This is a genomic window from Ruegeria sp. CDSA246, assembly GCF_059611225.1.
The window spans coordinates 1-57671 of sequence record NZ_JBXWPD010000003.1; the positions used below are offsets into that span (position 1 = coordinate 1).

General features: G+C 55.9%; 47 protein-coding genes and 6 pseudogenes (1 of these 53 running past the window's edge). 30 read left to right on the plus strand and 23 right to left on the minus strand.

The window, feature by feature from the left end; translation table 11 throughout:
- The first annotated feature begins 103 nt into the window (after positions 1-103).
- From AC2FI9_RS04700 to AC2FI9_RS04720, 5 genes and pseudogenes are all read left to right on the plus strand, one after another.
- A complete protein-coding gene (locus AC2FI9_RS04700; RefSeq protein WP_496766114.1) occupies positions 104-499 on the plus strand; it encodes a RidA family protein in 396 nt (131 codons plus the stop codon).
- Positions 500-1264: 765 nt separating this feature from the next.
- Complete coding sequence (locus AC2FI9_RS04705) at positions 1265-3199, plus strand: PrkA family serine protein kinase (protein ID WP_496766116.1); 1935 nt, start codon at positions 1265-1267, stop codon at positions 3197-3199.
- 15 nt (positions 3200-3214) lie between these two features.
- A complete protein-coding gene (locus AC2FI9_RS04710; protein WP_496766118.1) occupies positions 3215-4537 on the plus strand; it encodes a YeaH/YhbH family protein in 1323 nt (440 codons plus the stop codon).
- A complete protein-coding gene (locus tag AC2FI9_RS04715) occupies positions 4530-6014 on the plus strand; it encodes a SpoVR family protein (RefSeq protein ID WP_496766120.1) in 1485 nt (494 codons plus the stop codon). The genes AC2FI9_RS04710 and AC2FI9_RS04715 overlap by 8 nt, the downstream gene beginning before the upstream one ends.
- Before the next feature lie 99 nt (positions 6015-6113).
- Positions 6114-6203 (plus strand): annotated as a pseudogene (locus AC2FI9_RS04720) (IS6 family transposase); the annotation flags it as partial.
- A 253-nt stretch (positions 6204-6456) separates the two neighbouring features.
- On the opposite strand, the gene AC2FI9_RS04725 reads toward AC2FI9_RS04720, so the two are convergent.
- Complete coding sequence (locus AC2FI9_RS04725) at positions 6457-7092, minus strand: glutathione S-transferase (protein ID WP_496766532.1); 636 nt, start codon at positions 7090-7092, stop codon at positions 6457-6459.
- Between the two features lie 553 nt (positions 7093-7645).
- A pseudogene (locus AC2FI9_RS04730) lies at positions 7646-7765 on the minus strand (site-specific integrase); the annotation flags it as partial.
- Between the two features lie 355 nt (positions 7766-8120).
- On the opposite strand from AC2FI9_RS04730, the gene AC2FI9_RS04735 reads away from it, so the two are divergent.
- On the plus strand, positions 8121-8345 hold the full coding sequence (locus AC2FI9_RS04735) for an ester cyclase (RefSeq protein ID WP_496766536.1): 225 nt from the start codon (positions 8121-8123) through the stop codon (positions 8343-8345).
- Between the two features lie 219 nt (positions 8346-8564).
- Here the strand turns inward: AC2FI9_RS04735 and AC2FI9_RS04740 are convergent, their stop codons facing one another.
- On the minus strand, positions 8565-10592 hold the full coding sequence (locus tag AC2FI9_RS04740; RefSeq protein ID WP_496766122.1) for an oxidoreductase: 2028 nt from the start codon (positions 10590-10592) through the stop codon (positions 8565-8567).
- Positions 10593-11470: 878 nt separating this feature from the next.
- On the opposite strand from AC2FI9_RS04740, the gene AC2FI9_RS04745 reads away from it, so the two are divergent.
- Positions 11471-12553 (plus strand): DUF2652 domain-containing protein, encoded by a 1083-nt coding sequence (locus AC2FI9_RS04745; RefSeq protein ID WP_496766124.1) that lies wholly within the window; start codon positions 11471-11473, stop codon positions 12551-12553.
- 572 nt (positions 12554-13125) lie between these two features.
- Here AC2FI9_RS04745 and AC2FI9_RS04750 read toward each other — a convergent pair.
- Both AC2FI9_RS04750 and AC2FI9_RS04755 read right to left on the minus strand, forming a co-directional pair.
- Positions 13126-13968: an SDR family NAD(P)-dependent oxidoreductase gene (locus tag AC2FI9_RS04750; RefSeq protein WP_496766130.1), complete on the minus strand. Its 843-nt coding sequence runs from the start codon at positions 13966-13968 to the stop codon at positions 13126-13128.
- Between the two features lie 38 nt (positions 13969-14006).
- Positions 14007-14819 (minus strand): SDR family oxidoreductase, encoded by an 813-nt coding sequence (locus AC2FI9_RS04755; RefSeq protein ID WP_496766132.1) that lies wholly within the window; start codon positions 14817-14819, stop codon positions 14007-14009.
- Between the two features lie 160 nt (positions 14820-14979).
- Here AC2FI9_RS04755 and AC2FI9_RS04760 point away from each other — a divergent pair, with 160 nt between their 5' ends.
- Complete coding sequence (locus AC2FI9_RS04760) at positions 14980-15870, plus strand: AraC family transcriptional regulator (protein WP_496766134.1); 891 nt, start codon at positions 14980-14982, stop codon at positions 15868-15870.
- 119 nt (positions 15871-15989) lie between these two features.
- Here AC2FI9_RS04760 and AC2FI9_RS04765 read toward each other — a convergent pair.
- The 3 genes and pseudogenes from AC2FI9_RS04765 to AC2FI9_RS04775 all read right to left on the minus strand — a co-directional run.
- A pseudogene (locus AC2FI9_RS04765) lies at positions 15990-16382 on the minus strand (site-specific integrase); the annotation flags it as partial.
- A gap of 65 nt (positions 16383-16447) precedes the next feature.
- On the minus strand, positions 16448-17563 hold the full coding sequence (locus AC2FI9_RS04770) for an aminomethyl transferase family protein (RefSeq protein WP_496766136.1): 1116 nt from the start codon (positions 17561-17563) through the stop codon (positions 16448-16450).
- On the minus strand, positions 17554-19122 hold the full coding sequence (locus AC2FI9_RS04775) for a trimethylamine methyltransferase family protein (protein WP_496766139.1): 1569 nt from the start codon (positions 19120-19122) through the stop codon (positions 17554-17556). Before AC2FI9_RS04775 ends, AC2FI9_RS04770 begins: the two co-directional genes overlap by 10 nt.
- Positions 19123-19225: 103 nt before the next feature.
- Here AC2FI9_RS04775 and AC2FI9_RS04780 point away from each other — a divergent pair, with 103 nt between their 5' ends.
- The 3 genes from AC2FI9_RS04780 to AC2FI9_RS04790 all read left to right on the plus strand — a co-directional run bounded on the left by AC2FI9_RS04780 (position 19226) and on the right by AC2FI9_RS04790 (position 21324).
- Positions 19226-20098: a LysR substrate-binding domain-containing protein gene (locus AC2FI9_RS04780; protein WP_496766142.1), complete on the plus strand. Its 873-nt coding sequence runs from the start codon at positions 19226-19228 to the stop codon at positions 20096-20098.
- A gap of 93 nt (positions 20099-20191) precedes the next feature.
- Positions 20192-20710: a dihydrofolate reductase family protein gene (locus AC2FI9_RS04785; RefSeq protein WP_496766144.1), complete on the plus strand. Its 519-nt coding sequence runs from the start codon at positions 20192-20194 to the stop codon at positions 20708-20710.
- Positions 20707-21324: a TetR/AcrR family transcriptional regulator gene (locus AC2FI9_RS04790; RefSeq protein WP_496766146.1), complete on the plus strand. Its 618-nt coding sequence runs from the start codon at positions 20707-20709 to the stop codon at positions 21322-21324. Before AC2FI9_RS04785 ends, AC2FI9_RS04790 begins: the two co-directional genes overlap by 4 nt.
- Positions 21325-21454: 130 nt before the next feature.
- Here the strand turns inward: AC2FI9_RS04790 and AC2FI9_RS04795 are convergent, their stop codons facing one another.
- On the minus strand, positions 21455-22645 hold the full coding sequence (locus AC2FI9_RS04795; RefSeq protein ID WP_496766150.1) for a sterol desaturase family protein: 1191 nt from the start codon (positions 22643-22645) through the stop codon (positions 21455-21457).
- 121 nt (positions 22646-22766) lie between these two features.
- Here AC2FI9_RS04795 and AC2FI9_RS04800 point away from each other — a divergent pair, with 121 nt between their 5' ends.
- From AC2FI9_RS04800 to AC2FI9_RS04810, 3 genes are all read left to right on the plus strand, one after another.
- The gene (locus AC2FI9_RS04800; RefSeq protein WP_496766152.1) at positions 22767-23849 is read left to right on the plus strand and encodes a helix-turn-helix domain-containing protein; all 1083 of its coding nucleotides are present in this window, start codon (positions 22767-22769) and stop codon (positions 23847-23849) included.
- A gap of 348 nt (positions 23850-24197) precedes the next feature.
- Positions 24198-25670, plus strand: coding sequence for a Na+/H+ antiporter NhaC (gene nhaC, locus AC2FI9_RS04805; RefSeq protein WP_496766154.1), 1473 nt, complete (start codon positions 24198-24200; stop codon positions 25668-25670).
- Between the two features lie 72 nt (positions 25671-25742).
- Positions 25743-26759, plus strand: a complete 1017-nt coding sequence (locus tag AC2FI9_RS04810) for a GlxA family transcriptional regulator (RefSeq protein WP_496766157.1) — start codon at positions 25743-25745, stop codon at positions 26757-26759.
- A gap of 105 nt (positions 26760-26864) precedes the next feature.
- On the opposite strand, the pseudogene AC2FI9_RS04815 reads toward AC2FI9_RS04810, so the two are convergent.
- Positions 26865-27052: pseudogene (locus tag AC2FI9_RS04815) on the minus strand (transposase); the annotation flags it as partial.
- Between the two features lie 113 nt (positions 27053-27165).
- Between AC2FI9_RS04815 and AC2FI9_RS04820 the strand changes: the two are divergent.
- Positions 27166-27392, plus strand: a pseudogene (locus AC2FI9_RS04820) (DDE-type integrase/transposase/recombinase); the annotation flags it as partial.
- Between the two features lie 203 nt (positions 27393-27595).
- Here the strand turns inward: AC2FI9_RS04820 and AC2FI9_RS04825 are convergent.
- From AC2FI9_RS04825 to AC2FI9_RS04835, 3 genes are all read right to left on the minus strand, one after another.
- Positions 27596-31096 (minus strand): hypothetical protein, encoded by a 3501-nt coding sequence (locus tag AC2FI9_RS04825; protein ID WP_496766159.1) that lies wholly within the window; start codon positions 31094-31096, stop codon positions 27596-27598.
- A gap of 24 nt (positions 31097-31120) precedes the next feature.
- Complete coding sequence (locus AC2FI9_RS04830) at positions 31121-35872, minus strand: hypothetical protein (RefSeq protein ID WP_496766162.1); 4752 nt, start codon at positions 35870-35872, stop codon at positions 31121-31123.
- 450 nt (positions 35873-36322) lie between these two features.
- Positions 36323-36811, minus strand: a complete 489-nt coding sequence (locus AC2FI9_RS04835) for an Lrp/AsnC family transcriptional regulator (protein ID WP_496766166.1) — start codon at positions 36809-36811, stop codon at positions 36323-36325.
- 481 nt (positions 36812-37292) lie between these two features.
- Between AC2FI9_RS04835 and AC2FI9_RS04840 the strand changes: the two genes are divergently transcribed.
- From AC2FI9_RS04840 to AC2FI9_RS04865, 6 genes are all read left to right on the plus strand, one after another.
- On the plus strand, positions 37293-38384 hold the full coding sequence (locus tag AC2FI9_RS04840; RefSeq protein WP_496766168.1) for an aromatic ring-hydroxylating oxygenase subunit alpha: 1092 nt from the start codon (positions 37293-37295) through the stop codon (positions 38382-38384).
- A gap of 19 nt (positions 38385-38403) precedes the next feature.
- Positions 38404-38838 (plus strand): lactoylglutathione lyase, encoded by a 435-nt coding sequence (gloA, locus tag AC2FI9_RS04845; protein ID WP_085823161.1) that lies wholly within the window; start codon positions 38404-38406, stop codon positions 38836-38838.
- A 4-nt stretch (positions 38839-38842) separates the two neighbouring features.
- Positions 38843-39241, plus strand: coding sequence for a cupin domain-containing protein (locus tag AC2FI9_RS04850; RefSeq protein WP_108859955.1), 399 nt, complete (start codon positions 38843-38845; stop codon positions 39239-39241).
- 102 nt (positions 39242-39343) lie between these two features.
- On the plus strand, positions 39344-40783 hold the full coding sequence (locus tag AC2FI9_RS04855) for a glutamine synthetase family protein (RefSeq protein WP_496724953.1): 1440 nt from the start codon (positions 39344-39346) through the stop codon (positions 40781-40783).
- A 16-nt stretch (positions 40784-40799) separates the two neighbouring features.
- On the plus strand, positions 40800-41816 hold the full coding sequence (locus tag AC2FI9_RS04860) for an alpha/beta fold hydrolase (protein WP_496766171.1): 1017 nt from the start codon (positions 40800-40802) through the stop codon (positions 41814-41816).
- A gap of 6 nt (positions 41817-41822) precedes the next feature.
- Positions 41823-41978 carry a hypothetical protein gene (locus tag AC2FI9_RS04865; RefSeq protein WP_496741144.1) on the plus strand — a complete coding sequence of 52 codons (156 nt, stop codon included), beginning with the start codon at positions 41823-41825 and terminating at the stop codon, positions 41976-41978.
- Between the two features lie 62 nt (positions 41979-42040).
- Here AC2FI9_RS04865 and AC2FI9_RS04870 read toward each other — a convergent pair whose 3' ends face one another.
- Together AC2FI9_RS04870 and AC2FI9_RS04875 are read right to left on the minus strand one after the other, a co-directional pair.
- Positions 42041-43063 (minus strand): Ldh family oxidoreductase, encoded by a 1023-nt coding sequence (locus tag AC2FI9_RS04870; RefSeq protein WP_496766173.1) that lies wholly within the window; start codon positions 43061-43063, stop codon positions 42041-42043.
- A gap of 87 nt (positions 43064-43150) precedes the next feature.
- Positions 43151-44095 (minus strand): c-type cytochrome, encoded by a 945-nt coding sequence (locus AC2FI9_RS04875; protein WP_496766176.1) that lies wholly within the window; start codon positions 44093-44095, stop codon positions 43151-43153.
- An 84-nt stretch (positions 44096-44179) separates the two neighbouring features.
- Between AC2FI9_RS04875 and AC2FI9_RS04880 the strand changes: the two genes are divergently transcribed.
- From AC2FI9_RS04880 to AC2FI9_RS04890, 3 genes are read left to right on the plus strand one after another with little or no spacing between them, the layout of a single operon-like run.
- The gene (locus AC2FI9_RS04880) at positions 44180-44716 is read left to right on the plus strand and encodes an RNA polymerase sigma factor (RefSeq protein ID WP_496724944.1); all 537 of its coding nucleotides are present in this window, start codon (positions 44180-44182) and stop codon (positions 44714-44716) included.
- Positions 44713-45459, plus strand: a complete 747-nt coding sequence (locus AC2FI9_RS04885) for an anti-sigma factor (protein WP_496741138.1) — start codon at positions 44713-44715, stop codon at positions 45457-45459. The genes AC2FI9_RS04880 and AC2FI9_RS04885 overlap by 4 nt, the downstream gene beginning before the upstream one ends.
- A 59-nt stretch (positions 45460-45518) precedes the next feature.
- A complete protein-coding gene (locus AC2FI9_RS04890; protein WP_496766178.1) occupies positions 45519-46595 on the plus strand; it encodes a helix-turn-helix domain-containing protein in 1077 nt (358 codons plus the stop codon).
- Positions 46596-47283: 688 nt separating this feature from the next.
- Here the strand turns inward: AC2FI9_RS04890 and AC2FI9_RS04895 are convergent.
- The 4 genes from AC2FI9_RS04895 to AC2FI9_RS04910 all read right to left on the minus strand — a co-directional run bounded on the left by AC2FI9_RS04895 (position 47284) and on the right by AC2FI9_RS04910 (position 50038).
- Positions 47284-48015, minus strand: a complete 732-nt coding sequence (locus AC2FI9_RS04895) for an amino acid ABC transporter ATP-binding protein (RefSeq protein WP_496766180.1) — start codon at positions 48013-48015, stop codon at positions 47284-47286.
- Positions 48012-48857 (minus strand): amino acid ABC transporter permease, encoded by an 846-nt coding sequence (locus AC2FI9_RS04900; protein ID WP_282170305.1) that lies wholly within the window; start codon positions 48855-48857, stop codon positions 48012-48014. Before AC2FI9_RS04900 ends, AC2FI9_RS04895 begins: the two co-directional genes overlap by 4 nt.
- Positions 48858-48872: 15 nt before the next feature.
- A complete protein-coding gene (locus AC2FI9_RS04905) occupies positions 48873-49700 on the minus strand; it encodes an ABC transporter substrate-binding protein (RefSeq protein ID WP_496741130.1) in 828 nt (275 codons plus the stop codon).
- A gap of 119 nt (positions 49701-49819) precedes the next feature.
- Positions 49820-50038 (minus strand): hypothetical protein, encoded by a 219-nt coding sequence (locus AC2FI9_RS04910; protein ID WP_496766183.1) that lies wholly within the window; start codon positions 50036-50038, stop codon positions 49820-49822.
- Positions 50039-50314: 276 nt separating this feature from the next.
- Between AC2FI9_RS04910 and AC2FI9_RS04915 the strand changes: the two genes are divergently transcribed.
- On the plus strand, positions 50315-50920 hold the full coding sequence (locus AC2FI9_RS04915) for a YrbL family protein (protein WP_496724932.1): 606 nt from the start codon (positions 50315-50317) through the stop codon (positions 50918-50920).
- A 131-nt stretch (positions 50921-51051) separates the two neighbouring features.
- Here the strand turns inward: AC2FI9_RS04915 and AC2FI9_RS04920 are convergent, their stop codons facing one another.
- Complete coding sequence (locus AC2FI9_RS04920; RefSeq protein WP_496766185.1) at positions 51052-51705, minus strand: YrbL family protein; 654 nt, start codon at positions 51703-51705, stop codon at positions 51052-51054.
- Between the two features lie 74 nt (positions 51706-51779).
- On the opposite strand from AC2FI9_RS04920, the pseudogene AC2FI9_RS04925 reads away from it, so the two are divergent.
- Positions 51780-51974 (plus strand): annotated as a pseudogene (locus AC2FI9_RS04925) (cyclic nucleotide-binding domain-containing protein); the annotation flags it as partial.
- Positions 51954-52358: a Crp/Fnr family transcriptional regulator gene (locus tag AC2FI9_RS04930; protein WP_496766538.1), complete on the plus strand. Its 405-nt coding sequence runs from the start codon at positions 51954-51956 to the stop codon at positions 52356-52358. The pseudogene AC2FI9_RS04925 and the gene AC2FI9_RS04930, both read left to right, overlap by 21 nt.
- A 421-nt stretch (positions 52359-52779) precedes the next feature.
- Here the strand turns inward: AC2FI9_RS04930 and AC2FI9_RS04935 are convergent, their stop codons facing one another.
- The 3 genes from AC2FI9_RS04935 to AC2FI9_RS04945 all read right to left on the minus strand — a co-directional run bounded on the left by AC2FI9_RS04935 (position 52780) and on the right by AC2FI9_RS04945 (position 54790).
- Positions 52780-53640: a Rossmann-like and DUF2520 domain-containing protein gene (locus tag AC2FI9_RS04935; RefSeq protein ID WP_496766188.1), complete on the minus strand. Its 861-nt coding sequence runs from the start codon at positions 53638-53640 to the stop codon at positions 52780-52782.
- A 127-nt stretch (positions 53641-53767) separates the two neighbouring features.
- Positions 53768-54133, minus strand: coding sequence for a transposase (locus tag AC2FI9_RS04940; protein WP_496766190.1), 366 nt, complete (start codon positions 54131-54133; stop codon positions 53768-53770).
- A 27-nt stretch (positions 54134-54160) separates the two neighbouring features.
- Entirely contained in the window at positions 54161-54790 is a 630-nt protein-coding gene (locus tag AC2FI9_RS04945; protein ID WP_496766192.1) for a response regulator transcription factor, read from the minus strand.
- Positions 54791-55010: 220 nt separating this feature from the next.
- On the opposite strand from AC2FI9_RS04945, the gene AC2FI9_RS04950 reads away from it, so the two are divergent.
- The 3 genes in view from AC2FI9_RS04950 to sucD are tightly spaced (at most 28 nt apart) and all read left to right on the plus strand, a layout consistent with a single transcriptional unit that may run on beyond the window.
- Entirely contained in the window at positions 55011-56252 is a 1242-nt protein-coding gene (locus AC2FI9_RS04950) for a pyridoxal-phosphate-dependent aminotransferase family protein (RefSeq protein ID WP_496766194.1), read from the plus strand.
- A 28-nt stretch (positions 56253-56280) separates the two neighbouring features.
- Positions 56281-57477 carry a malate--CoA ligase subunit beta gene (locus tag AC2FI9_RS04955; protein WP_170559666.1) on the plus strand — a complete coding sequence of 399 codons (1197 nt, stop codon included), beginning with the start codon at positions 56281-56283 and terminating at the stop codon, positions 57475-57477.
- A protein-coding gene (gene sucD / locus AC2FI9_RS04960) for a succinate--CoA ligase subunit alpha (protein ID WP_496766196.1) crosses the window boundary here: on the plus strand, positions 57477-57671 show its beginning. The gene runs 696 nt beyond the window's last position; the window shows 195 of its 891 coding nt (coding positions 1-195); it begins with the start codon at positions 57477-57479; the stop codon falls past the right edge of the window. Before AC2FI9_RS04955 ends, sucD begins: the two co-directional genes overlap by 1 nt.

The following is a 57671-nucleotide window of genomic DNA, read 5'->3' on the forward strand; positions in this document are numbered from 1 at the left end:
GAGTCGAACATTCATTCTGACAGGATAGCACAAATGGTGACAAGTTTTGTCACCGTTTTGATCTACACCTGGTCCAGCAACGCAACAAAAAGGAGAATGCGACATGGAGCGGACAGCCGTGAACCCCTGGGAGTGGTCGCTCAAGCTGGGCTACAATCAGGCTGAGGTGACCAAGGGCATGACACATCAGGTCATTTGCGCCGGGCAGACAGCTGTGGACGAGAACGGCGCACCCCAGCACCCAAACGATATGCGCGCGCAGATCGCCTTGGCCCTGGACAATCTGGAAGCCGTAATCAAAGGCGCCGGCATGGATCTGAGCAATGTCGTCAAGTTAGGCGTCTTTGCTACTGATGTGGATGAGGCATTGAAGAATTTCGATCTGCTGGGGATGCGCTTTGGCCCGCATCGGGTCGCCCCGCCCATGACCTTGCTGGGTGTCACACGCCTCGCTATCCCCGGATTGCTGTTTGAGATTGAAGCAACCGCAGCGGCATAGGTGAGATCAGGCGCTCCTTGTTGTCATCTCTCAAGCGGCCGCCTTGTCAGCAGGTTGTTAGTCGACCACCTCCAGATTTTGCGCTTACGGAGAAAGTCTGGTTTGACGGGCGCTCTATGGCATTTGCGCTGCTCGCTGATCCGTTGCCGGCATTGCGCAGAAAGCGGGCTTCGCAATTTCACCGTGGATTGCACAGCCTGCCGCAATGATTGGTTCCTGAGTTTATGTGTTTTGATGACCCTGCCCCGATGGATGCGCTTATGGCGCGATTTCGTGCACTGTCGGCCAAACTTGGGACGCCTCAAGGCATGGGTCTTTGGAGGTTCGTTCGGTCTTGGCGGCGCAGTGTAGCATGCAAAGCCGATTGAAAAAACTTGTTTCTGTGGCCGGATTGGCAACCAACCAGCCGAAAGAGAAGTGAGCGTCAATCGTGAAAAGTTTGCAACTAAGCCCTGCGAACGGGCTCCAGTTGAGAAGCTTGTTTTGAGGGTGCGAACCAATTTGCTGAGGATACGATAGATTTTACTCGCCTTCGGATGCCAATGCTCAACCGGTCATTCGGCGTTCTGAAGACAAAGGCTACGACTGCAAATAGCAGCGCGGCAACAGGTTTCGCAGGCTTCAATCAGAAAAAATTTCAACAGAACGTCGGCCGGGAAACAAATTGTGATTAGAAATTAGACAATTACGGATCATATTTGTGGTAGACTAGGATGAACTTAGCGCGCTGGGACGAAGGAGTACGAAACCTAGAGGAACTTAAAAATGGAGATTTTCGAGCAGTTTGCAGAAGAGTATGGGCGGACAAAGCTCATCGAAATGACATTGCAGGACTATTTGCTGGAATGTCGAGAAGACCTTACGATGCGGGCTACCGCCGCCGAGCGGATGGTCGCTGCGATTGGCGAGCCAGAGCTTATCGATACCAGTCAAGAGGCTCGGCTCAGTCGCATATTTCTTAACCGGACAATCAAGCGATACAAACCCTTCCAGGACATATATGGCGTCGAGGAAACCATCGAACGCATCGTTGGCTTTTTCCGCCATGCCAGCCAGGGTCTCGAGGAACGCAAGCAAATCCTCTATCTGCTGGGGCCGGTCGGCGGGGGCAAGTCAACGCTTGCCGAAATTCTCAAAAACCTGATGGAGCGGCAGCCGATCTATGTGCTGCGGGCAGGTGACGAGATCAGCCCAATCTTTGAATCGCCGCTTGGTCTTTTTGACCGCGAGCGAATGGGGGATCTGCTGGAGAACAAATACAACATTCCCAAACGGCTTTTGAACGGGTTGATTTCGCCTTGGGCCATCAAGCGTTTACAGGAATTCGACGGCGATATTTCCAAATTTTCGGTTGTCAAACTTTATCCGTCCAAACTGCGCCAGATTTGCGTGGCGAAGACTGAACCGGGTGACGAAAACAACCAGGACATTTCTTCGCTTGTTGGGAAGCTCGATATACGCAAGCTCGAAGAATTCAGCCAGAACGATCCAGACGCATATTCCTATTCCGGTGCCCTGAACCGCACCACGCAGGGGCTGATGGAATTCGTGGAGATGTTCAAGGCGCCGATCAAGGTATTGCATCCCTTGCTGACCGCCACGCAGGAGGGGTCGTATGCGGGGACAGAGAACATCGGTGCCTTCCCTTTCCAAGGTGTTATTGTTGCACATTCGAACGAAGCGGAATGGCAGCAGTTCAAAAACAATAAGAACAACGAGGCCTTCCTGGACCGGATCAGCCTGGTCAAAGTCCCCTACTGCTTACGTGCCTCGGATGAAACCAGGATTTACGAGAAGCTGCTTGAGGAAAGCAGTCTGGGCGAATCCCCCTGTGCACCGGAAACGCTGTCAATCCTGAGCCAGTATAGTGTTCTGACACGATTGAAGGAACACGAAAACTCACCGGCTTTTTCCAAGCTCCGCGTCTATGACGGTGAAACACTGAAGGATACCGATCCCAAAGCACGATCAGTGCAAGAATATCGGGATGAGGCCGGGGTGGACGAGGGGATGACGGGCACATCCACCCGCTTCGCGTTCAAGGTGCTGTCCGAGACCTTCAATCATGACACCGAAGAAGTCGGCGCCGATCCGGTTCATCTGCTCTATGTTCTTGAACAGGCGGTGAAACGCGAACAATTCCCCGATGAGGTTGAAAGCCGATACCTGTCTTTCATGAAGGACGATCTGTCGTCGCGCTATGCGGAATTCATCGGCAATGAGATCCAAAAAGCCTACTTGGAATCCTATTCTGACTTTGGTCAGAACCTTTTCGACAGATACATCGCGTTTGCTGACGCCTGGATCGAAGATCAGGACTTCAAGGACCCGGATACAGGCCAGATCCTCAATCGTAGTGTTCTGGAACAGGAACTTGAAAAGATCGAAAAACCGGCCGGAATTTCCAACCCCAAGGACTTCCGGAACGAAGTGGTCAAATTCGTGCTGCGCGCGCGGGCCAACAATCGCGGTCGTAACCCCGACTGGCGCAAATATGAGAAGCTGAGACGCGTTATCGAAAAGCGCATGTTTGGTCAGATTCAGGATCTGCTGCCGGTCATCAGTTTTGGGGCCAAAAGGGATAAGGAAACTGAAGCCAAGCATAACGAGTTCATCGATCGCATGATCGGTCGCGGGTATACGCGCCGACAGGTCAGGCGCTTGGTTGAATGGTACATGCGGGTCAACAAGGCAGGATGAGGAGTCTATGCTCAAATGGCCCATTTCATCGACCGAAGGCTAAACCCCAAAGATAAGAATCTTGGGAACCGCAGGCGATTTCTGCGCCGGGTTCGCTCTGCCGTCAAAGAGGCGGTTGAAGAAAGTGTCCGGCGCCGGAAAATCGCGGATGTCGGCCAGCAGGAAAACATCTCGGTACCGTCAGAAGGGATCGGTGAACCGCATTTTCAGCATGACAACAAAGGCGGTTCCAAACAAAGGGTTCTGACCGGAAACAAGAAGTTTAAGGCGGGTGACCGTCTCAAGAAACCTCCGTCCGGCAAGGGCGGGCAGGGGCGACGTGAGGGGGCGCCCGAAGGGGAGGGCGAGGACGAGTTCATGTTCGTTCTGTCGCGGGACGAGTTTCTTTCCCTGTTCTTCGAGGATCTCGAACTGCCTGACATGGTCAAACGCAGTCTCAAAGAGGTCACCGTCTCGAAGCCGCATCGCATGGGCTATACTGCCGCCGGGACGCCCGCCAACCTCAGTGTTTCCCGAACGATGCGCAATGCTTTTGGCCGACGTCTTGCGATGCGACGACCGACCAACGCCGAGATCCAGGCTCTTACAGAACAGGTTGAAGAACTGGAGGCGCTGGAAAAGCCAGATGCAGCGCGAAAGGCGGAAAGGCAACTGCTGCGTGAGCAGCTCGACAAGATGCTACGGCGACGCCGGATCGTTCCCTATATTGACCCGCTTGATGTGCGTTACAAGTATTTCGAGATGTGCCCCGAACCGGCGGCGAATGCAGTGATGTTTTGCCTGATGGATGTTTCGGCCTCGATGGGGGAGCGTGAGAAGAACCTTGCCAAGCAGTTCTTCGTCCTGCTGCATCTTTTCCTCAAGCAACGCTACGATAAGATCGAACTTGTATTCATCCGCCACACCCAGGTCGCAGCGGAAGTTGATGAAGACACCTTTTTCCACTCGCGCCAAACTGGTGGTACGGTCGTGAGCAGCGCGCTCACCGAAATGAAAAAGATAATCGAAGCCCGCTATCCGCCTTCGCTATGGAACATTTATGCCGCGCAAGCATCAGATGGTGAGAATTTCAGCGGCGATTCACAACTATGCGCCGACCTGTTGACCAGCGATCTGATGAAGCGCTGCCAGTACTTTGCCTATACGGAAATTGTCGACGAGACCGAAGCAAATCTGATGAACAGCGAAGATAACGGCATGGAACTATGGCGTTCGTACCGACAAGTTGCAGAGGCCTGGCCAAACTTCGCCATGAAACGGATCGCGCGAGCGAGTGACATCTACCCGGTTCTGCACGAGCTGTTTGCGCGCAAGACGAACGGAGTTTCCAATGGTTGATCGGGCCGAAACTGGAGCGCCGCTGTTTGACGGCGCGGATTGGGATTTTGAGACCATCCAGCGCAGCTATGATGCAATCGAGCGTGTGGCGATTGATGACCTCGGACTTGACGTCTATCCGAACCAAATCGAAATCATCTCGTATCAGCAAATGCTGGATGCCTACTCGTCGACAGGGATGCCGCTCATGTATCGGCATTGGTCCTTTGGGAAGCGTTTTGTTCACGAAGAAAAGGCTTATAGCAAAGGCGCAAATGGCCTTGCCTATGAAATCGTGATCAATTCCGATCCATGTATTTCCTACTGCCTTGAAGACAACACGATGGCGCTTCAGGTCCTTGTGATTGCCCACGCGGCCTTCGGGCACAATCATTTCTTCAAGAACAATCACCTGTTTCGCCAGTGGAGCGATGCGCAAGGTATACTCGACTACCTCGACTATGCGCGCGGATTTATCGCCCAATGCGAAGAACAGCACGGGGAACGCGAGGTTGAGCATTTACTCGACGCGGCCCATGCGCTTATGCCGTCCAGCGTTTTCCGGCACAGGCGCCCAACCCACTTATCGCTCGCAGAGGAGAGAATCCGGCAGCGAGAGCGGCAAATCGAAGAAGAGCGGGCGGTCCATTACCTGTGGGACGCCTTCGATCATCCCACACAGTCTTCGAAAACCGATGAAGAAGCGGAAAAGCGCAAGCGCGAAATGGGGCTGCCGGAAGAAAACCTGCTCTATTTCGTCGAACGTCACAGCCCGGTTCTGAAGCCCTGGCAACGCGAAATTCTACGCATCGTTCGCAACATAGCACAGTATTTCTACCCGCAACGTCAGACCAAGGTTATGAATGAAGGATGCGCCTGCTTCGTCCACTATTATATTACCAACGAGTTGCACCGCGCTGGATTGCTGACGGATGGCGCGATGCTCGAAATATTGCACAGCCATACCAATGTTCTGTCCCAGCCCGACTTTGACGCCCCGAACGCGATCGGGATCAACCCTTATGCGTTGGGTTTCGCGATGATGCAGGATATCAAGCGCATCTGCACCGACCCGACCGATGAGGATCGGGAATGGTTTCCGGACATAGCGGGCAGCCGTGCGTGGCGCGAAATATTAAAGGATGCCTGGGCCCACTATCGCGACGAGAGTTTCGTTCAGCAGTTCCTCAGCCCCAATGTCATGCGCCGGTTCCGGATGTTTTCGCTAACTGATGACGAGGGGAAGCCCTTCTACACAGTCGACGCGATTCACGACGAACGCGGTTATCACCAAGTGCGCGACACCCTGGCGCGCGGCTTCGACGTTTCGGAATACGATCCCGATATTCAGATCGTTGATGTGGACTTAATGGGGGATCGCCACCTCAGACTGCATCACTCTGTGCGTGATGGTGTGCCGCTGGACAAAAAGACCAGCGAAATGACTTTGGGTTATCTGCGGCAAATTTGGGGTTTCGACGCGGCGTTCGAAAGCTAGTAGCGATTGTGTTGCAAGCTCTGAGCTTGGATGGACATGAGTGCTTTGGTTGTGCCCCTAACTTTTGGTTTTGATTGTCCCACAGTTCCCCGACACGGTCAGGGTTACTGGATGTATCTGTATCGGGCGGATGATCGCGATCGGAAAACCCTTGATTTCATGCTATCCGAACGGCGCGACGCCGCAGCGATTGGTCTGGAGCCTGGGCCTACTCAGCATCTGAATGGCTGAGGCACAGTCGTAGCGTTAAAAGGCGACGACTTGTAATTGGTAGCAAAAGGTGAGGACCGGTTATTTAGACAGATGTAGTAGAAGGGAAATTTGTTTTAGGTCTCTTCATTGACACTTTTCTCAGGTTTGCGTTCATAGCGAATGGCTGCGACTGCATCATTTTAACTTGGTGCCCAAGGTCAGCACTGGGCCGTGATACAACGTGTTCGGCTCAGCTGTTGAACCAAATCGGAGCGTCGCCTTCTGACCAAGTTGCGTATTTTCTCATCACAAGCGAAAATACTTCACTATCCAGGAATTGATCCAGCCATGCTGTTATATTCGGCCACTCCTGCACGTCAAACCACGCCCGATCTATAAACGCAAACTGGCGCACAAATGGTAGAAGCGCCAGGTCGGCTAGGCTGGGGCGATCTCCGAAAAGCCAAGCCTGCCCAACTAACCGCTCGTCGAGACTGAGCAAGTAGCTTGCCGCTTTCCTGCGTTCCTCTTTGGCATCTAAATCCGGATACCGCGTAGCGTATTTCGTGTGATCTAAAGCGGCCTTAAAGGGACCATCACTTACCCTAATCAGATCCCAACCTTCTTGAGGCATGTCCAAAAGCCGCTGTGGATCATTTTGTTGGAGCGCCCAAACCATGATTTCCAGACTTTCATCTATAACTTTGTCTGGAAGTCGAAGCGTGGGCACTGTTCCGGATTGGGATGTTTGTAAGAAGGCCTCTGGTTTGTCCCGTAGAACAATTTCGCGCAGCTCGACTGTAACTCGTGAACTCGCCAATGCGAGGCGAGCCCTTATCGCGTATGGGCAACGACGGAACGTCCATAAGATAGGGTGGTGAGCCATATGAGGATTTATCTCCAAACTACCAGCTTGGTCAAACCTCCCATTGTTTCCCAACAGGTACTCCTGCTTAACCGCAATCAAATTGTGATTTGGATGTCATGTGACACAAACTGCGGTGATCCATTGATTTTTCTCTCTTGGCAACAAGTCAACGCATCCAGCCGCTGACGGCGTCATGCCCAGGGTGTGTTGAGATCCGCGTGGCTCACATTGATCAATTGACAGGGCAGGGGGCCAACGCGCCACAGCGCGCGCACCGCGACCCTTGTCTTTGCGATAGCAGACCGCCTTGCGGTCTGCGGTGATTGTTTTTCCGGGCGTCAGGGGTCGAAAATCTCTCGCATCCGATCCTGGGGAAAGCGCGAAGTGAAAGCCGCACCGATTGTCCGACTCAAATTTCTAACTCCAATGCGGCTCAAGCAGAAATCGCGAAAATCCCGGTTCCTCCCACGCAGCCCGCGCGTTTCCCTCCCAAATATTCTTAATTTCAGCCTGACCCCTAGCCCTCAGATCAGAGACGGTTCTTTTTCATCGGCCCTACTCCTTTCCGGGAAAGGCGAACGCGGATTGCCCAGACGTGCTTAGGCTTCAAGGGGCGTTTTTGACCAGTGACGCGGCCCTTGTTCCACGCTGGTCGGCAGGCTCGAATGGCAGGTAAATTCGCAATTGTTATGGCGTTACTCCTATCCGCCTCAACGCCAATCCAACGTTGGCGCTGGAATGTACCAATGAAAGGCGCGTCAGATGCTAAGGTCTGTAGTGAGCCCTTAGCGCTGGATTTCGCGGCGTGGTATTTGGATTAAATCACCAAAGTTGGGGAAACCTCATGACGCTGTCCAATCCTATTAAGAGATTTTATCACGATATATGGAACATCGCGGACAATGTCTGCGCCTGGGAAATCCTACACCCAAAAGTTCGATTGTCGTCGGAGCCTCGGCACTAAGCGCTCGGGGTCGGATGAATTCATTCGATACATGGAGGAAGTTCGAGCGGCTCTCTCAGATTTTAATGCAATATCATAGAAAATTGTCGATGCAGGAGAAAACGCAGCTGCACGAATGTCCTTCGTCGGCACGCACCAAGGCAAATTTTTCGGGGTTGACGGAACAGAGCAGCGGATCGAGTGGTCCGGGGCAGCGTTCTTTACTTTAGGGACCATAAAAATCGGGAGCCTTTGGGCTCTGGGTGACATAGATTCAATCAAGAGACAATTGAATGCCCACCCGAAAGAAGCGTTTCTCGATCCATAGATATGACGGCAGTTTTGTTGCGCCAACTGGAAACCAAAGCGTTGGAACATCGTGCATCGAATGTTTTGTTCGATGAGCACACCGTGACGCCGGAGCGGCAGGGCCAAGGTTCGTTATGGGCCACTCGATACCCATGAAAGTGGATACTTTCCGGTCATTCGCTGCGCCAGAACTTATAGTCAGCTCCCATCTTTTATCGGCGGAGGAGCATGGTTGCTTTCAGATCGGAGCACATATGCGCAAGGCATCGAGAATTGCGGCGTGCATATTTCTGCTTGTAACAGCGTCGCCAATGCGCGCCAGATAGAATTGACCGCTACGATTGGTGTCAACGAATGGAAACGTTCCGTCAATGAGTGCCTTGTGTTCCACCTGCCCAAGGTTGCGCGAGATTGGTTTGAGTTCGTGATAGAGTTCCGCCATCGGGGAAAGTCCATGTTCAACGACCACGTAATCGACAAGACGTTCAGTGACATCCCGCGTAAACACATGCCGCAGGCTGGCGCGAACTCGGTCGCCCTTGCGCGTCAGAGAGGTAAGCTCTTGCAGACAGGTGAAGGCAACCCCGTTAGCGGCCAGATCGCGCAATGCAACGGCAGAGGTCGTTGGGCCGAGGTCATGCAGAAGGGTCCGGTCCGGGGTTACAAGATTTACGCTACAACCGGAACCAGCCAACGCGTCAGCCGTAACGGCCGCAGGGTGATCGCCGACTTCGTCAAATAACAGCACCTCACCTGAGACACGTGCCTCACCGGACAAAACTTCCCAACTGGAGATCGCCAGTTCTCTGCCGGGGATGGCTAATGTTTCAGGCCAGCCACCTGTCGCAATGATCACCAAATCGGGAGTTTCGGACAGCACGTCATCGGCTTCGGCAAAAGTGTTCAGGCGGATATTGACCCCAAGCACCGTCACTTCAGAAATCAACCAGTCAGCAACGCCCCAGACCTGCCTGCGCGTCATACCCTTGGCGGCCAGAACCAACTGCCCGCCCAGGCGATCCGACGCCTCGAACAGCGCCACATCGTGGCCACGCAAGGCACAAATCCGCGCGGCCTCCAGGCCTCCGGGCCCGCCACCAACGATAACCACTTTTTTAGGGGTGTCGCTGGGGGTGATGATGTGCGGCAAGGTCTGCTCACGCCCCGTCGCAGCATTGTGTCCGCACACGGCAGGTTTGCCCTGATTGACCCGGTCCACACAGTAGCCCAAGCCGACACAGGGGCGGATGCGCTCTTCTTCCCCGCGTGCGAGTTTTTCCACCAGATAGGGGTCGGCCATCTGTGCGCGGGTCATGCCCACCAGATCGACATGGCCGCCAGAGACAGCGTGGCGAGCCGTGGCAATATCAGCAATCCCTCCGGCGTGCAGAATCGGTAGATCGACGGCATCACGGATGCGTCCGGCCACTGTGATATGCGGGGCCGCTGGCAAACCCATGGGGCGCACCCATTCGGCCAAGCCAAGATCATCGTAGGGTGCGCCGGCAAGGATGTTGAGCAGATCGACATGGCCGGAGCCTTCCAACATCCGGGCGGCGGCAACGCAATCTTCTGAGTTCAGCCCTCCCTCGGTTAGTTCATCACCGGTGATACGCATCGACAGGATGAACTCGGAGCCGACTTCAGCACGTACTGCGTCAAGCACCTGCAAGGTTAGTTGCATGCGGTTCTCCAACGGCCCGCCATAGTCATCGTCGCGCTTGTTGGTAAGTGGAGACAGGAATTGCCCTAGAAGGTGTGAGTGGGACAGAAGCTCAATTCCGTCGAACCCGCCCTGCTGACAGCGTCGCGCAGCAGCTGCGAAATCGCCAACAATGCGGTTGATATCCTCTTGTTCCATCACTTTGGGAAAGGCGCGGTGAGCGCGTTCGCGGATACCGGATGGAGCCAAAACCGGCAGCCAATGCCCATCATCCCATGCCGTGCGGCGCCCCATATGGGTGATCTGACACATGATCGCGGCACCATGTTCGTGAACGCCATCCGTAAGCTTACGGAACCAAGGAATTATGCTGTCATCGCCGGCATAGAGCTGGCCAAACACCGATGGGCTATCAGGGGCGATATTGGTCGACCCGCCGACCATGGTCAGGGCGACTCCGCCCTTTGCCTTTTCCTCATGATACAACCTGTAACGGTCCCGGGGTTGGCCAGCTTCGACAAAATTCGGTGCATGGGATGTGCTTACGATACGGTTGCGCAAAGCCATGTGTTTCAATTGAAACGGATCAAGTAGGTTTGCCACATTCGTATCCCTTCGGCCAAATCTTCAGTTTGAAAACTGTCCAGGGTCGGGCCGCTGGTCAAATTCCATGCCTGATGAGCTTCGTTGTCGAGGGAATGTTATTCGGGATACAACGTGTGAGAATTCGCAGCTTCCGACATGGTTGTATGAAAAGACGACTCCGCCACTAGACTCATATGTGGAAAACTCGTTGAGCAGAGACGGAGGCCCGACAGTTGCCGCTCGATCCACCAAGGTCGGTTAGCCGGATCGACCCAAAGGAGTTCGCGAATGAAAGAAGGTATGGAACGGAACAATTACGCCCCCAGAGTCTGACGGCGCAATCGGTCTACATCGACCTTGCCGGTAACTAGATCATAGCGCGTGCGTAACTCCAACAAGGCCACGACCTGCGGGCCGATCAATAGGCTGGATACATTTGAGCAACTTCCGAGAACATGCCACAAATCGTTTACGAACTGCAGGCGGTACATATAATTGGGTCGCCCACAGTTACTGGAAATCAGTACATCGCAAAATTTGCAGCGGCGCGACGAATGTCGGCTATGCACCAAAAACAGTGACTTCAGCTGAATCAGTTTCACCACTGCTCACAACACTTCGCGTCTCGCCCTTCGTAGGGCTCCAAAACATTCGCGTGGTCCAGTTCGAATTGATATTCGTTGTCTTCGTCCGCGCCGTCAAACGCATGCCGTTCAATGCGGAGGGGCGCGATGGAAATGCGCCGGTGGTGCTCTCTGGGCCTCGCCCGATACCAAACAGCAGGTGTTGCGGCTTCAGCAGCCTCTATCTGATATGTTGGACGGGGGCAGACCCGCTTGTCCGGCGCTATGGTGAAAGTTACGGTCAAGGGATGTAATGCAAATGGGAAAGCTCGGATGTCTGTTCAAACCGGTTACCTGCTAATCGCTGATATTACCGGTTATACCGGATATCTGACCCGGTCAGAGTTGGAGCACGCCAACCCAATCATCCTTTCTTTGCTTGAGGCGGTTGTAATTGAACTAAAGGACCCAATGAAATTGCGAGGTCTCGAAGGCGACGCCGTTCTTGCCTACTCGAGCGGGCCCTTCCCCTCTGGCGAGACTTTCCTCAATATGTGTGAAAGCCTTTATCGGGCGTTCGCCGAACGCCGTCGGAACATCGTGCAGAACACAACTTGCCCCTGCAATGCTTGCCGCAACGTAGCCGATCTTGATCTGAAGATCCTCGCGCATCACGGAAAATATGAAGAACTGTCGATCGGACCGATGAAGGATATTTCCGGTGCTGACGTCATACTCGTGCATCGTATGGCGAAGACAGATGTGAAGGAGGATACTGGTATCCTCAGCTACGCCCTGTTCTCGGAAGACGCGTTCCGGGCAATGGGCATCGAGTCTGACCTCATGCAATACAGCGCTCAGTTCGAGCACTTTGGTGACGTGCCCATGCGGGTCTATGACCTTGCAGCCGCCTGGCAAAGATACCGCGAGATTGCCGGGCCGGTCCGCGTTTCTGATGAGGATGCTGTGTTCACAACCCGGCACACACTGAAGGCACCACCGGTAGTGGCCTGGGAGATGCTTACGGACCCCCGGCTCAAGATGCGCTGGATGATGTTGAGGGACGCTTATCGGGAAGGGGGCGCGTCGCGAACATCCGCCGGCGTTCGCCTGCACTGCGTGCATGAAGCGGCTCACTTTCAGATGCTGATCGTCGACTGGCATCCTTTCGAATACGTGACCGACATCCTCCACAATTCTTCCATTGAAGGCCTTACAAACCTGGAGACCTATGAGTTGGTCCCGGTAGAAGAAGGAACCGAGATCGTGTTTCGGATGGGGCAGCTGACTGGCGCCAACGGCAAACATCATCCAGCAGAGAAATCTGCAGTAATCGATCTATTTGAGAATTTTTACCCGGTGGCTTTCAGTATTTTGGACGAAATGGCGTTGGAATTCCAACAAGTAAAACAATAGTAATGAGAATGATGCTTGGGCGGCTATTAATCGGAACCACCATTGTGAGGCAGCCGGTCGCTGTGAAAATCCCTCGCTCAGGGTTGGCATCCGCCCGGCGATCAGGAACGTGTTGCTGTCATAATTTTCGAAAGTTGGCTACAGAATAGGCGAGGTTTTATCATTGCCAACGTTAGGCAAAGCGGTCGCTGACGCAATGCTGTTTAACGGTGGCATCTTTGCGCTCTTCGGACCTCCATCCGTCTTCCAGTTTCGCTTGCGCAGCGAATGTCTCCTTTGACGGGCCACACCGCAGCGACGGTGATTAAGGTCGAACGACCGCTAGGGACCGTAAAAGATGAGCCAACCCGCCGCGCCACTACAGATGCTGCGCTGCCTCTGAGGTCGGTTGTGAGTCCAAAGTAATTGAGACAGCGCGTCGTACGAACGTCTGATTACTAAGATTGGGATACAGTACCCGGTTTTTCCGCTAGGTTTCAAATTGAGGCGTGAACCCTTTCGGATGCACAACAGTCTTACTCTCGCCATCCACCAGCACACTCGGTGTTTATTAGACCTCTTGTTTAATTCGACTATTCTGAGACCTCATGCGCGGCAAAGGCATCCGCATAGTCGGGATGCCATCGTGAAAGAGCCGGGCGATTGTTGATAATATCACCCGCGGCCCATTCAACCCGTTTGCAGTCGAGCTCTTCGGGCACATCATTGTCCGGGCAAAGTATATAGAAATCCCCGTCCGACATGCGCTTCAGCAAATAGTCAATTGCCTCTTCACTGGTCCAAGCGGCGGCAGGTTTTTCCGGCATGAACTTCTCAATCATTCTGGTATAGGTAAATCCCGGCACAAACAGATGAGCGGTGATAGGCACTTCAGCCTGTCGCAAATCGTGTGCCAACATTTCTGTCATGACCTTTACGGCGGCTTTGCTGGTATTATAAGCAGGGTTTCCGGGCGGTGTGGTAATGCCCTGTTTTGATCCGGTGTTGATCACGACAGCCGGGCGCGCCGCTTCGATCATGCGCGGCAGAAAAGCATGCACGCCATTCATGACGCCGAAAAGATTGACCTCTAGTAGTTTGCGCCAGTTTTCCGTGTTTTCCCAACTACCGGTTGGCGCGGCGATACCGGCATTATTCATCAGGACAGCCACCTCACCCAGCGCAAAAGCCTGATCCACCAAGGTGTTCACAGCAGAGGTGTCTGTGACATCAGTCGGAACTGCCTGAACAGTTGCGGACGACCCAGCTTGATCGCGCAATTCCGCCTCGGCGCTGGCCAAGGCCTCGCCCGCCAAATCGACCAGCACAACCCCTAGACCGTCCTGAATAAATCGTTGGGCCGCGGCTTTGCCGACGCCGCTGGCCGCCCCGGTTACAACGGCAAAGCCGCCTTTTTCGATAGCTTCGCGGTACATGGATCATCCTCTTTTCCTATGAATGACTGAACGGCCCTTCAAGGCGCCATCTTTTGCTTGAGACCGCCGATGAACGTCTCGTCATTCTGTTGTTTGCGCGCATCAAGCAGTTCTTCAGCATCAGGCCCTGCGCGAAAACGCAGGCGGTTTCGGGTCTCGGTTGCCGCATCCCAAATGACCTGCGCGACAGTTTCTGGTGCTGAAGGGTTCGCGGCCAGTTTACCGAACAGGCGCCCCATGGCTTCGCCCATTGGTGCATAGTCCGGCAGGTTCTCATCCATTGCGAAATCGAAAGAGCTGCCGCCAAAGTTAGTCCGTATCATTCCAGGTTGGACGATACGGACCCGAATGCCAAGGGGTTCCAACTCGTAGTGCAGTGCTTCAGAAAGCCCCTCTACTGCGAACTTGGTGCCATGATAGAGCGCGCCGAGTGGAAATGTGATCTGTCCGCCGATGGAGGAGATGTTGATGACTGTGCCGGACCGGTTCTGGCGGAAATGAGGCAGAACCGCTTTGGTCACTTCCATCAACCCGAGCACGTTGGTGTCGAACTGACGCCGGATGCGGTCCATTGTGAAGGCCTCTAACGCACCATATGCGCCATAGCCCGCATTGTTCAGCAAAACATCAATCTGTCCAAACCGTTCGATGCCATCTCGCACGGCCGTTGTAATTGAGTCCGCATCCGTCACATCCAGTTGGGCCAGATGCACGCTATCCAAAGCCCCAAGATCCGTGCTGCCTGCAGGGTTGCGCATCGTGGCGACGACATTCCAACCCTTCGCTTGGAAATGTCGGGCGGTTGCCGCGCCAATTCCGGATGAGGCCCCGGTGATCAGAATGGTTTTCATGTTTTTGCTCCGCAAGTTACGAAACACATAATAGTATTTAGGCACGGATGGGTCTTTAAGTATTATCCAGTTTTCTTGCACAATGCTCCAGAAGTGGAGATCTTCTGTAAAGGTTTTCCCACCTCCGTGCTATCGATAAGAGCAACCACTGGAGGCGTATATGGGATCTCAGACACTATTGGACTATGTTCTGGCACTGCTTGACCGCGCGGGCGTCGCGCAGGGCGTACTGACACAGAAGGAAAGCGAGACGGTTTTTCTCATTCACCCGTCGACCACCCTAAACGACGCCAATGTCTACCGCCCGCTGTTGTGCGCGGTCCTACAAGGCGCCAAAGAGGTAGGAACCAGTAACAGAACACTCACTGTTCGGGCCGGGCAGTCGCTGATCGTCAGTAACGCGCTGCCGGTTGTCTCAAGGATCACAAAGGCCACACCCGAACGTCCCTACGTCGCGCTCGTGTTCCCCCTCGATCTGGAACTCTTGCGCGTCCTGGCCTCGTCAGGGCCGCGGTCGTCTACCTATCAAGTGTCGGATCCATTTTCGATCTGCCTCGCTGAAACCGATCACGAAATGAAAAGCGCCCTATTGCGATATTTTCGCCAGTGCGAAACCGAAGAGACACGTCACATGCTCGCTCCGATCACGGTGCGGGAAATCCATGCCCGCCTGCTGACTGGGCGACATGGTGGCACGCTCCGAAAACTGGCGTGGCACGAAAACACGGCAAGCCGGATTTTCGCAGCTACACACGAAATCCGGTCAGATTTAGCTAAATCCCTAGTCGTTGGAGAACTTGCAGGGCGCGTGGGTATGAGCACTTCGGCATTCTTCGAACAATTCAAGGCTGTTACGGGAACCTCGCCGCTGCAATACCAGAAAGACTTGCGTTTGCTCCAAGCCCGGAATGAGCTTCAAACCACCGGCTCAAAAGTCTCAGAGATTGCCTACGGGGTTGGATATGAAAGCTCGGCTCAATTCTCAAGAGAGTATGTCCGCAAATTCGGACGTTCCCCAAGACAGGACCGCGTTCCCGAATCTGTCCAATAGGGCTGCAGGTATAAAACCAAACGTCGCAGCCCCGACACGAACCTAGGCTTTCGAACCGATCAATTTTTGAAAGCGGCCATTGGCGCAATCGAGGAATTGGTACATTTTCTGCAAAGTGTGAATCGGCCGGGCCACAGGTACTCTGACTCGACCATGAGTTCGTCTACCACCCATTTCTCAATAGAGGCGCGGGTGCCCTTGGATATTTCGAAGCGCACAGGTTTCTGCGTCTTGCTTCGAAGTACTGAAGCCCGTTCCTTGATCTGACCCGATGACATGACATCTGTCACTTTTATTTTTACCAGATTGCAGCCGCGGAGCTTACTGTCGGTTGCCATGTTGAAGAGCGCAAGATCGCGATGGTTTTCGGCAAGCTCGAGGCGCACTCGGATCGCCCAGACATGTTTTGTTTTCAAGGGGTGCTTCTGACCCACGACACGGCCTTTGTTCCAGGCTGGGCGAAGTGCGCGAATGGCCGGTAAGTTTGGTGTTTCCTTAACTGATCCTCCAATCCGTCATGCCCACTCAGGAGGATAACCCGACGTTGACGCAACCCTCGCTGCCTGCCAAGACCTCCCTAACTATGTGTGCGAGCTTTTTCGGGGTCGTAAATTGGGCTGGACACAATTGTTGCGTTTGTCGCGAAATCATTTCCTGAAACCTTTAGCGTGGTTCCGATGGCAAGCTGTGGCTGAACATGCGCAAGGGCAAGCGATTTGCCCAAACGGTGCGAGAAGCAGGGGCTGTTGATGACGCCCACCTCCGCGCCATTCAATGACAGTGTTTCTCCGCCTTCGACCATGTCAGAATGATCGATATCCAGGCAGAAGTTATTGACCTTTTCGGAACCTTTTGCGGCCATGACGGCCGATTTGCCGCGAAAATCGCCCTTGGATTTGTTGACAGTAAAGCCAAGGCCGACCTCCCAGGGCGTGTTGACTTCGGTCATGTCATATCCGTAGAACAGCAGCCCCGCCTCGATCCGCACCTTGTCGAGTGCTGTAAAGGAGCAGGGCATGACGCCTGCCTCCGCCAGTTTGTCCCAAATGTCGGTGATCACAGAGCCATCGGCAAAAATCTCATAGCCGCGTTCGCCGGAATATCCGGTTCTCGAGATACGGCAGGGGTGACCGAAAAGCACCGCAGGCGTATGTTCGAAATAGGCCAGATCGGCCAGGTCAAAATCCGCGTTCGCGTTGAGAATTTCCAATGAGGCTGGCCCCTGTACTGACAGATCATGCAGATCATCGGTAAATTCGATCTGCACGTTCCGCCCTTCCGCCGAATTCTCCAGAAGCGCCATCGTGTTGCCCGAGCCATGCACGATCATCCATTCGTCGCCGCTGTTATTGGACACTATGGCATCGTCGGCGATCCCGCCCTCATCTGTCAGCACGCACAGGTAAGCCGCCTTTCCCGGTGTGACCTTGGAAAGATCGCGTGTGGTTAGGTGATCAAGAACCGCTTGGGCGTCAGGACCGCGCACGAACACCTTTTTCAGAGGCGACATGTCAAACATTCCCGCGCGCTCGCGAACCGCATCGTGTTCATCGTTGGGATCGGTGTGGTAGGTCCAGGCGGTGCCCATACCATTCCAATCCTCTAGTCCCGAGCCAAGGCTCTGGTGGCGGGATGCAAGCGCGGACGTGCGGCTAAGTTCTTCGGCCATGGGGGTTCCTCTCTCTAGTACCATTCGTCCGGCATTCGCGCTTTGCGCTCTGACACGAAGTCTTCAAGCGCGGCCTGGATGTCGGGTTTCATTTCGGGGCGTTGATAGTCGTTCAACAACTGACGCCACCGGGTGGCGGCGCGTTGATCTGCTGTAAGAGCACCATTTTCAGACCAGGTTTCGAAGGGTCCGGCGTCAGAAATCTGTGGCTCAAAATTCGCCGTCGCGTAGTGCCGCAGCGTGTGATTGGTCGACAGGAAATTTTCGCCCGGGCCTGCTTCGAAATAGGCATCACGACCAAAGGCCTCGTCATCCGTTTTGAAGCCCTGCAACAGTTTCAGCATCGCGCCACAGTGGTCGAGATCCATGATGAATTTCTCGTAGGACATCACAAGCCCACCTTCGAGCCAGCCCGCTGCGTGCCAAACCTGATGAGCCCCGGACAAAAGCGTGGACCACATTGCACCGGTGCTGTCCTGCATCGCGTGCCCGTCGGGCGCATTGGAGGCGGTGATATGTCCGCCGCCGGACCGTACGGGCACACCAAGCCTTCGTCCCAATTGTGTTAGCGCCATCGTGGTCATGTTTGCCTCGGGCGATCCAAAGGTCAGAGCGCCTGTGCGCAAGTTCATTGTGGAGTGGAATGAGCCGAACACCACCGGACAGCCAGGATGCACCAGTTGCGCAAGCGCAATGCCGACCATCGCTTCGGCCAGAGTTTGCGCCGACACCGCTGCAGGTGAAAGCGGGCCCATAGCGCCCGCGAAAATGGCAGGGGAGACACAAACACATTGCCCTGCCTCCGCATAGATGCGCAGAGCCGAAGACATCGTATCATCATAAACCAGCGGCGAATTGACGTTGATGTTGGCCTGCATCACTGCGTGGCGCTCCATGAAGTCGCGCCCAAAGACCAAGCGCGCCATCTCGATACTATCCTGGGTACGATCGGGAGCTGTGACAGATCCCATAAAGGGTTTGGACGACAGCGTCAGATGCGCCAGCATCATGTCCAGATGTCGTTTGTTCACCGGTACATCTGTCGGCTCGACCACCGTGCCGCCGGAATGGTGCAAGGCAGGCGCAGTGTAGGTCAGTTTGACGAAATTGCGGAAGTCCTCCAGCGTCGCATAGCGGCGGCCATTCGCCAGATCGCTGACAAACGGAGAGCCGTATCCCGGCATCAGCACAACATTGTCGCCGCCAAGTGTCACTGTTTTGGCCGGGTCTCGGCCATGCAACTGAAATTCACTAGGGGCGGTAGCGCAAAGCGCGCGGATGTGACCCGGTTCAAACCGTACACGTTCGCCATCGATGCGTGCACCAGTTTGGGCGAAGTGATCCAGCGCTGTACGATCTCCTCGGAACTCGACACCAATATTGTTCAAAATCCAATCGGCTTGATCTTCGATCCGGGTCAGTGCCGTTTCGCTCAGAAGATCGTATGCAGGTATTTTGCGCCCCGAGAACGGCGTGCCCTCAGAGGGCTCATTGTCACGGGCCAAGCGGCGTCGGCGCACGCGTCTGCGGTGCCCCGTCAGTGTTGATGTGTCTGCTACAGCGTTCAAAGGGTCCAACGTCATTTGTTCGTTTCGCGCAACTAGGTGCAAATTTTGGGCTTAAAAAATTATGTTGAAAATCGAAAATTTCTTTTCTCAGTGTTTAGAAAATTTGTACGCTATACTCATGGCTGCCCGCTTTCATCACCACGACTTGCTTAGGCTATTTGCTGAGATCGCCCGTTATTCCAGCTTTTCGACGGCGGCGTCGGCGCTCAATATGACAAAGGGTGCGATCAGTTATCAGATCAAAACGCTTGAGGCCGATCTGGGGATGGCCTTGTTTCAGCGCACAACGCGGGGTGTCACACTCACCGGTGAAGGACTGAAACTGCTCGCAATCTGCCAGACCCGATACGAAGAGATCGAAACCGAAATTCAGGCGTTGAAAGGGATTTCATCGCGCTCTTTGACTGTTGGTGTCTCGACCTATTTCGCTGCGCGTTGGCTGTCGCCACGCCTGATGTCATTCATGCAAAGCCACCCGGACGTGCAGCTTCGCATTCAGCCGATGGTCGAGTTTTCGCATGCAGAGATGCAGGAAGTGGACTTGGCAATCAGGTGGGGCAACGGGAATTGGAGTGACGGTACCGTTACACCGTTCATGCACTTACGGCCCTATCCAGTAGGTAATCGGGCGGCGGCCGACCTGGTGAATGAGTTGGGAATAGAAGGCGCAATGTCGCAACTTACGTTGCTGAGAGATCGCGATGACAGCAGCGCCTGGTCAGATTGGCTGAACGTCGCAAAGCTTCCTCGGCAATCAAGGCGAGATGTGCTGATCGTTCCTGACCCGAATGTCCGGGTGCAAGCCGTCATCGACGGACAGGGCATCGCTTTGATGGATGACTTGGTTGGGGACGATTTGAATGCAGAAAGGCTGTTTAGATTGTCGGAAACCGTTCTGCCTGAATACGGGTATTTCTTAGTTCAGCCGCACAGAACCGCCCCAATTGGCGCAGTGCGGGCATTCTCGGATTGGGTTCAGAGCCAGGCCTGATGGTACTCCCCCTTGAGCGGCGTCAAGAAAAATATTATACGGCATATAAATAATATGAGGAAGATCCAGACGATGCCCACAGGACATATTATGATGGCAATGAGTCTAGACGGCTTTGTTGCAAGGCCGGATCACAGGCTGGATTGGTTGGATAAGCAACCCACCAAGGATGAAGACCACGGGTTCACAGCCTTTCAAGACAGTGTCGACGTGATCGTAATGGGATCGGGATCATACCGGACGGTTAGGGGGTTTGGAGCGTGGCCATACACGAAACCGGTGGTGGTTCTCAGTCGTTCGATGACAGCCGACGACATCCCTAGTGACCTGCGCGACAAGGTTGAGGTTTCAGACAAATCTCCAACCGAATTGATGCAGAGCTTTGACGCGCGTGGTTTCAGCCGAGTTTATGTGGATGGCGGAGCAATCGTTCGCTCTTTCCTCAAAGCCGGGCTGATTGAAGACATGCGGATCACCTTGATTCCCATCCTAATCGGGGAAGGCATTCGGATATTCGGCGAGACACAAGGTGACGTTGATCTGGAACTGGTGTCGGTTAGCAGCTTTCCCTCCGGTCTGGTGGATCTCGATTACAGATTGAAAATCGGATGACGAAAACTTCCCCACCAGGGCGGCCGCCAAAGGCTGAGCAGCGCCTTTCGAAACAGCTGATCCTGAAAACTGCATTGCCGATTGTCCAAAGCAAAGGCGTTGACGCGCTATCGTTTCGCATGCTCGCCAATCAGCTTGGGGTCACCCCGATGGCGGTGACCTATCACGCTGGCACCAAGAGACAGCTTTTATCCGGTCTGGTGGAAAATGCTTTCGCCGGCGTTCTGGATGGCGTGGACGGAGATACTCCGGTTGAACGCGCCCAAAGCATCATGATGACCTACTATGGATACGCCTTGAAGAACGCCAACCTTCTGCGCGCGATCCTTGAGGATGTGACGCTGATGAGCGCGGATCTCATAAACGTGTCCGGGGAATTAAAGGCCAGCACGGACCAGATTGAAAACAGCGATGGCGGCGACGTCCTTGTTCACGTGCTAATAGACTATGCACATGGGTTTGTACTCTCTGCCTCCAGCGGAGAAAACAATCCCCTGACAACAGATGACTTTCTGCGCGGGATTGACTGGATTCTTGATCAAGCAGCTGGTGACCGCGAGGTCCGGTTGCGGAGAAAACAAGCGTATCAGGGTGGTCCGGCAGAACGACCTTAACGACCCAAACATCCACACTGGGCTGTGTCTTCGCGACTGCAGCGAATGACCGGTAAGCGAACTGCGAGCGTAGAATCGTTAAGGCAGTGTGAAGGTCCGGAATGGGCCATCTTTGGGGATGGCCTTGTACCTAATTTCCATGACGCCTGAGCACAGTTCTGAGGTACTCGGTCGAATGCCAGGTTTGATATGCACAGAATACCCCGGCGCAGCCTTTAAGTGTCAACTGATGCTTGGCCGATTGCTGGATGGATCCACGATATGTCCGTCCAGTTTCTGGATCGCGTAGCGCGCTTTTCCATACCGTGCCGTCAAAGACCAATTCGGTCAGGATCATATCACCAACCTGCGCATGGGGCGTGTCGTCCTTGTTCCAAACCCAAACAAGACGTCCACACTTTATTGCTTTATTCGATGTGCAATCTTCAAACGCGACGATCACGCCGAGTCCGGGGGACGCGTAGTGGCCTTTTAGGTCAAAGGCATGTCCTTGGGTGGCCAACATACCCACGATAACCGCAATCACCAAAAGAGCTGTTTTGACCATTCGGATGCGCAATCGCGGCGCGACGCGGGCGAATTCGGTCAAGTATCTTGGATGCTCGGTCTTCATGAACCGATCCCACCACGAAAAATAGAGCCCGTGGTTATAGCCCGCATGTGCATGGTGCATATCGTGATGAGTAACGCTCGTGAGCCAGCCAAAGACCGGCCTGCCTTTTGCATTGGCAGGAAAGATTTCGATCCCACAGTGCCCGATTGCATTGCGCAGCATCATATGGGTCACAAAGATGAAAAGCGCGACAGGGTGTGTTGGCAGAATGATAAGAACGAAAGGCAAGTAGACGGCGTTCACCACGGCCTCGCCAACGTCAAAGCTGTAGGAGGTGAAGGGAGTCGGTTGGTGTGACTTGTGATGCAAGCGGTGAAACCGGCGAAACAGGGGCGGGTAGTGCAGGGCACGGTGCGTCCAATAGAACCACGCATCATGAAGGATAATCAGCACCGCGATACTGAACGCGAAATAGGTCCAGCCATATGCGGCTATGTCTTGGTAGATTGTGATGACACCTACCCTCGCACCAAGCGCGATGGATGTCCCTGCGGCAGTAAAGATAAGCACAGTGCGCAGGCTCGTTAGAATCTCGCGCAGGATTTGACCTTGTGGCACTGCAGAGGGTCTAATTTTCTGCGCACCAAGACGCCGTGCCAGCATGATATTGATCAATAGATACGTGCCGCCGGCGCCAAGAATATACCGTAAGAGGTCTCCGCCGAAGACATCCGTGTAGATGGATAAGAGTGTGGCTAACTGAGTCATTGTCTGCTCCGAATGCGAATTGACATGTGGCGGACACTGGCTGGCGACGCAAATCAGAGCGCGCTGAATTTGAAAACCGATCCGTTTCTTGCAAAATCGGCGAGGATTTTTCAGTTTCAGTATGGCTATACCGTTGACCGGCGGGGTAAATCCGACTTCGATTGCGCCTGTTATGTCAGACCCAATGATTTTGGATATCTTCCTGCGCGGCAGTGCCATCGGCACACTCGCGTTATGCGCCGCTGTCTTCATGAGAAACGGGGGATTCCAGCGCAAAAGCATGGCAGTAGTCTTGCTGTGCCTCAGTTTTGGCCCCTACTTGATTGTGTCCTCACCAAGCATTGATCTAACCGACAGCCCGGTTCGGATTGTGCTTGTGATGATCGCAGGTGTGATCCCTGTCTTGCTCTATTGGGCCGTGATTGAGCTGTTCCAGGATGACGTTTTTGTTCGACCTTGGCAGATCTTGACCGCTGCGTTGATAGTCGGGTTGGCATGGCTTTCTCAACTACAGCTGCAACTTGGTGCAGTTCGCGGTATCTGCGTACTGATCTTCTTTTTCCATGGCCTGTGGATCGTAGTTTCAGGTCAGGCGGGGGATCTGATCGAGGCCCGTCGCCGGTTTCGGCGTTGGTTTCTGATCTGGATCCTCAGTTTGGGAATTCTCATTACCGGATTTGAAATCACCCATTTGGATAAAGCGCTTCCTGTCTGGGTATTTGCACTACAGGCGAGTGCGTTTTTCCTGTCTGCAGGCGCATTCCTGCTGTGGTCGGTTCGCGTGGTTCCAGACATCTGGATACCGAGCACTCCAAAGCGGGATGACCAAGCCAACCCGGCGCAGTCCGCGCTCATAACGCGTATTGAAGCCGCGATGTCTGAGGGTCTGTGGCGCATCGAAAGGCTGACCGTTGCCCAAGTGGCCGCACATCTTGGGACACAGGAACACCGCATTAGGTCCGCAATCAATCAAGGCTTGGGGCACCGGAATTTTGCGAGCTTCGTGAACGCGTTCCGCATTCAAGAGGCGCAATCCATGTTATCATCGCCCGAGCTGGCAGAGCGTTCGGTCCTGAGCATCGCTTACGATGTGGGGTTTTCCTCACTGGGACCATTCAACCGCGCCTTTCGCGCTCAAACCGGGATGACGCCTTCGGAATTTCGAAGGGCGCATTTACATGAAACGACAAAGTCACGTTTGTAAGCTATCCGCAAAACCACTTTCCAAGCCTGCTTTGCAAAAAAAATCAAAATTACGGCTGCCGTACCGCAGCAACGATCAATGAGGCGGACGTCTGCCAAGGGTTGTTGCCAATACCCGTAGTACAGCCTGCTGTCGTTCGGGGCTTGGGAGTGCGCAGTAATTGGAGCCAATTTGTTGCGCTTGATCGCGTTGGTCGGCCTTCAGTTCACCCGAAGAAGCCGAACCCCGACGCATCTGTGTCGCAAATTCTAATAGGATGTGCGCTCTGACCGACGGTCCCACACTGCTAAACTTGGTTTCTTCCGCAGATCACACCGCTTCTGGATCATTCCAATGGAGGAGACCCATATGTCTGCGAATGAAGACAACATACGTCCACCCGGCTTAGTGCTGGCGCTTGTGCCAATCGTGCTGACCCTGTGTGTGCTTGGGCTGCAGCTATTCTATTTCGGCGATTTTACCCCGCACATCCCTTTGGCCTTCGGGATCGCGATCACCGGCATCATTGGCCTTATGTTGGGTCACAAATGGCCCAGCATCGAAGAAGGCGTGTTCCACGTCATTAATATATCCCTGCCGTCGGTCTCGATACTGATCACGGTAGGTATGATCATTGGCGTGTGGATCGCAAGCGGCACCGTCCCGACGCTGATCTATTACGGTCTCAAGATATTGTCGCCCGAGCTTTTCCTTGCTGCAGGAATGGTCCTTTGCTCCATTGTCTCTGTTTCATTGGGCACATCGTGGGGAACAACCGGTACAGTTGGTTTGGCGTTGATGGGGATTGGTGCCGGGTTTGGTATTCCAATGTATTGGGCGGCAGGGGCGGTGGTCTCTGGCGCGTTCTTCGGCGACAAGATCTCGCCTTTGTCGGACACAACTAACCTTGCCCCTGCCGCGACGGGGACCAATCTTTTCGATCACATTCGGAACATGCTTCCGACCACTGTTCCTTCGATGCTGATCGCGCTGGTGATTTACTTTGTCGTCGGTTTCACACTGATCGACACGTCGCAGGTTTCGTTTGATCGTATTCACGCGATCACAACCGCGCTGGACGACGCATTTTGGATTTCACCGATCATGCTGTTTCCGGCGGTTCTGGTCATCGTTTTGGCTGTCATGAAGCAACCTCCGATCCCGTCGCTGTTTGCGGGGGCTGTTGCGGGCGGTGTTATGGCAATCTTTTGTCAGGGGGCCGGGCTTCATGAAACGTTCACTTTTGCCAACAGCGGCTATTCAATCGATACCGGGGTTCCGGAGATAGACCCTTTGCTAAACCGCGGGGGCATTCAGTCGATGATGTGGACCATCTCACTGGTGCTGCTTGCCCTGGGTTTCGGCGGAGCGCTTGAACGCGTGGGTTGCCTTCAGGCTATCATCAAAGTCGTCATATCGAAGGTGAAGTCGTTCGCCGGCATACAGATTTCCGCTATCATGACGTCTGTCGCCACCAATACCGTTGCAGGCGATCCATACTTGTCCATCGCACTGCCGGGCCGAATGTATGCGCCTGTCTATCGCGCGATGGGCTATTCCCCGCTGAACCTGTCCCGCGCCGTCGAGGAGGGCGGAACGCTGGTGTCCCCTCTGATCCCATGGAATGCAGGTGGTGCCTTTGTCATCACGGCACTTGGTTTGGGGATCGCGGACGGGAACTTCGAGAACCTGCTGTACATCCCGCTCGCATTTGCTTGCTGGCTGTCACCGGTCATCGGTATCATCTATGCCATGACCGGGCTCTTCTCACCAAAGGCGAGCGAAGATGAGATCCGCTCGTGGGAGGAAAGCGGTGAGCCTGTTGCCCAGATGAGCGCCTGACCGTACCGCACCAACACCGCAACAGGTGTTGGTGCACTTCATCCGCCTTGGTCGATACTGGGAGGAGAGACAATGAACCCGAGAAACTTTGTTCCAAAAGGTGCGGCCAGCTATCGCATAGACCATGAAGGGTCGGCCAAAGAAATCTACTTCTTGCTATTGCCGAAACTGACCATGCTGGCCTTTAGTGCTGCGGTAGAGCCACTGAGGATCGCCAATCAGGTCACCAACAAAGAGCTTTATAAGTGGTTTCTGATCACCGAAGACGGGACACCGGTTTCCTGTTCCAACGGGATTGAAATTACGCCGGACTTTGCATTGCTCAATCTTCCGCGATCCTCGCGGTTGTTTGTTTGTTCAGGCATTGAACCAGCCGAAAGTACGAACCCCAAAGTCCTGTCCTGGATCAGTAGACAGAGAACCTTTGGCTGCAATCTGGGTGGAATTTGCACCGGCGCTTTTGCCCTGGCTAAGGCCGGGGTTCTGCCGGGAAAAAGGTTTACGTTGCACTGGGAAAACCACCCGGCTTTCATTGAAAGTTTTGTCGATTTGGAGCCATCGGCAAACCTGTACGAGATTGACAACGAGCTTATGACATGTGGTGGTGGAAATGCCGCAACCGACATGATGCTGGACATGATCGAATCCGATTTCGGAAACGATCTGGCGGTCATCGTATCGGACATGTGCATCCACTTTCGATCCAACAATAGCAAAACGCTTCAGAAATCGGCCTTCTCGGTGGCCTTGGGCAGCCGCAATCAATACCTGATCAATGCTATGCAGATCATGCATGAAAACCTGGAAGAGCCGCTGGATATCTTTGAAATCGCGGAAGCTGTGCAGATATCGCGTCGTCGGCTGGAACGTCTTTTTCAAAAGTATGTCGAAATCTCGCCCGTCCAGTTCTATATCGAACTGCGCGTCGCGAGGGCATACGCACTGCTCAGCGAAACCGAGATGTCGGTCGCCGAAATTGCGGCAGCCACTGGCTTTAGCAGCGCTACTCAGCTGACCGTACGATTCAAGAAACGCTACGGCGAGGCGCCAACTTCTTTCCGGAGAGGATGGTCTGAAAGACGCGATTAGATTGCATCTGACCAGTATCGGAAGTCAAAAATTTCGAATTTTTGATTTAGGTAATGTGCGGTTAGGGTCGGGCATCATAACCAATAAATGACGAGAGCCGCGAGCGCGATTGCATAGCGTCTTGTGCGACCCGTATTCCTTGGCGCATCGCGCCAGCGCAACCCATTGCTATTGATGAAGATAATCCTACTCTGAACACGTCGATCATCTACACGTGGCTTGCCATGAGACTTAGGAAAGAAGGGCTCAAGGCGCGCCATCTGCTCGTCGCTCAGCCATAAAAGGTCAGGCATGGTAACCGCTTGTTTTCGGCAACGTGAATCACGCTGAAACCAAAAATCAATGTGTCCTGAGCCCAACCACGGTCCGCTTTCCGGCTCTCGGTTCGCGAGACGTTAAGGCTCCCAAGGCCTACGCTTATCGGCGTATCATCTGCGAAATCAACCACCGATACGATCCGGATTTTGACTGCACAGGCAAATTGATCGAAAGTGGCGGAACAATTTGGTCGAAAGTGACCATGTCGCAATGAAGCGCCTACTTAGGTACCGTCAGAGCATTCGAGCCTTGCGAACCGTGAGGGCAACACTGAGTGGGATAGAGACGATCCGGACCAACAAGCGCGGTCACATTTGACACAAATAGACCGGTGTTCGAGGAGAGACCGGCTTCATCTCAAACTGTTCGAGCGCGTATAGTCCGGCCGCATGCGCTGCACTTGACCCAGCTTCAACCAATTAACGCAACAGTCCTCTTACCGCAGGTCACCGATCCGACCAGCACCCCTGTACACGTCGCCAAACCCTGCGATTAGCCGTAGGCAGAATAAATTCGACCTAGCAGACCTCGGGCACCTTCGTCAGAGGTGATGCGCGCAGAATGCGTTCGTAGCCAAGATGCGCGCCTAGCGGATCCTTGTGCGGTACCTCGCCGGGCAGGGTCTCGACAACGAGACAGCTGAGCGGTGCATCGGGGCCAAGCGTTATGTCGGCCAGAAGACTCGTGATCTCTGCGGCCGACCAGCTTGTCTGGCCGGCGGGCTCGGTTGTGGCGGTAAATCCAAAGCTTCTGTCATCGAAGGGCTGGCGCGGGCGGCGCGGAGCTGCAAGCTGGCGACGACCCAGAAGCACGTTGCGCCGGTCTTCGTCATCAGCTTGCACCGCTTGTACGTAAAGCAGCACCCAAAGGTCGGTGCGTGGCACCACAGGTTGCACGGAGCGACCATTCTTGACCGGGTCGGCGAATTCGGCGCTGACAGTCAACCGCTGGGTCGAGCGGGTGACGCCGCAGGTAAGCGGAGGAGGCGCGTGCTGGATACCTGCGACTTGCAGGGGCCGCCCGTATCTGCCTTGCGCAGTACTCCACATCTCGGCGTGACCGACGCGGAATTCGTAAAGGAAGAAACCGAAGAGTTCGGGCGCTTCGGGCGGCAGCCCTTGGGGCAGCGGTAGCATAAAGTGCCGAGGGCTGTTCGTGGGCAAAAGCTTCTGCATCGCGCCCAGTCCGCTGCGGTCATCGGCTTGCTCGGGGATGATCGTGCGGATCAGTTCAAGGTCGATGGGCAGGGGCGTGTTACCCAGCGTCGGGTCGCCGGTAAGATCGCCGGTGAGTACTGGGTCCGGACTGGTGGCGAGCATGCGCGCGAACAGGCTATCATTCGGATCGTCGGGCGGTCGGTCGAACTCGAGCCAGACCAGCCGGGTTCGTTCCTCGGAGTGGGAATACGCTGGGTCGCGCAAGTAGGGTGATAATGCGATGCCTGCTGAGACAATCTTGGGCACCTGGCGCGGAGGCCGGGCGACAGGCAAGGTCAGATCGACCTCTTCGGCACCGTCCTCTTGTGCGGGGTCAACCTTGTATTCGGGGATGGCGGTGTATTTTAACTGCAAAGGACGCGGGAAGCTGCCGTCCGCGGGCTCGGGGTCGATCGCATCGAGGAAGATCAGCGTCGTTTCTCCATTGGCGGCGGCACGGGCGACCTCGTGGGGGGCGGACTGCCGCCAGCTCACGCGACCCACTTGGTTGCCGTCACGCTCGATGCGCAACCCACTGAGCCCATCCCATGTCCAGTCCCTTTCGATGTTGACAATGACCGCGACGATCCACTGGCTGGTCACTTCGGATTTGGTTGCGAAGCGGACTGAACCGCCGTCGGGACCGATAACTGCGTTCAGACTTGAGTGCAGCCCGAATAGGCAGCGCTGTCCCGGGCGAGCGCGCAGGCTTGCGCCCACATGATCGAGGTCGAGCGCGGAGGCAAGCCGCGCGATCGGGTTCTCGGCCCCCTGACCAGTACGACCTCCGGCACGGTTGGCTCTGACAAGCGCCCGGCTTCCCGGTTCTGTAGGTTGCAGATAGAAACCCTCGGCCACCCATCCGCGTGGCAGGCTAATGAGGCCGCGTTCGTCCTGGGCCGGGCTGCGTAGGTAGCGCCGCGCAGTTTCGCCGCGGCGCACGTCATCGGCACCGAAGTAATCGGGCTTGTCCGAGCAGATAGGGGTCAGGTTCAGCCGCACATTGCGCGAAGTCGGAATAGTGATCGCGCCGTCTGTGGGGATTGCCATGGTCCCGATGTCGGCGGTGTCAACGTATTCGAGATCTAGCAGGGCCTGACCATCGGCATCGAAGGCGCGCTCTATAGTGTAGAGCTGTTCGTAGACCGGCTCATCGTCTTCCGGGTTCACGTCTGGACGCAGCACTTCAACCGAGATCTCGAGGATGTCCACATCTGGGTCCGGAAGGCCAGGTGCGCGCTGCTCGGCGGCGGCCTGGGGCATATCTGCCTCAAGCTCGGCCTCGGTTCCGCCGGCCACGAGGCACGCGGGGTAGTGCAGTCGGGGTTTGGTAACTGTGAGCGAGGATGGAGGGTCGGTGGGATCGGCTGCCGAAGGCAGGGCGGGCGTCGTACGCAGTCCAGCGGGCCGGACGTAGCGCTTCATCGTTGCGGTGTAGACAGGCTGTGCACCGGGGTTCAGGGCCTCGGTTTCGATGCCGGGGCCACCGCCGGAAAGATCGCAAAGTCGAATGCGCAGATCGTATGTGGTGCCATAGCGCAGCGGGATATCGGGGGGCACGCCTATGACAGGTTCAGGTTCATCGTCGCCGCCCATCAGCCGGTCGGCGAAGCGGTCGACCCCCACAAGCGGCCGGCCGTTCCAGGCAGCAAAGTACGAGGGAAGCCACATGTTGGCAGTGGGATCGCCGAGGATCTTGTTCGGTCCGACCTCGACGGGGAAGTTGGCCTGAACACTACCAAGGTCATTGCCGCCGAGAACAAGAGCGGTTTCCCCCATCGTCAAGGGAACCCAGTCGGAATTGTCGGTTTCCCGGGCGTCGATGCGATAGCCGCGTACGCCCATCGGCGCATCCAACGGCGCAGCACCGGGGCTAATCTGACGGTTGAACCAGGTGACTAGCTGCGAGTCGTCGCAGCCGACAAGCAGGCCGCGTTCTGTCGCGGGACGCTCCGCTTCGTCCTCACCGTCCTCGTCGAAGGGGTCGGCCCAGGCCGGTTGCGCGCCATAGACCTCTTTGGCGAAGCCGTCGTCATAACGTACGGCCTCGGCGAAGATATCGTCGTAGCCTGGGATGGGTGCTGCTGTGACGGGGAACTGTACGGCCGTGAACAGCGGGCGTGGCCCCGATAGCGGGGACAGCCGCGCGGCGTAGAGACGCAGCGCTCCGGGAATGCCGGCAAGCGACTGCCACGGACTGCCGGGGGCGAGATCGACATAGACCCAGCCCCCTTGTGAGACGACGTCTGCAGGAAGAGGGATGTCGATTGTGCGAATGAGACCTACCGCTTCGGCAAGTAAAGGCTGGCGAAGTACGCCGGCCAGAACCTGGCCCCACGACAACGGTGGGGCCGTGTCGGCGATGGACGTGCCTGCGGGCGGAACGGCCTTGAGCGCGCAGCGATACGTGTCATCGGTCAGAAGGAAGGGATTGGCACCTTGGCCATAGCCTGTGGCCTCGCGATAGGGCGGTGGCGCGTACTTCATGATCCGGATCGAGGCGGTGCGTGGGTCGGTAGGCGTGACGGAGTTGTCGATGGGGAGCTCGGACGCCAGTGATTGAAACAGCGTTTCGGCCTGAGGCATTGCGGGCAACGTGATCGCAGTCTCGCCGGTGGCGACGCTGGCCGGTGACGGCAGCACCGTCGGGTCCGCGATGGTGCGAACAACAACGTCGAAATCCGTTGTCGCATAGGGTGGCAGGCCCGGTGCGGGGGCCGAGGTCGGATCGGTCTGGGGGGTCACCATCAGACGTAGCGAGAGATTTGCGCCATCCCAATTCTGGAGGAACGGCAGCAGCACAAGGCGGGACACGGCAGTCATGGGGCGATCCTCCCCTTTTGGTTATTACAGCACATCTGGAGCATCCTCTTTGCCGAGGGGGCCGCGCGTGATTTCAACCATCTTTGCGTCCCAGGAGGCGGAAAAGCTCAAGACCAGGAAGACCGAGATGTCGATCGATACGGTAACTTTCGAGACGAAGAACACGGTCTCGTTGCCGGTGCCCGGTTGCGCGAGTAGTCGGGCCCCCATTGCCTCGAACCGGATGGCGACGGATATGATTGGTTTGATGGCTGCCTCGGCCTGTAGCAGAATCCCTCCGCCCCAACCCATTACGGTTTCACCTATAATGGCGATGAAGGTGAACCCAACCATACCCTTAAGCTTGAGGAAGTCGCCCGGTCCGACCTTTTTCATGTAGGCAATCCCAAAGCCGATAGTGACCACGAAGGTCGTGCCGTCCTTCACAGACATGATGAGTGAGAACTTGATGATCGCAACGGCGTATAGGCCGGGAACAGCCTTGATCGCGAACATCGGTTTGCCGCCCAGCGAGAACTTCGCTTTGGTCTTTTCCTTCGCCAAGGTGACCAGAACTTCTACGCCTGTGTCCGCAAAGATGATGTCTCCCGGCAGCGGTGAGGGCGGGATCTGAAGATCGGCACCGCTACTGGTTTTGAAGGGAACCTTCATTCCGAACGTGAATTTCCATTTATTCTCCATCCGGACATCCGGTTCGCCGGAGATACCCAGTTCCTGCAGGATTGTCAGAAGGTCCTGCACGATCTGTACGGGTCCGCCCATTCGGAGTTCGGGCGCTTCGAAACGGGTGTCGGGGTCACCAAGGGCGCTGACCTGCGCAACCGTGGTGATCACATCGCCCATATCAGTATGCGCCATGATGCGGGTGGCGTTGGTTAGGCGGAACTCCCATGGAGTTGGCTGACTGGTGTCAACTTCGTATGTGACCTCTGAGTTGGTGTAATCAACGTCGCTTTGCACGCTTCCGGCAGACGCGGTCGTGCGTCGCCCGATCCCCGCATTGAAAGTGCCGGGACCGTCAAGGCGGAAGCTGCCGCCATCAGCCACCAATGCGAAATTGGCACTCGGGAAGGGGATGCAGTCGGACTGCTCGGGGAACATGGACAACGAGTCGGCGAGGACGAAAGGATCGGCGATGATCGGGCGTTCGGTCGAGACGATGCGATTGGGTTCGGTCGGCTCGATCCGGGGTCGGCGAAAGAAGGCACGCTGCATCCCCATGGAGTGCAGGATGCCGTAATCCTTGGCCGGGTTGACGGCGAAGAGATCCTCGGGGTCGGCAAAGCGGTAAGGTTCTCCTGTCGACAGGCCGGCTGCGCCGCGCCGGATCAGCGGCAAGCCTTCATCCTCAGGCACCGGCGAAGGGGCGCCGCTGGCGTCGAGCGTCTCGAGCACAGACCATTCGCCGCCGGGAAAGACGAGGCTGCCCCATGCAGTCATCGCGAACTCGGTTCCCGCCACAGCAATGCCGACGCGGTTCATACGCATCTTCTGCTCTCCGCCTGCGACGGCACAAACCGCTTCGACAGGGCCGCACATCGGCCCGACCTGATTGATCAGATCGGTGTAGGTGGCGACGTCGAAGGCTGGCGGGTCGGCGGTAATGCGCACGTAGCCCAGGTGCTGTTTGACCGGTACAGGAGCGTCGGCGCCATCCATGACCAGATCGCCTTGGAAGTAGACGGCCATGAAATCCTGCCCATTGGCGGTGACGATCTGGCCGGTCTCGGCGATCTCGGTGACATTTGTGATCCGGCTTACGACTCCGGGATGAGTGATCAGGCCGAGACCTGGGAAGTCATACAGGCCATCGCCGCCCGCAACCCAGCCGGTGTCGCTGCGACCGACAATGGCGTCTGCCTTACGCTGAAGCGTGATCGTGCGCACAACAGGCACGCCGTAGGGAACCAGAACCGATTTGACGGTGACGACTTCCCGCGCGGTGCGTCCGACGGGCACGTCCAGTTCGACCTTCTCGACCTGAGTTGTGGCGTTCAGTGGGTTGTTCCACTTGCTGAAGATGCTTTCGCCATAGCCCGAAAGGTCGAGCCGCGTGACGGGGACGAGCGCAGTGCTGGGTGAACCAGCACCAAGGCTAGAGTTGAATATGCTCGTCGCGCTGGTTCCCAGGATACTGACTGGCGCACCGGGTACATCCGCAGGCACGGCAACGGGAAGTTGCACCGTATGGCCGGGCATGGCCGGGGTCTGGCGACCTGCGAGCGTGCGGTCCCGCGCGCGCAGCGAAAGCTGGTGGGCGCCTTGCATGTCATCAGGGGCCTCCGGGCGGGTTTCCTGCACCCGAACACCGCGTTCGGTATCGGTCGGCGCCGTCAATCGAGCGGAGGCAATCATTCCAAAGGGGAGGGTGACTCGCGCCCGGCTAGACGGGTGGGTGTCGCCGCGGAGCCGGTCGAGGATCGTGTCATAGGCGGGCACCGGTGCGAATGGTACGCGGTCCCCGTCGGGCAGGTCGATGACCGCGGGGACGCCGGAATTGAGAAACACCACACGTTCGGGAAAGGCGATAGCGTCCGCAGGCTCCGGCGGAACGACGACCGCGGGTTCCCATTGAACCGCAGGAAGGGTCAGCAGCACCATCCAATTGGGATCCACCTCGAAAGCCAGGTCCTCAATGGCGACGACCTGGTTAACTGCAGTCGTCGGTGCAGTGCTGGAAACTCCGATAGGATCGCGCGGGCCACGTGGTGGGCGCAGCGCGACACCAAACTGGCCCGCGCCACTGGAGACATCGAGAAGGGTGATCTTAGGGACAAATTCGAAGTCTAGCGCATCGCCAAGCGCTTTCCCCCAACTCGGATCAGCGGCGGCCGCGGCGGTGTTGGGACGCGCGGCGATGGAGATGTCGGTGACCGAGGCAACAGCCGCAACGGAGTTCGACAGTAGGTTCATGGATGCGCCGGTGTCGCCATCGTTGGGGGCCGCTACAGGCGCTGGGCCCGGGAGGAAAAAGTCCAGTGTCCGGCTGCCTGGCTGGACGGCGAACCGGCTGATCAGAAGCTGAGCGCCCCGTTTCTCGGACGTGTCGCGGATACCGACGTTGGCGGCATAAGGGTCAGGCAGTGTAGGTACGATCCCCTCCAGCCTGTAGCCTGCCCAAAGGGCGCCGGAGTTTATGCGCTCGCCATCGAAAAAGCCGTATAGAAGGGCGTTGATCGGGTCGTTGGTGCGCAGGAGACCATTCTTTATCTGAAAGCACCGTCGCCGGTCCCCGCGGTTTCGACCATAGATTGCGAGCGCGCCGATATCCCCAATCTGAGCGATGATGACGACCGCATCCAGTAAACGCAGCGGCACACGATCGCCTGCGACATCGCGCGGAAGGTCCGGGCGCAGGCTGACATCGGCCACATACTGGACGGCCTCCTGCCCGCCAGTCTGGGCGAAGTAACGCACCGAACCTTGGGTCGCACGCCCGATTTCAGCGCGTGACGCAGGTGTCACGTCGCCAATCTCGATCAGTGTGCGGTGGCCATCCTGTTCGGCTTGCAGGGCGGTGAGTGCAAGTCGCTCCTGATCGACCATCAAAGTGGTTAGCCAAAGCTGTCCGGGCGCGGTTTCAGAAGAGATTTGAGCCGAAAGTCCGGGGTCGATCTGGAGCATCAATGCGCCGACTCCCGCCGCCTCGCCCAAAAGCGCGGGGGCGATCCGCGCGGCCGGCAGTGCAAGGCCACCGCCGGTGATCGGGGCCTCGCCCGCGATCGCAAAGTCCTTGGCATCAGAGGCGGTGACCGTGAACTCCGTTTCGGTTGGGGTCATTGGCACCAACAGGCGGTTGAATTCCGGCAGGTACTGTGCTGCGGATTGCGCAGGCGTTAATTTCACCTCTTCACCGAAGGCACCAATGGTGGCGTCTGCCGTCGCTTCAATCTGATTGCCGCCAGGGCCAATGACGATCTGCAGGGCTTCTGGTGGATCGAAGATTGAGGCGCGCGCGTCGGCGCCGGCGTGGTCCAATGGGACGCCCGAAGTGCCCCGCGCGGGCGGATCCAGCAAGATATCGAGCTTGCAGGTGACATTGGTCGGGACGACGACCTCGTCGCCATTGACCGCAATTGGTGAAGAAAAAGACAGCGAGCCGCCTTTGATCCGGATGCCAGTGTAGGTGTCGCCAGCCACGGTCGCAAATAGGTTCGTTGCCATCCAAAAGCTGCCGCCCGCGAGGTCATGATCGACTTGTGCGGCGGAATGGAACACTGAGGCAAACTGGACGTGCGGGACGCTTAGGAACGGGGCACCGCCAGGGGCACGGACAAATCGGACCTGGCGGACGATCCGGAAAATATGGATCCAAATGTCACGACCGAAAGCATCACGTACTGGCCCGATGACCGCTTCGGCCGCCAAGCCACTGGTCCAGGCCGGAAGAGCGTCATTCAGTTGCGTACTGAAGATCGGAACCCGGCGCACCGCCACCACGCGGTCGGAGCCGGAGCGCAGTACTCTCTCCGCGCCGTCGATCCGGTCCCAAGAAAGCCCGTGCTCTGCAAGACTTGCAAGCGTATCGCGATCCTGGGCGCTATCGACGTAAAGTGTTCGAAGGGCCGCAGCCGCTTCCTCAGCTTCGGTTACGCTGATTTCCGCCGGAGCAGCCCCTGAAAGCGCCGCAGCGAAGGCTTCGCTCGACCCTGCCAGCGCTGCACGCCGCACGTCCAGGGCATTGGAATCGGGAACGGTATCTGGTGTGTTGGGCCGCTCGTCCTGGTTTCGCAAGAATTCTACGGCAAAGTTGTAAAGTGTTGAATCGGCTAACATATGACCTCCAAGAACAAGTGGAGAGATGCGACGATAAACTAATACTGGTTGAAGAATTGAGGTTAATAGACCGGCGTTCTTGATGAGAAATCCTAACATATTTTGCGATTCGATACGAACTTGCGACAGCGGTTTTTTCCGGTCGTCGCCTTTCCGCTTGGTTCACCGATCCGCTTTTTTCGGGTGCGAACAATCTCGCGGGGGCTCCGAAATCCGGCGCTCGCATCGTGGCGATGAACGGTATCCGCGACCGCCACGTGGCAGATCAACAGGAACAGTCGTCTTCGGCGTCTGATCTACAAATCAGCGCCAATTTTGGCAAATCGAGGTCAGGATCAATGAAATCGGTTTAGATGCTGGATGAAGGGCGCGCTGCGAAAATGGATGAGTTCATTCGCTGGAGGCAGAACTATGTGTGGCCGGCATTTCCATCTGTGGACAGCTCCCTAGTCATTCCCTCACACCCTGCTTCAGCAGGAACTGGTTCTTGAAATTTTGCAGCCCCGGCATGACGTCGGCCTTGGCAATATCGTCACTCGCGTGGATTTCATGTTCAAGAAATTCCTTTAGTGCGTCACCGTCGTCGCTGACGAGTTCGATAATCAGGTCATAACGGCCCGCGACCCACAGGATGAAAACTACCCTTGGGTTCTTTTCAAGCCGTTCCGCCACTTGGCGTGGTGTCACGCCAACAGCCACATTTAACCCAATCATCGCGTCGGTTGTGTACTCTGTGGCCACAGGATCCGACATCGCAACAATCCGCAACATGTTGTTGTCTCGCAACCCGCTCACCCTGTTGCGGATGGTTCCTTCGGACACATTCAACTGCTGCGCAATCTCAGAAAAGGCCATCCGGCCATCTTGCTGCAGTAGCCGGATGATCTGTTGGTTCAAGTCATCCTTTGGGGACCTAATGCTCTGTGCGGTGGCGCGCATGTTTGATTGCTTTTTGACTGCCATATACCCGATGCTCGATTGCTGCATTCGTAGCTGAGACTAGGTGAGGACATCGAAATCCGCAATTCTCCCCTGTGAATTCTGTGGCGGGAAGTGCAGAAAACGACATCCATTGCCCTCGACACCCTAGATTTTAAGGACGGTGACGCGAGTCGATTGCCAGATTTTCTGTAAAATTCCGTTGGAATTGCGCCTTTCGCAATCCACACGATCCCGCTATACGAAATTCGCACCACTATGCCGTTTTTTGACCAGATTATTTCTGATTCTTGCCTCAAGATCCCAATTAGTCGCGAAAAACGGAAAAAAATGGACGAGAAATTCGATATTCGCAGTCAAAACCTCAAGTCCCGGCGCGGCGAAACAGAGCCGGCAAGTAGGAAGACCGCGAGAAACGGTGGAAACCATACGCATACCGTTGAACAGGCGGGTGCAGGTGGCAGTGTCGAAGGGAGGACAAATGACAATTGCCGAGGAAAGAGCGCAGGCCGTTGGCGGGCCTCAGCACGGGCTGACTGCCGGGGCGTATCGCAGCGAAGAGTTCTGGCAGAGGGAATGCCAGACTGTCCTGGCCAAGAACTGGGTGTTCATCGGCTTTGCCCATCAGATGGCCAACCCCGGTGATGCACATCCAATCACCTGCGCAGACTTGCCACTGCTGGCGGTGCGCGGTCGTGATGGCGACATCCAGGTTTTTCACAACGTTTGCCTGCACCGGTGCATGACATTGGTCGACAAGCCTAAGAACGTCGGCAAGCTGATCCGATGCCCTTATCACGCTTGGGCTTATGATCTGGATGGCCACCTGCGTGCTGCACCGCATTTTGCCGGAACCGGAAAGCAGGAGTTCGACGGGTTTGACATCAAAGCACACCGCCTGAAGCCCGTGCGCACCCATGTCTGGCATGATTGGATTTTCGTCAATCTTGATGGGAACGCGCCGGAATTCGAAGACTATGCCGCACCTTTGATCAGCCGGCTGGAGGGGATGGACTTCACCAAAGTGGAACCAATTGGCCTGCTCGACTTTGGTGAGATTGGCACCAACTGGAAGCTGATCATGGAGAACTTTATCGAGCCTTACCACGTCCAGTTTGTCCATGCCTCAACCACCGATCAGCCGTTGGAAAACCACTATACGCTCATCGATGGCAACTGCATCGGCAGCGCCGTGGACCTGAACGAAGAGTTGGGCACATCCGGCAGTCTGGGCGTCAGCTCTCGCTATCTGACCCTGTACCCCAATTTCATTCTGGGCCGCTATTTCCCGGACCAACTGGGCGTCTATCTGAACGTGCCCATCGGTGCCGGAAAAATGCGCCAGTACCGAGCTCTTTACACAACGGAAGGCCAGGAACTGAGCGCCGAGGAAATACAAGCCCTCAGAAACCTTTGGTGGGATGTCCACAAGGAAGATCACGAGATGGTTGAGCGCATGTTTGAGGGCCGCAAATCCCCAGTCGCCGAGGACGGAGGCCTGTTGTCGCCCGCCTGGGAGGACAGCGTGCGCGCCTTCCAGGATCTGATCGAGCGTGATGTGGCCGGTGCTTAAGCAAGAAGGAACAATATCGATGAATAAGTCCATATCCAAAGGGTTTCGTCTGGCCCATACGATGATGCGGGTCACCGACATGGAGAAGTCACTGGATTTCTATTGCGGAATTCTGGGTATGGAAGTGCAGCGGCGCACGGACTACCCCGAAGGCAAATTCACCAATACCTTTATCGGTTATGGGCCTGAGGCCGAATTTCCCACGCTGGAGCTGACCGCCAATTGGGATCAGGGCACGCCTTATGACAAAGGCGACGGCTGGGGTCACATCTGCATCGAAACGCCGGATGTTTATGCCGCGTGCGAACAGCTGGCTGCAGCGGGGGTAAACATCACCCGTCCACCGGGGCCAATGAAAAACGGCACTAGGGTCATCGCCTTTTGCGAGGACCCTGACGGTTACAAGGTCGAATTGAACGAATCCATACTGAAACACCTGGCACAGGAAGGCTGACCAAATGGGTGACACACCTCAACTTTTCAAATTCGATCTGGTTCAAAATCGCTACGACTCGATGGGCGACAGCGACACCTACATCAAACCGATGGTCACCAGCGAATTCAGCAAGTCCATGTGCGGTGGCATCAACGTCCTGAACAATATCAAGGTGCCTTGGGATCTGACCTGCGACGAGATCATTTATTGCCTTGAGGGCACGTTCCGACTTGTTTGCGATGGCAAAAGCTATGTTTGCAATCGTGGTGACGTGCTGTTTGTCCCCAAGGACAACCACATTTCCTACGAGTCGGACGGCAAATGCGTGATCTTCTATGCCGCCTACCCTCACAACTGGAAACAGCTTGCCGGGATCACGCAGGTTCCGGGCATCGACCCAGACGATTTTGTCCCCGGCTGAACACCTTTTCGCTGAGCGACAGAACAACCGAAACCAGCACCAACACTGAGGGGTCACCCTCGGTGAACCAAATCTGATTGCCATTCGATGGGAGGACGCCGAATGCCCAAAGATAATGCCAGCACCCGCATCTACTACGAGACTTTCCATGACGCTGTCGAGCGTAACCGCCCGCGTATCGCAGAGGTACGGCAACGTCTGGAGGAGGCTGGTGTCAAATACGTGATGGCCGCCTGGATTGACCTGCACGGTATTCCAAAAACCAAACCCGTACCAATGAGTGATTTTGAACCGCTATGCCTTGGAAAAGGCCCGCAATTCGCGGTGCATTCGATTTCGTACGTGCCCGAGCTAAGCCCCGCCGACAGCGATCAGGTGGTGGTTCCGGATCTCGATGCCGTCTACGTCTGTCCGTGGGACACATCGATGGCGATCATCTTCTCGGATCTCTACTGGGAAGACGCACCCTATAATGTCTGCCCGCGTCAGGCCCTGAAACGCGCCATGCACGAGGCGGCGCTGGAAGGGTACACTGGTTACGCCGGGGTAGAACCCGAGTTTATCGTGATGAAATATGACGACGCCGGGCAGCCGGTAAAGGCATTTGACGATGACCCTGCAGATGGGCTTCGTCCGCGTCGTCAGGCATTTGGCTATGATGTTGAGTATTCGATAGACTCGATGCCATTCCTAAAAACCCTGATCGACATCATCGAAGGATTAGGCTGGAACCTGCATGACGTGGTGGCCGAGGGTGCATATTCCCAGTTTGAGCTTGATTTCCACTATACCAACCTGCTGGAAATGTCCGACCGGTTGGCTTTTCTGCGCATCACGTTGAAAGAGGTGGCCAAGCAGCATGGGCTGTTTGTGACCTTCATGCCAAAGCCAACTGTGGGGGACTGGCGGTCCGGGGCGCATATCAACATGTCGATGCAGCATGAAAGTCGCCCCGGCGAAAACATTTTTGAGACACCCGATGGCAACTGGAGCGACGAGAGCCGCTGGGCCGTAGGCGGGCTGATGCAGCATGCCGAAGCAATCACGGCGATCACCTGTCCGACCGTGAACTCCTATAACGGGTTGGTGCCGCGCGTTGGAGGTTTTGAAGGCGGCACCGTCACCTGGGCTCCGACCAATATCACATATGGCTTCAATAATCGCTCCGCCCAGTTCCGCCTGCCGCAAAGCCGTCACTGCATCGAAAACCGTGCCTGCGACATGACCATGAACGTCTATCTGGCAATGGCGATGCATCTGAGCTGCAGTGTGAAGGGGATCAAAGAAAAGACCGATCCGGGCGAACCAACGGATTTTGATCTCTACTCAAAGACCGAAGCTGAACTCGCCGAGCTCGGAATCCGCCGATTGCCGCGGACCCTGTTTAACGCGATCGAGGCCTTGCGTGGCGATGCCATGGCGGAACATGTGATGGGTCCGGTGATGCGTAATTCATATCTCGAATACAAAAACGACGAGTGGGAGCGGTATCACCAATCGGTCACCGATTGGGAAGTGCAGGAATATTTGCGACTCTACTGAGGCAGGAGATGACCAGATGGTGTCGGACTTTGAGATATACGAGCTTGGCGACCTTCCACTTTTGTCGGGCGAGGTATTGAAGGATGCCAGGCTTGCCTATCAGACCTATGGCACATTGTCGGCCGCCCGTGACAACGTCATCGTTCTGCCCACGTTTTACACAGGCACAAATTCCCGTAACGAGGGGTTCTTTGGCCCGGGTCGCGCGATTGATCCAAGCCGCCATTTCATCGTAAGCCCGAACCTGTTCGGCAATGGTCGTTCGTCGTCGCCATCGAATGCGCCTGCGCCGCAGGACGGCCCGCGTTTTCCCTTGGTGCAGATGTGGGACAACATCACTGCCCAGCATCGGTTGATCCATGATCACCTGGGGATCGATAAAATCGCCCTTGTCGCGGGCTGGTCAATGGCGGGCTGCCAATCCTACCAGTGGGCGGCGCAATACCCGGACATAGTGCAGGCGATCCTGCCTTTCTGCGCCTCAGCCAAAACCTCACCGCATAATTTCGTCTTCCTCGAGGGGGTCAAGGCCGCCCTTTGCGCGGATCAGAGTTGGAGCGGCGGCAATTATGACAGCCCACCTGAGGCCGGGCTTAGAGCCTTTGGCCGGGTTTACGCAGGCTGGGCCTTCTCTCAGACCTTCTATCGCGAGGGGCTATATCGGCAGCTGGGATTCCAATCGATTGAAGCGCTGATGCAGGATTGGGAACAGGACCATGTGCAGGGCTGGGATGCAAACAATCTGCTGGCCAAGCTTGCCACATGGCAGGCAGGCGACATCTCAGCCGGGCCGCTTTACAATGAAGATTTTGAACTGGCGCTAGGTGCCATCAAGGCTCGTGCCATTCTGATGCCCTGTACTCAGGATCTATATTTCCCTCCCGAGGATAACGAATTTGAGGCCCACCACATACCTCGCGCCGTCTTCCGCCCTTACAATTCCCCGTGGGGTCATTGCGCTGCCAACCCAGGCAATGACAAAGGTTTCACGGCTCAGTTAGATGCCAATATTCGTGAACTTTTAGAAGAGTAATGCTTGGTGAAGAATCGGGGGACCGCAGCCGATATCCAGCAGCCAACCGTGATGCTGAGGGTGCAGCCCGATTTTCCGTCATTCGCTGCATCGACCTGTTCAGGGCGGGCGTTGATTTCGGTGGCGATGGTGCGGGCGATGCGGTCCAAGGATGCCCCCTGAATTCATTTGGGAGGCACTTCTTGGCCAGCCGCTCCACCAAGGGAAAGAGGCGATCGAAGCTGTTAAGCCTGTTCGGCCAAAACCAGCAAATCGTCGTGCAGGGTTTTTGCGATCTCAACGTAACCGCGGCACGTGTTGCGTGCGCGCGCCGCGAAACGTCTTTGCGACGGCAAGCGCGCACCCTGATCGACGATGTCGGCAAACAAGCGTTCGGCGCGCTCATCATTTGCTGCGGCACGACCACCGCTGAACTGGGCGGGGTCAAAAGCCAGAATGATCTCGCCGTGATAGGGCGCGCCGCCGTGGCCCTCGGCAAACTCCATGCTTTCCAGGCTGGTCAGGTCGTCGATCAACGGACCGGCCAACAGCTCGATCATGATCGACAAGGCCGAGCCTTTGTAACTGCCGAAGGTGAGCATCGCCCCCTCCATCGCGGTCTGCGGATCAGTGGTCGGATTTCCATATTTGTCTATGGCGACGCCTTCGGGCAGGGGTTTCCCCGCCCGGCGATAAAGTTCAATCTCACCGCGGGCAAAGGCGCTGGTTGCAAAATCAAACGTGAATGGATCTTTTCCCAGACGCGGCCAGCTAAATGCCAAGGGGTTCGTACCCAAACTACCCCGAGTGCCCCCAGCCGGTGCGACCCAGCTGTGGCTGGGCACCATCGCCATCGCGGCCAGACCTTCTGAAGACAGACTTTCCACTTCGGGCCAAAGGGCCGAGAAGTGAAAACAGCGGTTGATTGCCATTGCAGCGATGCCGTGGGTGCGGGTCTTTTCGATCAGCACAGGCAATGCTTCGCGAAAAGCCAGCAAAGACATGCCTCCGCGCGCATCGACACGAACAATGGCATTATCCGAAGGCGCAAGAGCCGGGGCCACATGCCCGTCAATCTTGCCGGTCTTCATGGTGTCATTGCACATGAACAGGCGGAACAACCCATGAGATTGGCAATCGTCGACCTGGCAGGTCGTCAATACATCGGCAATTGCGGCCGCGTGTTCCGGGCCAAACCCCGACTTGGTCAGGATGGACAGGCTGAGGTTCCGGATCTCGTCCAGTGTCAGTTTGACCGTGTCGCTCATGCCGCGCGTCTCCCTTGTCTGAGGTCAGACAAGGGATAGCGTGGCGATGCGTGTAAAGGGAACCCGCTTTATTAGATTGGTTCAGGTTTAACCCTGTGCTTCGGCTTGCAAATAGGCGATCACATTCACGATATCGGATTCCTTTTTCAGGCCGCGAAACTGCATCTTGTTGCCCGGAACTGTGCCTTTGGGATCCGCTAGAAAGGCGGTCAGGGTGTCGGTTGTCCATACGATACCCGACCCCTTTAGAGGTTCCGAGAACTTAAATCCGTCAGCCTGACCCGCCGTAGCGCCGATAATGCGGTGAAGCGATGGGCCCACCGTATGGCGGTTTTCGTCCAACTTGTGGCAAGCGCTGCATTTGCGGAACACCTTCTTACCTGCTTTGACGTCACCTTCGATAGCAACCGCAGCAGTTACGGCTGTGGCGGCAGGTTCGGCTTGGGCTTTCTTTTCGTCCAGGTTGAATATCAGACGCGCTGTAATGGGTACGGTCCGTGTGATGCCGGGCAGGTCGGCCAATTCCATCAACTTATCCACACCCGCATCGACGCCTGCATCTTCTGTACTGATGAACACCATGTCATTTGTTGAAACCATGACTGATGTTTCAGACAGGCGCGCCACAAACATCTCGGCATCAAACGCTACATCTGTGCCTGCCAGCGAAAGCATCGCATCGACATCGACAATCGTGGTTTGGCCAACGCTCAGGGCCGTTACATCTGCCATGTCGAACTGCGCCGTCAGTGATGCTGTACCCGCTTTTTGGAACACGTATTCGACCATACGTTCATTGCGAATGTCGATATTGGTTTCCACCGATGACAGGTCAATTTCAATATCGGCTTTTCCGTCGGGTCCAACCTGACCGGAGAGACCTGTGAAAGAGTTTACCTCACCCACGGTGTCTTTTTTGATCGAACCATAGGCCAGATGCGAGCCTTCAGGGTCCAGCGTCCAAGTTTGCGCAAGAACCGGGGTTGCAACAATTGCCGACGCGATTGTGACTGCCTTCAACAGAAGTTTCATTTCTTTCCTCCTCGGGTTATGTCAGTCCTGACCTCGCGGGCCCGGTCCGTGAATGACAAACACACACAGGTCGCGATTTATTCGATGAGTCCCGAAATTAACTCCGAACAGGCCGTGCGCGGCGCAATCCAGACGCATTCCAAGCGGGTCTGGCGGTTTGGTCTTGCACTATCGGGGGCGTCGGACGTTGCAGATGATCTTTTGCAATCGACGTGTTTGCGCGCGTTGGAGCGTCATCATCAGGTCACATCGCATGATCGGTTGGACAGTTGGCTGATGACGATCTGCCGCTCGATCTGGCTGAACGAGGTGCGCGCACGCTCGGTGCGCAAGGCCCAAGCGCTGTCCGTGACGCCCGAAGCCGAATTAATTTCGGTCGGACCGGATTCAGAAACGAATATTTTCGCCGCTGAGGTGTTTACACAAGTGATGCAGTTGCCAGAAGCGCAGCGGGAGACAGTCATGCTTGTGTTTGTTGAGGGATATAGCTACCGCGAGGCCGCCGCGTTGCTGGAGGTTCCGATAGGGACTATTATGAGCCGGTTGTCTAACGCCCGGCAGAAACTGAAAAACGTGATGCAGCATGATGCGGCAGACACCGTTCGACGGAGTGGCAAATGAAGTTTTCCGACGAGACGCTGAAGGCGTATCTGGAAGGCAATGCGGATGCAGCCGAGGCCGCCGCAATCGAAGCGGCGATCGAGACCGATCTTGCGCTGGAACAACGCCTGATGACACTGGACCTGCTGGCACCTGTGGTTCAATCAGTGTTCGAAAACATTCCTGCAGACGCGCCACAGATTGAATTGCCGCAACCAATGCCGGTCAGTACGGCCCGCACCTCGGGCGGCCCCTGGCGCTTGATGGCAGTTGCGGCGTCAGTGGCGGTCGTGGCCGTGTCCGCAACGTTCTGGGCCACACGCCCCGAGCCGATGGGGTGGGCCGAACAGGCGGCAATCTACCAGTCACTTTATTCACCGGACACGATTGCATCATTGGACAATTCTCCGGTTGCGCTTGATGCGCAGTTTGCGCGGGCTGAGGCACAGCTGGGCCGGTCGCTTAACCGGGATGCGCTTGAAACGCTGCCTGGATTGGAATTGAAACGCGCTCAGGTTCTGTCTTTTAAGGGGAAACCTCTGATTCAGGTTGTCTTTGCGGATGATCAGGGTCAGCCGTTGGCGTTTTGTGTGATCCGCCAGGGTGAGGGCGCGCCAGCAAAGGATGTCAAACTTGCGGCGATAAGTGGTGTTGCCACTGCGACATGGGCGCAGGATGGATATGGATATATGCTGATCGGCAGCAGCGAGCAGACCGATCTTGACCAGCAACTGGACATTCTGACGACAACATTCGCCGGCTAACCGGGGGCAGGGCGAAATACGTCTTGTGAACCGCACGAAATGTCCGAAATATAGCGGGCATGACGACGAAACCTGTGATGCCGGACCCGGAAGACGACGATGTGGTTGGTCCTCCCAGCATCTATGACACAGATCCGCCTGAGGATGATGATCTTTGGTTCCTCCCCCCGGATGAGGACCTGGCGCAGGATGTTTTTCTGCCGCCCGGTCCGGTGGTCGATCGCCGCCTGCTGTTTGATCCAAGGGACTGGCGTGCGGCCCAGGCCGAGCTGTCTTATGAACTGGCCGAACTGGCAGCCACGTTCGGGGCGTTGGACGAACGTTTGCGCGCAGGCCCGACCGGGTGGGGACACCGGCTGGCGCTGATGGATGTGTCTGATCTGGGTTGGTGGACAGGGGATAGGATCGGTGTCGACCGGCTTGCGTTGTGGGTGGGATTACGGATTGGCGCAACCGGCGATGATGTCCAGGCGATGTTCCGGGCAGGCTGGGCTGTGCGCCGACTAACTGCAGGGGCTGGGCCATCAGAGGGCGGCTGGGCGACTGGCCTGACCGCGTTTCTTGATCGCATGGCACAGGGCATCGAAGACATGCCAGAGGCCGTCGCCGATTTGGCTGAGATTATGCAGAATGTGGAAGGCTTGCATCCCGTCACGCAGGCAGCCATCGGGTTTCATGCTTGGCGCGCCCTTTCGGAAAGCCCTGGTCAGGACACTGAGGCAGCGATCATTGCAGCCCGACATGCTGCGTCGATGGGGCGGGGTGGGGCGATCTTCATGCCGTTGGCGTTGTCGGGTCCGGGGGCGTTGCGTGGGGTTGGTGAGCCGCAGGAAAAACTCGCGGCCTGGATCAGGGGGGCAGGGCAGTCGATATTAGCGGCTTTGTTGCACCTGGATCGGGTCAGCGCCTGGGATCAGCGCGCCCGCGATGCGACAAGTGACCTGAGCGGCCGCACGCCACCGCGCCTGATCGACGCGCTGACCGCATGGCCCATGGTGTCGGCACCGCTGGCCGAGGACCTGACACAGGCTTCGCGCGCTGCGGTGCAACGCAATATCGACCGTTTTATGAACCGGGGTTTGATCCGAGAGGTAACGGGGCAGGGGCGTTACCGGGTCTGGACAGCTGCACTGTAGCCGCTGAACAAACTGCGAATTGCCCGGTCGGCAGGGTGAAAACCCCAATTCATTCAGATAAATTCACGTGAACCCACGTTGAAGCGCGATCTCGGACGTATCTTGTCGGGTCATCCAGTTCAGTGTTCCCATCGGGTTGCTTTCGAAGACTTCTGCAGATGTTCCGTAACCGAAACATTTGCACGGCTTAGAAATGATGGGATGACAAGGTATCGATTTTTCAGCGCCGACGGGTCATTTGACCTTCGAAGCTATTTTCGTAGCCTATTGTGAGTGGTTTCGACGGTGCATTTTGATAAGCCGCTTGTGGGTCGCAAAACCAGTCATCCGCGCCGATCCTGTCACTTAGACGCTGCCAATCTGAGAATTTGGTTCCACAATCAAGAATGAAGGACTGGCGTGCGTCGGTCGGTTTCCACTGTGCATGCCTCTGCCTCGAAACTATGCCTTGTCTGGTGAACGTGAAATCCTAGTGCAAGCACTGGCTAACAATCCGCTGACGCTGATCGATAGCGTGTCGATATTGTGTCACGCAAAATAGGCTTTTCATTCATGTAATTTAAGCCGCCTGCCTTGGCAGAACCTACGAATTGGACGTGGGTGGGAAACGCAGATGAGCATCGGTTTGGAATACCGGTACATTGTTTAACATAGGCCCCAGGCGTGACGCTGCACGATGTCCGCGGTATCACAACACGCGCGACAGGAATGCCTTGGTGCGCGGTTCGCTTGGTTGGGAAAAGAGCACCTCGGGCGGGCCTTGCTCCAGGATGCGTCCGGCGTCCAGGAAACACACTTTGTCCGCCAGCTCGCGTGCAAAGCCCATTTCGTGGGTGGCAAGCACCATGGTCATACCCTGCTTTCGCAGGTCCCTCAGCACGTCCAGAACCTCGCCTACCAGCTCGGGATCCAGCGCGCTTGTAATCTCGTCAAACAGCATGATCTGGGGCTCCATCGCCAGCGCACGGATGATTGCCACCCGCTGCTGCTGACCGCCCGATAGTTGGTCTGGATAGTGCTCCATCCTTTCACCCAGCCCAAAGCGTGTGAAAAGCTGGGTCACCCGCGGGCGCAGGTCTTCTCTGCTCAGCCCGCGTACACGGCGTGGCGCGAGCATTACGTTCTCTGCCGCTGTCATGTGGGGAAAGAGGTTATAGCTTTGGAAGACTATGCCGATCTGTTGGCGCACCGGCTGTGGGTCCAGCCCCGGTTCAGAGATGTCCTTTCCATCCAGCCAGATCTCGCCGTCATCGATGGGTTCGAGCAGGTTCATGCAGCGCAAGAGTGTGGATTTGCCAGAGCCTGAGGCGCCAATCAGGCACACCATCTCGCCCTCAGCTACGTCCAGGTCAATGCCCTTGCATACCTCGTGATCATCGAACCGTTTCCGCACCCCTCGCAAGGATAACTTTGCTGTCATGTACGGGCCCTGTTCTGTTTATTCATAAGGTAGTCCGCATACCGCGTGGCTGGTATGGTCAGCGCAAGAAAGATAAGCGCTGCGCCCACATAAGGCGTAAAATTGGCATAGAGCGATTTGTAAACACCAGCCTGTCGGAAAATCTCAACCGGGCCGATAAAGGACAATAGCGCCACGTCCTTCTGCAAAGCGATGAACAGGTTCATATTGGCAGGAACGACGTTTCGTATGGCCTGCGGCAGGACCACATAGCGCATGGTGTCCTGATCACTTAGCCCCAACGAGGCCGCGGCGGATCGCTGCGACTGATGGATCGAGTCAATGCCCGAGCGGATCACCTCGGCCACATAGGCTGAATAGACCAAAACCAGCGCCAGCGTGCCCCAAATGTAGGGGCTGTTCCAGGGTCTCGGCAGGCCCAACCCGGGCACGCCAAAGCCAATAATGTAGATTACAAGAACCACTGGCAGGCCACGGAAGATGTCCGTATATGCAATGCCGAACAGCCGCAGGGGAAAAAGCGCAGGTGCGCGCGTGTCCCGACACAGCGCGATAACCAGTCCCGTGATCGCGATCAGCGGTGCAGACCAGGCAAAAATCATCACGTTCATCAGAAAGGCTTCGAGCAATCCGGGAAACGTCTCGGCGAAGACCCGGCCGTTGAAAAACGAGCGTTGTACGGCCTCCCAACCTGGGGCGAGCGGGACGAGGACGACGATGGCAAGAGCCACGCTGACCACCGAAATCAGCGCGATGCGATTTGAGCGACGCCGTACCTCAGCTTCATAAACCTCGCGACGCGTTGGCGTCGCGGCAGAGTGCTCAACCGAGTCTTTTTGCAATGATGTTTCTTCCATTTACTCGATGACCGGCACACCTGTAGCCTCGGACAGCCATTGGGTTTCAATCGCGGCAAGCTCGCCGCTTTCGGTCAATTCTGTGATGGCCGCGTTGACGCATTCCTTCAAGGCGTTGCCCTCTTCCATCAAAAGGCCGAACTGATCAGGACTTTCGGATTGCCCCGGAGGGAACTGGCCAAGCAATGCACCGTTTTCGACCACGACAGCCGACAGATAGAGTGCCGTAGGCAGGTCATAAATTGCGGCATCGATCTGGCCAGCCATGATGGCCGCATTCACATCAGCATTGTCGTTGTAAAGCAGCGGTTCACTAGACGGCTGGATCACGTCGTTCAGCATCGGGATCGCGGTTGTCGTGGCCACAGCGCCCCACTTCAAATCCTTAAGGCCGTCCAACGTCGCTTCTGCACCGGAATCGACAACGTTCTGGGTTGTCAAAACCGCCATGGCCGAGGTGTAATATGGCAGGCTGAAATCAACCATTTCTTCGCGCTCGGGCGTGATCGAGTACTGCTGCATGTTGAAATCAAAGTTCTTTGCGCCGGGCTGAATCGCCTCGTCAAAACTTGTGCGAACCCAGGTGACATTTTCCTGGCCAAAGCCCATTTTTTCGGCGATGGCATAAGCAACGGCAGCTTCAAATCCTTCGCCGCTATCGGGCGCGTCATTCATTACCCAAGGATAGTAGGCCGGATTACCTGTTGCGATTGTCAGGGTGCCCTCTGTTAGGGTCTTGCCTTTGGCGCAGGTCCCATCGTCCGCAGCAAGCACCGAGGTTGTTGAGAAAAGTAAGGCCAGAGCTGGGCCAGCAATCAGTTTCATCAATCTTCTCCCTGTTTTTGTTTGGTCACAGGTTCTTATGCGCAGGGGGATTTGTCTAGGTGTTTGATCCCACGGTGTGATGGCGGGGAATTTTCATTGGAATGAGAGACGGTACAATGAATTTAGCGGCCAATCGCACATCTTCTCAGGAACCGGTCGAACGGTATCGTTAAGAGATCTGTTACAAACATTTGGCCATTGACCGGACCTGCGTCTTTGCTGCGGGTCAACTGGTGGAAATCGTAAACACAAAGGAAGCTTGAGCTTTTCTGGAGCACCTGCTCGAAACGGTTCCCTGCCATATCAACACCACCTTGACCGTCAATGGCAGCCAGTTGCAACAACCAGCTTCGCTCGAACTTGACTGAAATCCATGATGCCTACACTTGCGTCACCGATTGAAAACACCAAGTCGCCTCGCTCCATACGAAAAATCTGCAAAATCTGGACTTAAGAATCGTCTCGATTCCTTCTCGATTCGGTCCACCAGATGCCAGTACTAAACAATTGGTTTCGACATCTGGTTGTCCTCAATAATGAAAAGGACTAATTGGAGGTTTTGGTTTGAGAGGATCACTGTAATCAGTGATCTTCTTTATTAGGATCGGCAAAACAACATGATAGACTTAAGTAAAATTCGGCCAATGCGAAGAAGCCGCAACTACGAGATTTATCAGCATCCGTTTGTTGAGCGCGCGCTGTTGAAAGTCAGGGTGGATGAACCGGTGCGCAACCACGTGATTCCTCGTTATGCCGAGAGACGCTATGGCAACCTCCGTCAGTGGAACCGGGAAGCAAACGAATACTTAGCCGCGCTGACTCGAGGCTGCCCCGAGATTGAACGCCTTGCGGATTTTATGGGGTATGCTGCGACATCTCAAGGACCAGCACTGGTGGTCGAAAAGATGACCGGCCCAGATGGTGATTTGGCACCAACGCTGGAGTCTGAACGGGCCGCATTGGGCGATGATTTGTCAGAGCGCAAACAGCTGCACGGTGAGTTTATGGAACTCATGGACGACCTTGAACGTGGCCGGATTATCGTGGGCGACCTGAGTTTTGAAAACATTGTGCGGGCGCAAGAACGCGATGGGAAACTGGTCGTTATCGATGGTTTGGGCGAACGAGTGCTGTTTCCGCTGACGCTGGTTTCTGATTTAGCATTCCGCAAGTCCATCGAGCGTCGTCGGACGCGCATGGGCCAGGCATTTGGTCTGAGCTAGTAACACCCGCTCTGCGACCAACTACTGGCGTCGATTTGGCTTCGCTTCATAAGCCACCAACCGAATAGGCGCCTTCCCGCCCGAACCAAACAAGGACCTGTTGACTCCGATCAACTGGGTTAGCCAGACGATTAGCCTTTTGCGGCGCCAATCAAATCAAAGAACTTTTTTCGAACTTGGCCGAGCTTGCGGTCATTGTAACTGCGAACCCATCTTCGCAGAGGAATGACTTGTTTAGACCCAAAGCTGTCAATCCAAACCCATCGCCCGGATCCGTCGGGCCATGTTTGATAGACAAGATTGCCAGTGTTTTTGTTGCTTATGATGACACGTTCATCTGACAGTTGCTCAAAATGTCTATTGAGATCGCTCAAATGCTGAGGGGTGAGACGATCTTCGGCTATTAACTGAGACAGACTTGGGGAAAGCTGGCCATCCGGATCAGAAATGCGTTCATAGACCAGCGCCAGACCCTTGTCTGTCGGTGCAGTGCCAAACACCCTGCAAACGGGCATAACGTCCGGGCTTTCCTGATGGCGGACCATCAGAAAAAAGGCTTCATCAAACTCACGCATGAAACCCTTAAAAGCGGTAGCTCTGCGGAACAGCCGGTCATACCATTTGTCGGTTACAAGCCTCGAACCTGCATCCATCGTATGAGGTTGTGGAACCTTTAACAGCAACCCCTTATCAAATGGGTGTTCATACACGAATTGCCTGTTTCCCTTCGCGATAACAGGGCTGTTTCCTAGTTCAAGCAAGGTGGGGTTTTGGTGGCATTTCATTTTTTCTGTTTAAGTTGATTACAGACCAACGCAAGTCGTTTTTTGATCGTTGAAAGCGATAAGACGACGCGAACTACCTTTACTTTCTGGCCGATGGTTATGTCCGCCTGAGCAGCCTGACACGGAACGGTTCCGAGTTTACCTATGCTATTCTGCGCCCCGGTGACACGTTTGGTGAGTTGGGTGTATTCCAAAAAAGCCAATATGCAGGCACCGCAACCGCGCTGAATTCTGTCACTGTCTACCGCATTCGCAGAGATGTTCTGAACATGCTCAGCCGCTCCAATATGTCGACCTGTCTGGCCCTGAGCGATCTGGTCGCGGAAAGGTTCCGAACATTCGTTGACGCCACGCGTTGTCTGACAATGAACAGCCTGTCGGCGCGCCTTGCGGAAGCTTTGTTGCGCGTTGCCAGTCAGATCGGCGAGCCGATCTCGGTCGACGGACGGCAGGCGATCAGGATCGGGGCGTTTGCTACGCAATCCGATATCGGGAGTATGGTCCGCAGTACCCGCAGCAACGTGAATCGAGGCCTGAAAGAGTGGGAGCGCGCCGACGCAATTCGAATCCAGGATCGCTCAATCATTATTCTGAATGCATCCTTCCTGGAACGGCTTCATGAAATGGAGTACGGTGCCGTTTCAAGACCCTGAGCGCTGTGAGGCTATCACAGGAATTCCGAAGCGGCATCGAATGTATCGGTCAGGTTATGCGCAGATCTTAGTGCCCCCTAGAATGCCACTCCGTCGGCATTGCCACCAAATCGCCTCGGGCCAAATAAGAGACGACGAAACTGGGAAAACGCTGCTGTTCAAAGTGATTTAGCGGGGTTTGTCGAGCACTGAAGACGGGGGAAATGTGCTCCTTCAGTTGTGCCTGTTTGTTTTGATCAGCCTCGCAGCCAGTTGACTGCAACCTACACACCTTTGCGACAGGTGACGGCCGATTTAGATGTCGGGTGTCAACGTGCTCGTGCCAAGCTGGCAACCCAAGGAGAGGGGGATCTTTGTGTTGAAGACACCCCGAAAAGGTGCCAACTGAATTGCGCGGGCCACAGTACGCGAGCGATGCGGCTTATTCTTTTGACAACTTAAGGGTGGCATCGGTCGAACCGGTCTTTTTTAAAGACCCGGCCATGTCACTTAAGGCGCGATAAACCTCTCCGGCTTGGGGGTGCCAGTTTGCCACGTCGCGTCCCTGAGTGGTCACGACTCGTTCATCTCCGCGCGCGGCCGGGCCCGTCAATGCCTGTTGCGGTCCCAAAGCAACGACATTTTTCGCAGTGCTTTCAAGAAGCCTTGCGTTCAGCAGTGGGACCACATCGGCCCTGACCCCGGCTTCAGCCCAGGCTTCGCGCGCGATGGCTTGCAGCACTACTGCAAAGTTGTTCGAGATCACGGCCGCCGCGTGATAAAGGCTCTTGCCATCAGAGCGGATCGAAAAGCATTCGGCCCCCATTCTTTCCAAAATGGGTTTGAGGATGGCTAATGCATCGGCGTCACCTTCAAGGCCGCACAGGGTGCCCGTGAACTGTTTTATCGCTTTATCGGGGTCAGCGAAGGACAGGACCGGATGCACACTGGCCAAACGCCAGCCCAGCCTACGCAACGCGGCCAGCTCATCAGCCGGGAAGAATCCGCTGCAGTGAAATACTGTGGGGCGTTGTTCTGTCGCTGTTTGCGTCGCGGCAAGGTCCGAGGCGACGCAAGAGATTTGCGTGTCCGGTACTGCGACAACCCAGAGATCGGCTGGCCGCATATCTGATAGGTCAGTTTCGGCCCGACCTGCGCCGACGCGTTGAACAGCGTTTTCTGCCGAGTTCCGACTTGCACTAAGAACATCCTGTATTTCGCAATCCGCCAAAGAGCTGAGAAGGCTCAGAAATGTCTGACCGACCCGGCCCGCTCCGATCAGATTTACTTTGATCCTGTCCATTTTTTTCGGCCTTTGGCGACTGGCTTTGTCAGAACTATGCCTGCGGCGCAGGGCCATTGCAAAGGCCCGGCTTGACAGGATTGCAATTTCAAAGTTTCAGCGACCACCTTTCGGTTTTTGCCGGACATCACCAATCCGATCTATTGGCGTTTCTCGCAAAGTGCCTCATGTACAGTGACAACCATTGAGGCTGTGTCTCAGTCCAGATTACCCGCGCACAGTTCGGTCGTGACAGAGCCGATTGGCTATTCTGGTGGAATTTGATCCAGAAACTTCGGCAACGTGCGAGCATCTTTGACGTTGCTGCAGCTCGATCGACCGCGGGTTTCAATGGACCTTTGGAACAATGACACAGTATTCTCACGTTCAGCGTCTTTAGACGTCGACACTGTGTGCTGAAATCCGGAATATATCTTTTCAACCCGATCAGGTGCAAGAGACTGGCGACGAACCCGATCGTTTGCCTCGGCGGTGATCTGAACAGCACTTTCATGGCCGGCTAAGCCGGGAAACGCTTGGCTTACTCGCGCGACAACCGAGATGAATAGTAGTATGCAATCGCTTGGGTTCGGTTCTTTACGGCCAGTTTCTCATAAATGTTGGACAAGTGAAATTTGACCGTGTTGGTGGAAATCTGAAGCTCCTTCGATAAATCCCGGTTGGACATACCCTGTGCCAGAGCCTCGAGAATCGCGCGCTCTTTGCGGGACAGGCTTTGGATGGGGTCCTGCTGCATTTTGCGAACGTCAACGAAGGGAAACACCATCTTGCCATCGGCGACGTCTGCACAGGTTTTCAGCAAGCCTTCGACCTCGCCAGATCGCGCAGCAAACCCGGCGGCCCCCGCTTGCATTGCCAGTCTTGGAACGTCACCGGACGTATCGCCGTAAACGACAAACCGTGGTGCATTGGCCTGTTCGCGCAGCACCTCAATCAGTTTGGCTGCACCCAAAACGGGAAGATTCCAGTCGATAACTCCGACTTTCACGGGAACCCGCATCACCGTCCCCAAAAAGCCTTCGGCCGTCGCCGAGGTCGCAACAAGCGAGAATCGTGAGTCGCGTTCAAAGATCTCCGACATGGCCGACAGGACCAGAGGATTGCTGTCGGCCAGCATGACGTCAATCGGTTTCTGTACGGTTTCAACCATCTGATTTCTGTCCAATTTCCGCAAAAACTACCCGTATAGGTAGGTGGAATTTCAGTATACCTTTGTATTTTTACCTAAAAAGGTGGGAAATTTCCCACCCAAATAGCCATCCTAAAGCAGTAGTAAGTTACGTTGTGTCACGAGGCAAGTCCGCGTTTCCTAATTGGCAATGCAACCCAATGGGCCCAGATGCCCCTTCAAATGCCGAGGACGTCAACCGATGACATTTCAGATTTTCCCTCCGCTTGAGATCCCCGAGACCTTGGCCGCCGGTCCCGGGCCGGGCAATACGGATGCACGTGTTCTGCAAGCTTTCACCAACGCGGGCGTGGCCGATCACATGCAGGGCGATGTTCTCAGGGGCATGGTTGAATGCAAACACATGCTTCGCAAGGTCTGGGGCACCCAAAACGCATATACTTTCGCCGTCGCCGGGACAGGTTGGAGCGCGCTGGACACCATGTTCTCTGCCGTCATGCCCGGTGACAAGGTCGTGGCCTTTGCCAACGGAACCTTCTCCGGGATCGACGCGCTGACTTTGCGGATCAAGGCGGCCACACCAGAGGAACATGCCGCCAATCCGCTGGATCCTCAGGCAGCAAGTGTCACAGTGATTGATGTCCCGCATGGTCAGCCGGTGACCGGTGAAATGGCCGAGGACGCGTTGGCGGAACACAAGCCCAAATGGGCTTTCATGGCGCATTGGGAAACCGGATCTGGTCGCGTCAACGACCTGCGCGCGTTCTCGGATGCGTGCGAGCGTCACGGTGTAATGGGTCTGATTGATGCAGTTTCATCGCTGGGTGTGGATGACTTTTCGATCGATGACTATCCGGGGATCGCCGGTTGGGCGTCATGTCCGCAAAAGGGGCTTTGTTGTCTGCCCCTGACTTACGCGCCGGTCAGTTTTACGGATACCTTTATCCGATCTCTCAAGACCACAGGTGCCTACACTTACGTGCACAATCCGATTTTCGAAGCGCGCCATTGGGGCATTGTCGACGGTCAGGATGTTGAAAAAGGGACCTATCACAGAACGCATTCCGGATACGCCGTCGCCGCGTTCCATGAGTCCCTGCGTCTGACATTGCAGGAAGGTCTGGCCAGACGGTCGGCATCCTACAAGACCCACGAGCGCGTGCTGCGCGACGCCGTAACAGCCATGGGGTGCGAGGTGACCTCGGATATGCCCAGCCTTGTTGTGCTCAACCTGCCGCCGGAACTGGCTGGTCGCGAAATGGAATTGGTGCAGAATTGCCGGGCACAGGGCTTTGGCATCTGGCCGACGCTGAGCGCGCCGGTTCAGGTTCGCATTGGCATTCTCAATCAGCTCAACCGACAGGCCGTCAGCCGCATCGTGCGTCTATTTGCCGAGGCCATCCGGGAACTGGGCGGTCAGATCGAATTCGAAGAGATCGAGGCGCTGCTCGAAAGCCGGTACGGCACGTCGATCGCGGCTTAATCACACTGCATGAACGGGAGGATTGCAGATGGATATTCATGAATATCAGGCGAAAGAGGTTCTTTCGAATTTCGGTGTTGCCGTGCCGTCGGGCGCTTTGGCTTACAGCCCTGAACAGGCGGCCTACCGCGCGCGTGAACTGGGCGGAGACAAGTGGATTGTCAAAGCGCAGGTTCATGCCGGCGGCCGCGGCAAGGCGGGTGGCGTCAAGCTGTGCAACACCGAAAATGAGATCTACCAGGCCTGTGACGACCTGTTTGGCCGCAAGCTTGTGACACATCAGACAGGACCCGAGGGCAAGGGTATCTACCGTGTTTATGTCGAATCTGCCGTGCCTATCGACCGCGAGATTTATCTGGGCTTCGTGCTGGATCGCTCCAGCCAGCGGGTGATGATCGTCGCGTCGTCTGAAGGTGGGATGGAGATCGAAGATATCTCGGCCGAGCGCCCCGACAGCATCGTGCGGTCTATTGTGGAACCCGCTGTGGGCCTGCAAGAGTTTCAGGCGCGCGAGATCGCGTTCAACCTTGGGCTGGAACCGCGTCTGGTTCAGCAAATGGTGCGGACATTGCAGGGCTGCTATGCCGCGTTCAGCGAACTGGACGCCACGATGGTTGAAATCAACCCGCTGGTCGTCACAGGTGACGACCGCGTGTTGGCATTGGATGCCAAGATGAGCTTTGACGACAACGCCCTGTTCCGGCATCCCCAGATTTCTGAACTGCGCGACAAAAGCCAGGAAGACCCGCGCGAAAGCCGCGCGGCGGATCGTGGTCTTTCCTATGTTGGGCTGGAAGGCAATATCGGTTGCATCGTGAACGGCGCTGGTTTGGCTATGGCCACGATGGATACGATCAAGCTGGCCGGAGGAGAGCCCGCAAACTTCCTCGACATCGGTGGTGGAGCGTCTCCAGAACGAGTAGCAAAGGCGTTCAGGCTGGTTCTGTCGGACAACAATGTTCAGGCGGTGCTGGTCAACATCTTCGCCGGGATCAACCGTTGTGACTGGGTTGCCGAAGGCGTCGTGCAGGCACTGCGCGAGATCGAGATCGACATTCCGGTCGTTGTGCGCCTTGCTGGAACGAATGTCGAAGAGGGCCAGAAAATTCTGGCCAAATCCGGTCTTCCGATCATCCGCGCCACTACTCTGATGGAGGCCGCAGAACGCGCTGTCGGCGCGTGGCGCAACGATCTGTCCCAAAACACCAAGATGAGGGCTGTGTAATGAGCATTCTTCTCGACCGCGACACACGGGTTATCGTTCAGGGCATCACCGGACGCATGGCGCGCTTTCATACGAAGGACATGCTGGCCTATGGCACAAACGTCGTTGGCGGTGTTGTCCCCGGCAAAGGCGGCGAAACCGTCGAGGGTGTGCCGGTTTTTGACACCGTCAAACAGGCCGTCGAAGCCACCGGA

Coding starts and splice junctions, on each gene's coding strand:
- gloA (WP_085823161.1), top strand. CDS start 38,404: ATGAATAAGTCCATATCCAAAGGGTTTCGTCTGGCCCATACGATGATG.
- AC2FI9_RS04810 (WP_496766157.1), top strand. CDS start 25,743: ATGAACCCGAGAAACTTTGTTCCAAAAGGTGCGGCCAGCTATCGCATA.
- AC2FI9_RS04885 (WP_496741138.1), top strand. CDS start 44,713: ATGAAGTTTTCCGACGAGACGCTGAAGGCGTATCTGGAAGGCAATGCG.
- AC2FI9_RS04775 (WP_496766139.1), bottom strand. CDS start 19,122: ATGACGTTGGACCCTTTGAACGCTGTAGCAGACACATCAACACTGACG.
- AC2FI9_RS04790 (WP_496766146.1), top strand. CDS start 20,707: ATGACGAAAACTTCCCCACCAGGGCGGCCGCCAAAGGCTGAGCAGCGC.
- AC2FI9_RS04855 (WP_496724953.1), top strand. CDS start 39,344: ATGCCCAAAGATAATGCCAGCACCCGCATCTACTACGAGACTTTCCAT.
- AC2FI9_RS04840 (WP_496766168.1), top strand. CDS start 37,293: ATGACAATTGCCGAGGAAAGAGCGCAGGCCGTTGGCGGGCCTCAGCAC.
- AC2FI9_RS04785 (WP_496766144.1), top strand. CDS start 20,192: ATGGCAATGAGTCTAGACGGCTTTGTTGCAAGGCCGGATCACAGGCTG.
- nhaC (WP_496766154.1), top strand. CDS start 24,198: ATGTCTGCGAATGAAGACAACATACGTCCACCCGGCTTAGTGCTGGCG.
- AC2FI9_RS04750 (WP_496766130.1), bottom strand. CDS start 13,968: ATGTACCGCGAAGCTATCGAAAAAGGCGGCTTTGCCGTTGTAACCGGG.
- AC2FI9_RS04780 (WP_496766142.1), top strand. CDS start 19,226: ATGGCTGCCCGCTTTCATCACCACGACTTGCTTAGGCTATTTGCTGAG.
- AC2FI9_RS04700 (WP_496766114.1), top strand. CDS start 104: ATGGAGCGGACAGCCGTGAACCCCTGGGAGTGGTCGCTCAAGCTGGGC.
- AC2FI9_RS04890 (WP_496766178.1), top strand. CDS start 45,519: ATGACGACGAAACCTGTGATGCCGGACCCGGAAGACGACGATGTGGTT.
- AC2FI9_RS04825 (WP_496766159.1), bottom strand. CDS start 31,096: ATGACTGCCGTGTCCCGCCTTGTGCTGCTGCCGTTCCTCCAGAATTGG.
- AC2FI9_RS04760 (WP_496766134.1), top strand. CDS start 14,980: ATGGGATCTCAGACACTATTGGACTATGTTCTGGCACTGCTTGACCGC.
- AC2FI9_RS04830 (WP_496766162.1), bottom strand. CDS start 35,872: ATGTTAGCCGATTCAACACTTTACAACTTTGCCGTAGAATTCTTGCGA.
- AC2FI9_RS04770 (WP_496766136.1), bottom strand. CDS start 17,563: ATGGTACTAGAGAGAGGAACCCCCATGGCCGAAGAACTTAGCCGCACG.
- AC2FI9_RS04755 (WP_496766132.1), bottom strand. CDS start 14,819: ATGAAAACCATTCTGATCACCGGGGCCTCATCCGGAATTGGCGCGGCA.
- AC2FI9_RS04710 (WP_496766118.1), top strand. CDS start 3,215: ATGGCCCATTTCATCGACCGAAGGCTAAACCCCAAAGATAAGAATCTT.
- AC2FI9_RS04725 (WP_496766532.1), bottom strand. CDS start 7,092: ATGGCTCACCACCCTATCTTATGGACGTTCCGTCGTTGCCCATACGCG.
- AC2FI9_RS04835 (WP_496766166.1), bottom strand. CDS start 36,811: ATGCGCGCCACCGCACAGAGCATTAGGTCCCCAAAGGATGACTTGAAC.
- AC2FI9_RS04920 (WP_496766185.1), bottom strand. CDS start 51,705: ATGAAATGCCACCAAAACCCCACCTTGCTTGAACTAGGAAACAGCCCT.
- AC2FI9_RS04955 (WP_170559666.1), top strand. CDS start 56,281: ATGGATATTCATGAATATCAGGCGAAAGAGGTTCTTTCGAATTTCGGT.
- AC2FI9_RS04915 (WP_496724932.1), top strand. CDS start 50,315: ATGATAGACTTAAGTAAAATTCGGCCAATGCGAAGAAGCCGCAACTAC.
- AC2FI9_RS04950 (WP_496766194.1), top strand. CDS start 55,011: ATGACATTTCAGATTTTCCCTCCGCTTGAGATCCCCGAGACCTTGGCC.
- AC2FI9_RS04935 (WP_496766188.1), bottom strand. CDS start 53,640: ATGGACAGGATCAAAGTAAATCTGATCGGAGCGGGCCGGGTCGGTCAG.
- AC2FI9_RS04945 (WP_496766192.1), bottom strand. CDS start 54,790: ATGGTTGAAACCGTACAGAAACCGATTGACGTCATGCTGGCCGACAGC.
- AC2FI9_RS04705 (WP_496766116.1), top strand. CDS start 1,265: ATGGAGATTTTCGAGCAGTTTGCAGAAGAGTATGGGCGGACAAAGCTC.
- AC2FI9_RS04795 (WP_496766150.1), bottom strand. CDS start 22,645: ATGACTCAGTTAGCCACACTCTTATCCATCTACACGGATGTCTTCGGC.
- AC2FI9_RS04715 (WP_496766120.1), top strand. CDS start 4,530: ATGGTTGATCGGGCCGAAACTGGAGCGCCGCTGTTTGACGGCGCGGAT.
- AC2FI9_RS04895 (WP_496766180.1), bottom strand. CDS start 48,015: ATGACAGCAAAGTTATCCTTGCGAGGGGTGCGGAAACGGTTCGATGAT.
- AC2FI9_RS04870 (WP_496766173.1), bottom strand. CDS start 43,063: ATGAGCGACACGGTCAAACTGACACTGGACGAGATCCGGAACCTCAGC.
- AC2FI9_RS04940 (WP_496766190.1), bottom strand. CDS start 54,133: ATGAAAGTGCTGTTCAGATCACCGCCGAGGCAAACGATCGGGTTCGTC.
- AC2FI9_RS04875 (WP_496766176.1), bottom strand. CDS start 44,095: ATGAAACTTCTGTTGAAGGCAGTCACAATCGCGTCGGCAATTGTTGCA.
- AC2FI9_RS04745 (WP_496766124.1), top strand. CDS start 11,471: ATGTCTGTTCAAACCGGTTACCTGCTAATCGCTGATATTACCGGTTAT.
- AC2FI9_RS04860 (WP_496766171.1), top strand. CDS start 40,800: ATGGTGTCGGACTTTGAGATATACGAGCTTGGCGACCTTCCACTTTTG.
- AC2FI9_RS04850 (WP_108859955.1), top strand. CDS start 38,843: ATGGGTGACACACCTCAACTTTTCAAATTCGATCTGGTTCAAAATCGC.
- AC2FI9_RS04880 (WP_496724944.1), top strand. CDS start 44,180: ATGAGTCCCGAAATTAACTCCGAACAGGCCGTGCGCGGCGCAATCCAG.
- AC2FI9_RS04800 (WP_496766152.1), top strand. CDS start 22,767: ATGGCTATACCGTTGACCGGCGGGGTAAATCCGACTTCGATTGCGCCT.